The sequence below is a fragment of the Kitasatospora sp. MMS16-BH015 genome, from assembly GCF_002943525.1.
In the GTDB taxonomy this organism is placed as follows: Bacteria; Actinomycetota; Actinomycetes; order Streptomycetales; family Streptomycetaceae; genus Kitasatospora.
In genome coordinates, this window is record NZ_CP025394.1 from 858,539 (window position 1) to 916,209 (window position 57,671).

35 protein-coding genes and 2 pseudogenes (1 of these 37 cut by a window edge) are annotated in these 57,671 nt (G+C 73.4%); 20 read left to right on the top strand and 17 right to left on the bottom strand.

Going from position 1 to position 57,671, the window contains the following annotated elements:
* From CFP65_RS03830 to CFP65_RS03840, 3 genes are all read right to left on the bottom strand, one after another.
* A protein-coding gene (locus CFP65_RS03830) for a non-ribosomal peptide synthetase (protein ID WP_104814749.1) crosses the window boundary here: on the bottom strand, positions 1–6,496 show its 5' portion. It extends 1,313 nt beyond the left edge of the window; the window shows 6,496 of its 7,809 coding nt (coding positions 1–6,496); it begins with the start codon at positions 6,494–6,496; the stop codon falls past the left edge of the window.
* A 120-nt stretch (positions 6,497–6,616) separates the two neighbouring features.
* The gene (locus tag CFP65_RS03835; RefSeq protein WP_104814750.1) at positions 6,617–9,820 is read right to left on the bottom strand and encodes a non-ribosomal peptide synthetase; all 3,204 of its coding nucleotides are present in this window, start codon (positions 9,818–9,820) and stop codon (positions 6,617–6,619) included.
* On the bottom strand, positions 9,817–13,392 hold the full coding sequence (locus tag CFP65_RS03840; RefSeq protein ID WP_104814751.1) for a non-ribosomal peptide synthetase: 3,576 nt from the start codon (positions 13,390–13,392) through the stop codon (positions 9,817–9,819). Before CFP65_RS03840 ends, CFP65_RS03835 begins: the two co-directional genes overlap by 4 nt.
* Before the next feature lie 301 nt (positions 13,393–13,693).
* Between CFP65_RS03840 and CFP65_RS03845 the strand changes: the two genes are divergently transcribed.
* The 8 genes from CFP65_RS03845 (at position 13,694) to CFP65_RS03880 (ending at position 24,576) form a co-directional block, all read left to right on the top strand.
* A complete protein-coding gene (locus tag CFP65_RS03845) occupies positions 13,694–14,026 on the top strand; it encodes a phosphopantetheine-binding protein (protein WP_104814752.1) in 333 nt (110 codons plus the stop codon).
* A 3-nt stretch (positions 14,027–14,029) separates the two neighbouring features.
* The gene (locus CFP65_RS03850) at positions 14,030–15,505 is read left to right on the top strand and encodes a methylmalonyl-CoA mutase family protein (protein ID WP_104814753.1); all 1,476 of its coding nucleotides are present in this window, start codon (positions 14,030–14,032) and stop codon (positions 15,503–15,505) included.
* An 11-nt stretch (positions 15,506–15,516) separates the two neighbouring features.
* Entirely contained in the window at positions 15,517–16,893 is a 1,377-nt protein-coding gene (gene ccrA / locus CFP65_RS03855) for a crotonyl-CoA carboxylase/reductase (protein ID WP_104814754.1), read from the top strand.
* Positions 16,890–18,557: an amino acid adenylation domain-containing protein gene (locus CFP65_RS03860; protein WP_104814755.1), complete on the top strand. Its 1,668-nt coding sequence runs from the start codon at positions 16,890–16,892 to the stop codon at positions 18,555–18,557. The genes ccrA and CFP65_RS03860 overlap by 4 nt, the downstream gene beginning before the upstream one ends.
* 55 nt (positions 18,558–18,612) lie before the next feature.
* Entirely contained in the window at positions 18,613–19,917 is a 1,305-nt protein-coding gene (locus CFP65_RS03865; RefSeq protein WP_104814756.1) for an MFS transporter, read from the top strand.
* A complete protein-coding gene (locus CFP65_RS03870) occupies positions 19,917–22,304 on the top strand; it encodes a condensation domain-containing protein (RefSeq protein WP_104814757.1) in 2,388 nt (795 codons plus the stop codon). Before CFP65_RS03865 ends, CFP65_RS03870 begins: the two co-directional genes overlap by 1 nt.
* Complete coding sequence (locus tag CFP65_RS03875; RefSeq protein ID WP_158702008.1) at positions 22,301–23,239, top strand: diiron oxygenase; 939 nt, start codon at positions 22,301–22,303, stop codon at positions 23,237–23,239. Before CFP65_RS03870 ends, CFP65_RS03875 begins: the two co-directional genes overlap by 4 nt.
* A gap of 242 nt (positions 23,240–23,481) precedes the next feature.
* Positions 23,482–24,576: an LLM class flavin-dependent oxidoreductase gene (locus tag CFP65_RS03880; protein ID WP_104814758.1), complete on the top strand. Its 1,095-nt coding sequence runs from the start codon at positions 23,482–23,484 to the stop codon at positions 24,574–24,576.
* An 81-nt stretch (positions 24,577–24,657) separates the two neighbouring features.
* On the opposite strand, the gene CFP65_RS03885 is transcribed toward CFP65_RS03880, so the two are convergent.
* Positions 24,658–26,076, bottom strand: a complete 1,419-nt coding sequence (locus tag CFP65_RS03885) for a serine hydrolase domain-containing protein (protein WP_371682357.1) — start codon at positions 26,074–26,076, stop codon at positions 24,658–24,660.
* Positions 26,077–26,174: 98 nt separating this feature from the next.
* On the opposite strand from CFP65_RS03885, the gene CFP65_RS03890 reads away from it, so the two are divergent.
* The gene (locus tag CFP65_RS03890; RefSeq protein WP_104814759.1) at positions 26,175–27,308 is read left to right on the top strand and encodes an IS630 family transposase; all 1,134 of its coding nucleotides are present in this window, start codon (positions 26,175–26,177) and stop codon (positions 27,306–27,308) included.
* Positions 27,309–27,392: 84 nt separating this feature from the next.
* Positions 27,393–28,396: pseudogene (locus CFP65_RS03895) on the top strand (IS5 family transposase).
* Between the two features lie 68 nt (positions 28,397–28,464).
* On the opposite strand, the gene CFP65_RS03900 reads toward CFP65_RS03895, so the two are convergent.
* From CFP65_RS03900 to CFP65_RS03935, 8 genes are all read right to left on the bottom strand, one after another.
* Complete coding sequence (locus CFP65_RS03900; RefSeq protein WP_104820640.1) at positions 28,465–29,787, bottom strand: M1 family metallopeptidase; 1,323 nt, start codon at positions 29,785–29,787, stop codon at positions 28,465–28,467.
* A gap of 38 nt (positions 29,788–29,825) precedes the next feature.
* A complete protein-coding gene (locus CFP65_RS03905; protein WP_254552211.1) occupies positions 29,826–33,680 on the bottom strand; it encodes a Pls/PosA family non-ribosomal peptide synthetase in 3,855 nt (1,284 codons plus the stop codon).
* Between the two features lie 228 nt (positions 33,681–33,908).
* Complete coding sequence (locus CFP65_RS03910; RefSeq protein ID WP_158702009.1) at positions 33,909–35,738, bottom strand: condensation domain-containing protein; 1,830 nt, start codon at positions 35,736–35,738, stop codon at positions 33,909–33,911.
* Between the two features lie 22 nt (positions 35,739–35,760).
* Positions 35,761–37,314 (bottom strand): AMP-binding protein, encoded by a 1,554-nt coding sequence (locus CFP65_RS03915; RefSeq protein WP_254552212.1) that lies wholly within the window; start codon positions 37,312–37,314, stop codon positions 35,761–35,763.
* A 14-nt stretch (positions 37,315–37,328) separates the two neighbouring features.
* Positions 37,329–39,161, bottom strand: a complete 1,833-nt coding sequence (gene asnB / locus CFP65_RS03920; protein WP_104814763.1) for an asparagine synthase (glutamine-hydrolyzing) — start codon at positions 39,159–39,161, stop codon at positions 37,329–37,331.
* 118 nt (positions 39,162–39,279) lie between these two features.
* Positions 39,280–40,515 (bottom strand): MFS transporter, encoded by a 1,236-nt coding sequence (locus tag CFP65_RS03925; protein WP_104814764.1) that lies wholly within the window; start codon positions 40,513–40,515, stop codon positions 39,280–39,282.
* Complete coding sequence (locus CFP65_RS03930) at positions 40,487–41,458, bottom strand: RimK family alpha-L-glutamate ligase (protein ID WP_158702010.1); 972 nt, start codon at positions 41,456–41,458, stop codon at positions 40,487–40,489. The genes CFP65_RS03925 and CFP65_RS03930 overlap by 29 nt, the downstream gene beginning before the upstream one ends.
* Positions 41,459–41,621: 163 nt before the next feature.
* Positions 41,622–43,046, bottom strand: a complete 1,425-nt coding sequence (locus CFP65_RS03935) for a glycosyltransferase family 39 protein (protein ID WP_254552213.1) — start codon at positions 43,044–43,046, stop codon at positions 41,622–41,624.
* Positions 43,047–43,271: 225 nt separating this feature from the next.
* Here CFP65_RS03935 and CFP65_RS03940 point away from each other — a divergent pair, with 225 nt between their 5' ends.
* Positions 43,272–43,943 carry a DUF5995 family protein gene (locus tag CFP65_RS03940; protein WP_104814767.1) on the top strand — a complete coding sequence of 224 codons (672 nt, stop codon included), beginning with the start codon at positions 43,272–43,274 and terminating at the stop codon, positions 43,941–43,943.
* 74 nt (positions 43,944–44,017) lie between these two features.
* Here the strand turns inward: CFP65_RS03940 and CFP65_RS03945 are convergent, their stop codons facing one another.
* The 4 genes from CFP65_RS03945 to CFP65_RS03960 all read right to left on the bottom strand — a co-directional run bounded on the left by CFP65_RS03945 (position 44,018) and on the right by CFP65_RS03960 (position 48,666).
* Entirely contained in the window at positions 44,018–45,484 is a 1,467-nt protein-coding gene (locus CFP65_RS03945; RefSeq protein ID WP_104814768.1) for a GuaB1 family IMP dehydrogenase-related protein, read from the bottom strand.
* A 539-nt stretch (positions 45,485–46,023) separates the two neighbouring features.
* Positions 46,024–46,362, bottom strand: coding sequence for a hypothetical protein (locus tag CFP65_RS38670; RefSeq protein WP_158702011.1), 339 nt, complete (start codon positions 46,360–46,362; stop codon positions 46,024–46,026).
* 613 nt (positions 46,363–46,975) lie between these two features.
* Positions 46,976–47,419, bottom strand: a complete 444-nt coding sequence (locus CFP65_RS03955) for a HEAT repeat domain-containing protein (RefSeq protein ID WP_104814769.1) — start codon at positions 47,417–47,419, stop codon at positions 46,976–46,978.
* On the bottom strand, positions 47,416–48,666 hold the full coding sequence (locus tag CFP65_RS03960) for an IS256 family transposase (RefSeq protein ID WP_104814770.1): 1,251 nt from the start codon (positions 48,664–48,666) through the stop codon (positions 47,416–47,418). The genes CFP65_RS03955 and CFP65_RS03960 overlap by 4 nt, the downstream gene beginning before the upstream one ends.
* A 136-nt stretch (positions 48,667–48,802) precedes the next feature.
* Here CFP65_RS03960 and CFP65_RS03965 point away from each other — a divergent pair, with 136 nt between their 5' ends.
* The 3 genes from CFP65_RS03965 (at position 48,803) to CFP65_RS03975 (ending at position 50,784) form a co-directional block, all read left to right on the top strand.
* Positions 48,803–49,327, top strand: coding sequence for a hypothetical protein (locus tag CFP65_RS03965; RefSeq protein WP_158702012.1), 525 nt, complete (start codon positions 48,803–48,805; stop codon positions 49,325–49,327).
* A gap of 93 nt (positions 49,328–49,420) precedes the next feature.
* Entirely contained in the window at positions 49,421–49,927 is a 507-nt protein-coding gene (locus CFP65_RS03970) for a topology modulation protein (protein ID WP_104814772.1), read from the top strand.
* A 311-nt stretch (positions 49,928–50,238) separates the two neighbouring features.
* Positions 50,239–50,784, top strand: coding sequence for a hypothetical protein (locus CFP65_RS03975; RefSeq protein ID WP_104814471.1), 546 nt, complete (start codon positions 50,239–50,241; stop codon positions 50,782–50,784).
* On the opposite strand, the gene CFP65_RS03980 is transcribed toward CFP65_RS03975, so the two are convergent.
* Positions 50,741–51,532: an IS5 family transposase gene (locus tag CFP65_RS03980; protein ID WP_104820582.1), complete on the bottom strand. Its 792-nt coding sequence runs from the start codon at positions 51,530–51,532 to the stop codon at positions 50,741–50,743. The two genes, CFP65_RS03975 and CFP65_RS03980, sit on opposite strands and share 44 nt — an antisense overlap.
* A gap of 331 nt (positions 51,533–51,863) precedes the next feature.
* Here CFP65_RS03980 and CFP65_RS03985 point away from each other — a divergent pair, with 331 nt between their 5' ends.
* The 6 genes and pseudogenes from CFP65_RS03985 to CFP65_RS04010 all read left to right on the top strand — a co-directional run bounded on the left by CFP65_RS03985 (position 51,864) and on the right by CFP65_RS04010 (position 57,126).
* The gene (locus CFP65_RS03985; RefSeq protein ID WP_158702013.1) at positions 51,864–52,421 is read left to right on the top strand and encodes a phosphotransferase; all 558 of its coding nucleotides are present in this window, start codon (positions 51,864–51,866) and stop codon (positions 52,419–52,421) included.
* Positions 52,418–53,068 (top strand): histidine phosphatase family protein, encoded by a 651-nt coding sequence (locus CFP65_RS03990; protein ID WP_104814774.1) that lies wholly within the window; start codon positions 52,418–52,420, stop codon positions 53,066–53,068. The genes CFP65_RS03985 and CFP65_RS03990 overlap by 4 nt, the downstream gene beginning before the upstream one ends.
* Positions 53,065–53,898 (top strand): phosphotransferase, encoded by an 834-nt coding sequence (locus tag CFP65_RS03995; RefSeq protein ID WP_104814775.1) that lies wholly within the window; start codon positions 53,065–53,067, stop codon positions 53,896–53,898. The genes CFP65_RS03990 and CFP65_RS03995 overlap by 4 nt, the downstream gene beginning before the upstream one ends.
* Positions 53,899–53,925: 27 nt before the next feature.
* A pseudogene (locus CFP65_RS04000) lies at positions 53,926–54,906 on the top strand (NAD-dependent epimerase/dehydratase family protein).
* Between the two features lie 69 nt (positions 54,907–54,975).
* The gene (locus CFP65_RS04005) at positions 54,976–55,740 is read left to right on the top strand and encodes a 3-deoxy-manno-octulosonate cytidylyltransferase (protein ID WP_104814776.1); all 765 of its coding nucleotides are present in this window, start codon (positions 54,976–54,978) and stop codon (positions 55,738–55,740) included.
* A 243-nt stretch (positions 55,741–55,983) separates the two neighbouring features.
* A complete protein-coding gene (locus CFP65_RS04010; RefSeq protein WP_371682514.1) occupies positions 55,984–57,126 on the top strand; it encodes an IS30 family transposase in 1,143 nt (380 codons plus the stop codon).
* Positions 57,127–57,671 lie beyond the last annotated feature (545 nt).

Consider the following 57,671-nt stretch of genomic DNA (forward strand, 5'->3'; position numbering starts at 1 on the left):
CCCCGACCACCTGCTCCGGCCCGACCCCGCGCTCGCGCAGCTCGGCCGCGAGGGCCCGGGCCTGCCGGTCCAACTCCCGGTAGCTGAGCCGCTCTTCGCCGAACTCCACGGCCGTCCGCTCCGGCGTGGCGGCGGCCTGCCGCCCGACCAGCTCGGCCAGCGAGCAGGGCTCACCGAGGTCGGTGGCCGTGTCGTTCCAGTCGTGCACCAGGCTCTGCCGCTCAGCCGGCTCGACCAGGTCGGGCTCCGTGAGGCCCGTGACCCCGTCGGCCAGCTCCGCCAGCAGCCGCCGCCAGCGCGTGACCAGCCGCTTGGCGCTGCGCGGCTCGAACCGGCCGGCATCGCAGAGCACCGCCCCGCTCAGCCCCTGGGCACCCGCCCGCACCCGCCAGACCACGTCCAGCCGGCCCTGGGGCGTCACCAGCTCGGCTGCTCCGTCGGCCTCTTCGGCCAGGTCCACCGCCACCGAGACCAGCGGATGCCGCCCCGCACCGGCGGCGGGCGCCCGCTCGGCCCGCGCGGCGGCCACCGCCTGCTCGGCCTGGCGCACCAGCGTCGGCAGATCCGCCACCCCGGTGTCCAGCCGCACCGGCCGGCAGTCGGCGCTCCCGGTCTCCCGCAGCCCGACCATCACCTCCGGCTCCCCGGTCAGCCGCGCCAGCAGCACCCCGACGGCCGCCACCACCCCGGCCACCGGCACCGGCCCGCCCTCCCGGTACCCGAGCACCGCCGCGATCTCCGGCCCGAGCTTGAACGGCCGCACGGTCGCCGCACCCCCACCGGCCCCGTCCCCGAACCGATCCGGATACAGCTCGGTCCGCCCCGCCGCCGACCGCCGCTGCGCCGCGACCCGCTCCAGCTCGGCCCGCACGGCGGCGGCCAGCGCGGCGGCGTGCTCGCGCAGCGGCGCAGCGAGGTCAGCCGCCACCGGGACGGTGGCGGGGCCGGCGGTGCTCGCGCTCCGCGCCGGCTCCCCTGCCGTCGGCGCTGCTCCCGCCTGCTCCGCGCTCGGCGCGCTTCCGGTCGGCTCCACGAGCCTCACGCCGCCTGCGGGCGTCTCCTCCTCCGCACTGACGCCATCCGCCGCGCCGTCGCTCGGCGCACTGACGCCATCCGCCGCGCCGTCGCTCGGCGCACTGCGGAAGACCCGTGCCGGCAGCCCTTCCGCCGCAGCCAGCGCCGCCGCCGTCTCCGGCCCGTCCACCAGGCCGAGCAGCGTCACCTCGCCGCCCTCGGCGCGCAGCAGGGCGGCCGTCTCGGCCGCCAGCACCGCGCCGTACTCCCAGCCGAGCAGCCGGTACGGCCCCTGCGGGTCCGCGCCGCGGATCGCGGTGGCGCACTCCCGCGCCCGGGCGGCCAGCCGGGTGCGGCGGGCGTCGGCGGGCAGGTACGGGTCGGGGCGTTCGGCGCGCAGGCCGTGCAGCGGGGTGTCGGGGGCGAACTGGCGGGCGAAGGCGTGGAAGGCCAGGGTGTTCTCGCCGTTGGGGTGCAGGCAGACCAGCGGGGGCTGCTCGCCGCGCGGTTGGAGCACCGCGATCGAGGCCGGCCGGGTCCGGCCGCCCGCCGTCCGGACGGCCTCGGCCAGGCCGGCCGGGGTCGGGTGGTCGAACAGGGCGGCGGCGGGCAGCCGGACACCGTGCTGGGCCTGCACCTTGCCGAGCAGCGTCATGGCCAGCAGCGAGTGGCCGCCGAGGTCGAAGAAGTTCTCGTGCCGCCCGGGCTCGCGGTCGAGCAGTCCGGCCCAGAGCCGGATCAGCGCGGTCTCCAGCTCGTCCGGGGCGGTCTCCTCCGATGCGGGTGCGGCCACGGCCACGGCCACCGGCGCCGGCTCGGCCACCGGCGCCGGACGGCGCAGCTGCACCACCCCGGCCGCGTCGATCCGGGCGGCCCGGCCGGTGCGCAGCAGGCGACCGCCCGGGTGGTGCGGGTCGGCCCGGAAGTCCCGTTCGGTGCCGGCCGGGTCGCGGTGGTAGCCGAGCGCGGCCACCGGGCCGCCCAGCCAGAGCTCGCCGGTCACCCCGGCCGGCACCGGGCCGAGCGCGGGGTCCAGCACGTAGAGCCGGGTGCCCGGCGTGGTGCGGCCGAGCGCGAGCCACTCGGGGTCGCCGGTCTCCCCGGCGCCCTCGGCGATCGGGTAGGGCAGGCCGGGCAGCACGAACGCGCCGTCGGTCGGCCGCAGTTCGGTCTCCTCAGCCCGGCGGATGAGCTCGGCGAGCGAGTACCCGGCGACGGCCTCGGCGGGCACCAGCAGCCCGTGCAGGGCCACGGCTCCACCGACGGCGTCCACCACCGGGGCCGTACCGGCGTCCACCCCCCGGGCCGTGTCCTCGGATCCTGCCTCCGCCGGGTCGAGCACCGGCCCGGGCCAGGGCAGCGGGCCGCCGGCCGAGCTCAGCAGCAGGGCCGGCCCGGCCTGCTCCAACACCGCCGCCTGGCGGGCGAACGAGGCTCCGGTGTCCCACGGCACGTACACCGCGCCGAGCCGCACCACCGCCGCCAGCGCCACCGCGCCCTCGAGGCCGTCCGCCGGTCCGGCCACCACCGTGCCGGCCCCGACGCCCCTGGCGGCGAGCCGCGCCGCCAGCGCCACCGAGGCCCCGCCCCGCGCCACCACGTGCCCGATCGGGCCGACCGCGTCGGCCGGGCCGTGCCCGATCGCCAGCCGGGCCTGCCGCTCGGCCTCGTCCAGCAGCGGCAGGCCACAGATCGGGGCGTCCGGCTCGGCCAGGATGGCGCGGATCAGGGTGAGGAAGTCGGCCGTCAGGCGCTCGACGGCGGGCTGGTCGAAGAGGTCGAGGCTGTACTCGAAGGAGGCGGTGAGCTCTGGGTGGGTGTCCAGCTCGCAGACCGTCAGGCTGAGGTCCCACTTGGCCGTGCCCGGCGGCAGGCCGCCGAACTGCTGCAGCCGATCGCTGCGGTAGGTGAGGCCGGGGGCGAGCTCGGCCACGTGGTCGATGATGTTCTGGTGGATGTACGCGATCTGGAAGATCGGGTGCCGGGACGGGTCGCGCTCGGGCTGCTGGTCGGCGACCAGCATGGCGAACGGGAGTTCGTCGTGGTCGAGTCCGTCGATCACCGTCCGCCGCACCCTGGCCAGGGCCTGACGGAACGTCAGATCCCCGTCCAGCTTGGTCCGCAGCGGCACGGCGTTGTTGAAGTACCCGATCAGCTCGAGCACATCGGGGTGGGAGCGCCCGGCGGTGGTGGTGGCCACCGTCAGGTCGCCCTCGCCGCTGTAGCGCAGCAGCAGCACCTTGAGCACCGTCAGCATGGTCATGAACAACGAGCCGCGCTGGGCCGCGCTCAGCTCCTTGAGCCCGTCCATCAGCTCGGCTGGGACGGTGAAGCGGTACACCTCGCCCTGGCCGGTGAGCCGTTCGGGGCGCGGCTTGGGGTGCGGGAGCCGTGAGGGGGTGACGCCGGCCAGCGCGCCGCGCCAGTACCGCAGCAGGCGCTCGCGGTGCTCGCCGGTCAGCCGCTCGCGCTGCCAGGCCGCGAAGTCCAGGTAGCTGATCGGGAGTTCGGGCAGCTCGGCCGGGCGCTGGGCCAGCTCGGCCCGGTAGAGCTCCCAGAGGTCGCGGTCGAGCACGGCCGGGGTCCAGCCGTCGTAGACGCTGTGGTGGGCGACCAGCAGCAGGGTGTGGTCGTCCTCGGCGGTCTTCACCAGCAGCTTGCGGTAGAGCGGGCCATCGCTGAGCACCATCGGCGCCGCCGCGGCGGCCCGCAGCCAGGCCTCGGCGGCGGCCGTCCGCTCCGTCTCCTCGGCGATGCCGGTGAGGTCGACCACCTCCAACTCGCTCTCGTCCACCGGCAGCAGGGCGACCAGGGGCTTGCCGTCCTGCTCCAGGTAGCGGGTCCGCAGCACCTCGTGGCGGCGTTCGAAGGCGGCCAGCGCCCGCCGCAGCGCGGGCACGTCCACCGGCCCGCGCAGGTGCATGTCGTGCGGCACGTTGTAGATCGCCACGTCCGGGGTCAGCTGGTCCAGGAACCAGAGCGCCTCCTGCCCGTGGCTGGGCAGGTGGGTGGTCTCCGCCGTCAGCCGGACGATCGACTCCGCGGGGGCCGCCGCCGTCCGGGCCTGCGAGCGGATCAGCTCGGCGAGGGCGGCCACGGTGCTGTACTCGTACAGCACCGGCAGGGTGAGGCGCAGGCCGTACCGGCGGTTCAGCCGCTCCAGCACCGAGAGGCCGAGGATGGAGTTGCCGCCGAGGTCGAAATAGTCGGATTCGGCGTCGATGCCATCGATCCGCAGCACCGCACCGAACACCTCGGCCACCGCCTCGACCGGGTCTCCCGCCTCCACCGGCGCGCTCGCCGTGGTGACGGCCTTCGTGCTCGGCCGCACCTCGGGCCAGCAGCGGGTGGGCTCGAAGGAGTAGCCGGGCAGCTCGATCCGGCGGCGGCCCTGGCCGGCGTAGCGGCGGTCCCAGTCCACGGTGATGCCGGCGCGGTAGAGCGTGGCGAGCACCGCCGCGAGCTCGGCCGGGGCGGTGGCGGGCCAGGCGGTGTACTCGTGGCGCGGCCCGGCGGGCCCCGCCACATCGACCAACTCGCCGAAGGCCGGGTCCACTTCGCCGAGCACCAGGAAGGCCGAGGGCTCCTCCTCGGCGAGCCGGGCCACCACGGCCCGGGTCCGGGCCGCCGAGGGCGCGGTCACCGGCTCCGCCCAGGCCTCGGCCAACGGCAGCTCCCCGCGCAGCGCCCGGGCCACCGCCCGCCCCCGCCCGGTCCCGAGCAGCACCTCCGGCGCGAGCCCCTGGGCCCGCAGCAGCTCCACCGAGGCGTACTGGTGCCGCGCCGCCTCCGGCACTCCGGCCGAGCGCTGGTACGCCTGCGCGTACGCGGGGTAGGCCGCTGCCCAGACCGCCGGGTCGGCCGCGGTCTCCACCGGGTCGCCGAGCACCAGCACCAGCCTGCGGCCCACCGGCTCGATCTGCGGGCCCTTCTCCAACTCTCCGGCCAGCCGGTCGAGTCCGTCCCGCAGGGTGGCCAGGTCCGACACCGGGAAGGCCACCCGCACCGGGTGGTCGTCGCGGCCGGCGTTCAGCACGAAGAGGGCGTCCGGCAGCTCGGCCTCCCGCAGGCGGGGCAGCCACTCCCGCAGCGCCGTGACCTGCCGGCGCAGGGCTGCGGTGCTGCGGGCCGAGAGGGTGACGAGCTCGTACGGCTGGGTGGCCGGAGCCGGCTCGGGGCGCTCCGGCGCCTCCTCGAGCACGGCGTGGGTGTTGGTGCCGATCAGGGTGAGCGAGCTGACACCCGCCACGCGCGGGCGGCCGTCGGGGGTGGTCCACGGCGCGGTCTCGACCGAGACCCGCACCGGCTCGCCGTGGGCGGCGAGTTGGGGGTTGGGGTGCTCGAAGTTGATCGAGGGGTAGTGGGTGCGGTGGCGCAGCCCGAGCACCGCCTTGATCAGGCCGGCGATGCCCGCGATGTTGCCGAGGTGGCCCAGGTTGCTCTTCACCGAGCCGATCGCGCAGGCGTGCCGCCCGGCGCCGGCGCCGGTGAGCACCCGCTGGACGGCCTCGATCTCGATCATGTCGCCCAGCCGGGTGCCCGAGCCGTGCGCCTCCAGCACGGTGAGCCGGTCGAGGCCGATCCCGGCCTGCGCCCAGGCCTGCTCGATCACCTCGACCTGGGCGGTCAGCCCGGGGGCCGAGAAGCCGTTGGAGCGGGAGCCGTTGTGGTTGACGGCCAGGCCGCGCAGCACGGCGTGCACGGTGTCGCCGTCGGCCAGCGCGCGGTCCAGCCGCTTGAGCAGCAGCACCCCGCCGCCCTCACCCGGCGAGGTGCCGGCCGCGGCGGCGTCGAAGGCCCGGCAGACGCCGTCGGTGGCCATCACCTCGGGGAAGGCGTCGGCGCCCGCCTGCTCGACCAGCACGGGGTAGAGGCTCGCCCCGCCGACCAGGGCGGTGTCCACCGTGCCGGCGGTCAGCTCGCGGCAGGCGTAGTGCAGCGCGACCACCGCGCTGGAGCAGCCGGTGTCCACCACCACGGCCGGGCCCTGCAGCCCGAGCAGGTAGCTGACCCGGCCGGCCAGGGCGGAGGCGGCGGTGCCGAGCATGGTCACCAGGTCGTCCTCGCCAACCAGCCGGGCGTAGTCCTGGCGCGGGGCGCCGAGGAAGACCCCGGTCCGGCCGCCGCGCAGCCCGGAGACCCGGTAGCCGGCGTTCTCCACGGCCGCGCAGGAGAGTTGGAGCAGCCAGCGCTGGTGCGGATCCATCGCCTCGGCCTCGGCGGGGGTGATGCCGAAGTACTCCCGGTCGAACTCCTCGATGCCGGCCGCGGCGGCCAGCTGCGGGTAGCTGCCCGCCGGGTCGAGCCCGGCCAGGGCCAGCCGGTGGGCCGAGGGCGCGCCCACCGTGCCCACCCCGTCCGCGAGCAGCCGGTGCAGCGCCTCGGCCGAGTCCGCCTGCGGCAGCCGGACGGCCAGGCCGACCACGGCGACCGGGGTGAACTCCGCTTGCTGGTACGGCGAGTGGGCGTCGTGCGAGCGCATGACGGGCGGGCCTCTCTGCAGGGCTGGGTAGCGGGGGTCGGCGGGCGGCTGGGTCAGAGGGCTGGGATGGTCGGAAGTCGGGATGGTCGGAGGGCTGGGACGGTCAGAGGGCTGGGACGGTCAGAGGTCGTACGCGTCGCCTGCCTGCGCCGACGCGCCGGAGCGCCGCCGGTCGAGCACGGTGGCCAACTCGGCACAGGTGGTGTACTCGAACAACTCCACCAGGGCCAGCGGCACTTCGGGGAGCAGTTCGGTGAGCCGACCGTGCAGCGAGACCAGCAGCATCGAATTGCCGCCCACGTCGAAGAACTTGTCGTGCCGGCCGAGCCCCTCGACGCCGAGCAGCTCCGTCCAGACGGCCAGCAGCTGCACCTCGGTCGCGGTCTTCGGCGCCTCCTCGACCCCGGCCTGCCCACCGAACTCCGGTGCGGGCAGCGCACGGCGGTCCGCCTTGCCGTTGCCGGTGATCGGGATCGCGTCCAGCCGGACCAGCGCGGCCGGGTGCATGTACCCCGGCAGGGCGGCGGCCAGCAGCTCGCGCAGCTCCTGCTCGGGGGCCGCGCCGGGATCGGCCACCACGTAGCCGACCAGCCCGCGTCCACCCGGCAGGTCCTCCCGGGCCACGACCAAGGCGGCCCGCACCTGCGGGTGCCGCCGCAGCACGCTCTCCACCTCGGCGGTCTCGATCCGGTACCCGCGCACCTTCACCTGGCTGTCGATCCGCCCGATGAAGTCGAGCTTCCCGTCCGGCAGTTGGCGCACCAGGTCGCCGGTCCGGTACAGCCGTCCGCCCGGCGCGCCGAACGGATCCGGCACGAAGCGGTCGGCCGTCAACCCGGGCCGGCCCAGGTAGCCGCGCGCCACCCCGGGGCCGCCCAGCCAGAGTTCACCGGGCACGCCCACCGGCACCAGCGCGTAGTGCTCGTCGAGCACGTAGGTCGTGGCGTCCGGCGCCGGGTACCCGATCGGCACGGTGGCCCGGGTCTCGTCCACCGCCGTCAGCGGCTCGACGGTGGCGAAGACGGTGCACTCCGTCGGCCCGTACGTCTGGAGCATCACCCCGCCCGCCGGCAGGCCCGCCACCGCCCGACCGGCCAGGTACGGCGGCAGCACGTCGCCGCCGGTGATCAACTGCGGGCTGCGTCCGACCAGTTCGGGCATGGTGTCGAGCGCGAGCTGGAGCTGGGCGGGCATCAGCACCAGGCGGTCGATCCGGTGCCGGGTCAGTGCGCCGCGCAGCACCTCGGGGAAGGGCAGGGCGGGGTCGGGCAGCACCATGGTGCCGCCGCTCAACAGGGTCGACCAGTACTCCCAGACCGCGCCGTCGAAGGAGAGCGGCGCGACCAGCAGGCTGGTCGCCCCGGGTTCGAGGCCGGGGTTGCTCTCGCTGTGCACCCGGTGCAGCACGGCGCGGTGCGAGACGCCGATGCCCTTCGGCACGCCGGTCGTGCCGGAGGTGTGCAGCACGTACGCCAGGTTGTCGGGCAGCGCCGCCGGGCTCGGGTCGGAGCAGGGCCAGACCTCGTCCACCCCGGGCCGCAGCTCCTCGGGCTCGTCCAGCACCACCACCACCGGGGCGCCCTCGTAGTCGAACCGCCCGGCCAGGGCGGAGACCGTGACCACCGCCTCCAGCGCGGCGCCCCGCGCCACCCGCCGCAGCCGCTCGCGCGGATCCCCCGGCACCAGCGGCACGTACACCCCGCCCGCCTTGACCGTGCCGAGCACCGCCACGACCTGCTCCACCGTGGGCGGGACCAGGATGCCGACCGTCAGCTCCGGGCCGATGCCCAGCGCCCGCAGCCGGTGCGCGAGCCGGTTCGCCCGCTCGTTCAGCTCCCGGTAGCCGACGGTCGGCCCGTCCACCTGCAGCACGGCCGGCGCCTCCGGCGTGGCCGCCGCCCAGTGCTCGAAGGCCGCCGCGATCGTGCCGTGCCGCAGCTCGGCCCCGCCGGAGGCGTTCCACTGCTCCACCTGCTCCAGCCGCTCCGCCGCCGGCACCGCGTCCAGGTGCCCGAGCGGCCGACCCGGCTCCCGCACCGCCGCAGCCGCCAACTCCCGGTAGTGCCCGGCCAGCCGGACCATCGCAGCCCGGTCGAACAGCTCGCTGTCGTACTCCAGGACGGCGGAGAGCTCGCCGCCCTCCTCGTGCACCGTCAGGGCCAGGTCGAACTTGGCGATGCCCAGGTAGAGGTCCACCTGCCGCAGCTCGGCCCCGGTCAGCCGGACTCCCTCGGTGAGCGAGCGGTCCAGCCCGAAGGCGGTCTGGAACAGCGGGTTGCGGCTCAAGTCACGTTCCGGGCTGAGCCGTTCGACCAGCCAGGAGAACGGCAGCGCGGCGTGCTCCACACCGTCCAGGAACTCGGCCTGGGTGCGGGCGGCCAGCGTCGACAGGCTCGGATCGTCGGCCGTCGACACCCGGAACACCACCAGGTTGACGAACATCCCGACCGTCTCCTGGAGTTGCGGCGTACTGCGGCCGCTCACCGTGACGCCGACGCAGACCTCCGCCGCCCGGCTGTACCTGCCCAGCAGCGTCTGGTACAGCGCGAGCAGCACGGCGAACAGCGTCACCTGCTCCTCCTGCGCGAACTCCGCCAGCTCGGCGCTGAGTTCGGGCCCCAGCGGGAAGCGGTACGCCTCGCCCCGGTGCGACTGCCGGGCCGGGCGCGGGCGGTCCGTGACCAGTTCGAGCACCGGGGCATCGGCCAGCCGCTCGCGCCAGTGCGCCAGGTCGGCGGCGATCACCTCCTCGGTGAGCCGGTCGAGCTGCCACTGCGCGTAGTCTCCGTACTGCAGCTCCGGCTCCGGCAGTTCGAGCTCGGTGCCCGCCAACCTGGCGTTGTAGAGCGCGGCGAACTCCCGCAGCAGCACGGCGTACGAGGTGCCGTCCACCACGATGTGGTGCGCGCAGAGCACCAGCAGCTGCTCCGGCCCGTCCGCCACCAGCAGCCGCACCCGCAGCAGCGGCCCCCGCTCCAGCTCGAAGGCCCGCGCGGCCTCCGCCCGGGCCCGCTCCTCCCACTCCGCCACCGGCACCGGGAGCACCGCCCAGTCCAGCGGCACCCGTTCCCCCGCTGCCGGCTCCGCCACCAGCTGGGTCAACTTCCCCTCGTGCCAACGGAAGCAGGTCCGCAGCGGTTCGTGCCGGAGCACCAGCCGCTCGAAGGCGTACTCGGCCGCCACCGGGTCGAAGGCACCCTCGATCCGCAGCGCACACGGCACCGCGTACGAGGCGGCCTCGCCACCGAACCGGTCGATCACCCAGAGGGCCTGCTGCGCGGGCGAAGCGGGCAGCTCGACGAACTGCCGGACGGAGTCGATCATTTGCCTGCTCCCGGGCCATCGGTGGGCATGGTCATCGAGTGGTCCTTGGTGGTGCTCGTCCGCGCGGGCCCGGCCGGCGACAACGGGCTCTCGGCCGGCCGCAGGGCGGCCCGCTGCACGACCGTGCGGGCCCGCCGCTCGATCCGGGTGGGGCCGCCGGGCGGCGGCGCCGCGCGGCCACGCAGACGGGGAGCCAGCCCCCGGGCCGTCCGGGTCTCGAAGACCTCCCGCACCGCGAGCGCCCCGAGCCCGCGCGCCTCCACCTCGGCGATCAACCGGATCACCAGCAGCGAGTGCCCGCCCAGCGCGAAGAAGTCCTCCTCGGGCCCCACTTCGGACCGGCCCAGCACCTGCGCGAACAGTCCGCAGAGCGCCCGTTCCACCGGGTCACCGCCCCCGGCCTCTGCCCCTGCTGCCGAACTGCCGTGATCCGCCGCTGGCGCGGGCAGCGCCGCCCGGTCCAGCTTTCCGTTGACGGTACGTGGCAGCTCCGTCAACCGCAGGTACGCGGTCGGCACCAGGTGCGTGGGCAGCTGCTCGGCCAACGCCCGCTGCGGATCGGCCGATTCGTCACCTCCCACCAGGTACCCGACCAGCCGCGGCTCGCCCGAGGCGTCCTCGCGCAGCGCCGCCGCAGCCTGCCGGACGCCCGGCAGGGCGGCCAACGCGGCCTCTACCTCGCCAAGTTCGATCCGGACGCCCCGCACCTTCACCTGATCGTCGGCCCGCCCGTGGTACCGCAGCCGGCCGTCGGCCGTCCAGCTCACCAGATCGCCGGTCCGGTACATCCGCTCACCGGGCCCGCCGTACGGATCCGCGAGGAACCGGGCCGCCGTGAGCCCGGCCCGACCTCGGTACCCCCGCGCCAGGCCCGGCCCGGCCACGTACAACTCGCCCACCACGCCGTCCCGTACCGGCGCCAGTCGGCCGTCCAGCACCCGCACGGTGGTCCCCGGGACCGGTCCCCCGATGGTGATCTCGCTCCCCGGGTGCAGCGGACCGGCCGTGGCGTACACGGTGGTCTCGGTCGGCCCGTAGAAGTTCAGCACCCGGTGCTCGGCCGACCAGGCGGCCAGCACCGCCTCCGGGCAGGCCTCGCCGCCCGTGACCACCACGGCCCCGGGCGCCAGCCCGGCCGGCGACCAGGCCGAGAGGAAGGAGGGCGTGGCGATCAGATGCGTCACCCCTGCCGCCTCGGTCGACTCCGCACCAGCCGCACCCGCACCCGCAGCCGCACCCGCACCCGCACCCGCCCGCAGCACGTCCAACGGCTGCCGGATCACCAGCGTGCCGCCCGACAGCAGCGCCATCGTCACCTCGGCCAGCGACATGTCGAAGCCGATCGAGGCGAGTTGGAGCACCCGGCTCCCGACTCCGATCCCGAGCAGCTCCCGGTGGGCGGCCACCATCCGGCTCAGCCCCCGGTGGCTCACGGCCGTGCCCTTCGGGGTGCCGGTCGAGCCGGAGGTGTAGATCAGATAGGCCAGCTGATCCAGCCGTACGCCCGGCAGCTTCGGCGAAGTGCCCTCAGCACTCTCGGCACCGGACTCCAGCTCGTCCAGCCTGATCCCCGCCACCGGGCTCGCCGCGTCCGTCAGCGTCACCAACGGCGCGGCGTCAGCAAGCAGATGACCCCGCCGCGCCTCCGGCAGACCCGGGTCGACCGGCACGTACACGCCGCCCGCCTTCACCACGGCCAGCAGCGCCGCTACCCAACCGATGCCACGCTCCATCGCGACCGCGACCGGCACCTCAGGCCCCACCCCGAGGCCCGCCAGGGCCCGCGCCAGCCGGTCCGAGCGCCGGTCCAGCTCGCGGTAGTCGACCGCCTCGCCCGCGTGCTCGACCGCCACCGCCTCCGGCGACCGCGCCACCTGGGCGGCGAACAGCGCACCGAGGGTGGCCGGTTCACACGCCGCGCCACCGCGCCCGGGCAGTGCCGCCACGGCATCCGCCCGCAACGGCTCGACGCCCAGCTCGCTCAGCCGCAGCTCCGCCGAGACTCCCGTCAGCAGGCTCGCCAGCCGATCACCGATCAGCTCGGCCGTCTCCCGGTCGAACAGATCCGCCGCGTAGTCGACCTGCACGGTCAACTCGCCCTCCGCGCCGTCCAGGAAGGTGAACTCCAGATCGAACTTGCTGACCTCCAGCGGCACTTCCGCCGCCTCGCACACCGCCCCCTCGAACTGCGGCACCGCACCCGCCGGCGGCCAGCTCACCACGGTCTGCATCAGCGGGTGCCGAGCCGCCGAGCGCGGCGGCCGGAGCTCCTCCACCAGGCGGTCGAACGGCAGCGCCTGGTGCTCGAAGGCGCCGAGCGCCACCGCCCGGGCCCGGGCGATCAGTTCGGCGAAGCTCGGGTCTCCCCCGAGGTCCATCCGCAGCACCAGCGTGTTGACGAAGAACCCGACCAGCCCGGCCAGTGCCTCGTCCTCCCGGCCGGCCACCACCGTGCCGAGCGGCAGATCGGTGCCCGCGCCGAGGCGGTTGAGCAGCGCGGCCACCGCCGCCTGCGCCACCATGAACGGGGTCGCCTCCTGGGCCCGGGCCAGCGCGGCGATCCGGTCGGCCACGGCCGGCGCCAGCCGCCGCACCACCCGGCCACCCCGGTGCGAGGCGCGCGAAGGCCGCGGCCGGTCCACCGGCAGCGCGAGCTCCACCGGGAGGCGGTCCAACACCGCCCGCCAGTAGCCCAGTTGGGTCTCCTCAGTCGAGGAGCGACCCTGCTGCCAGAGCGCGTAGTCGGCGTACTGGACGGGCAGCGGCTCCCACTCCGGTGCCGCGCCCCGCCGCCGGGCCGCGTACGCGGCGGCGAGGTCGGCGGCGAACGGGGCCATCGACCAGCCGTCGGTGGCGATGTGGTGCACGGTGACGACCACGGTGGCCCGGTCGGTGGCCGTCCGCACCACCGCGACCCGCACCGGCAGTTCGGTCGCGAGGTCGAAGGCATGCGCACAGGCCCGCGCCACCGCCCCCGCCGCCTCGGCCGCGTTCGCCGCCTCCACCACCGCCAGAGGCACCGCGCCGGCCGGCCGTACGCGCTGGACCGGCTCGCCGCCCTCCTCGGCGTAACCGGTCCGCAGCACCTCGTGCCGGGCGAGCAGATCGCCGAACGCCGCGCCGAGCGCCACCAGGTCGAGCGGGCCGCGCACCTCGGTCACCGTCGGCACGTTGTAGGTCGGGCTCGGGCCCTCCAGCCGGTGCAGGAACCAGAGCCGGCGCTGGGCGGCGGAGAGCGGCAGCCGGGCCGGCCGGGGCTGGATGGCGACCACCCCACCGACGACGCCCGACCCGTCCACACCACCGGGCGCACCGACGAGCGCACCACCGACTGCGGTGGCCAGCTCGGCCGGGGTCGGGCACTCGAAGACGGTCATGGCCGTGACCGGACGGCCGAGTTCGGCGCGGATCCGGTTGGCCAGCCGGGTGGCCAACAGCGAATTGCCGCCGTAGTCGAAGAAGCTGTCCTCGGGCTCGATGCCGGGCACCCCGAGGATCGCGGAGTACAGCTCGCACAGGGCCGCCACCGGCGAGCCCACCCCGTCCGCATGCACGCCCACTCGAGTACTCACCTCCCCACCCTGAGATCACCGATCACGCTCGCCAACAGGCGACTTCGATTCCATGAACCACTTCCGACCCTATGAACGGCCTCACGCGGGTGTCCACGCCAGACGGACAGGCTGACAGCAAGGTGCCAACAAGCCGAATCACTCGGCTCGCGACGGCGGTTGGCAGGATGCTGACGTGCTTCTCCGTCAGTCCGGCCTTGCCGCCCCGTACGGTCACGACCAGAATCGCAACACGCCACTCCCTCCCCCCTTCTCCTCGGTGCCGCCGCCGAGCCGGCACCACTAGCGAACCGGAGTGCCGATGCCCTCCCCCGCCCTCACCCTCGACCGGATCCAGGCCGCCGTCCGCCGCGTCACGGCCGAGGTGCTCGACCTCGACCAGGTCGGCCCGGACGACAACCTGCTGGAGCTCGGCGTGGACTCCCTGGTGGCGACCCGGATCGTCGCCGCGCTGCGCACCGAACTGCTGGTCGACATCCCGCTGTTGAACGTCTTCGAGAGCCCGGTCATCGGCGAGTTCGCCGAATCCGTCCTCGACCTGGCCACCGAGGAGAGCCCCGAGGCCGACCCCGAGCACGACCCTGACCGCCACCCCGAGCACGACCCCGAGGGCACCGACGGCACGGGGGTCTGAGCCGTGCCGGGCACGCCGGGCGAGTTCCCCTACGAGGCCGGGATCCACCCGACGGGGTACACCTCCCGGCTCTGGACCATGCGCCAACTCGCCGGGCTGCAGAGCGCCGAGTCCACCAACGAGCGCTTCCGGTACCTGCTCGGGATGGGCGAGACCGGGCTCTCGCTCGCCTTCGACCTGCCCACCCAGCTCGGGCTCGACCCCGACGACCCCCGGGCCGAGGGCGAGGTCGGCCGCACCGGCGTCTCCGTGGCCACCGTGGACGACCTGGCCGCCGTCTTCGCCGGGATCCCGCTCGACCGGGTCTCGGTCTCCTTCACCATCAACGCCACCGCCCCGGTGCTGCTGGCGATGTGGATCGTGGTGGCCGAGGAGCAGGGGGTCGCACCGAAGCTGCTGCGCGGCACGCTCCAGAACGAGATGCTCAAGGAGTTCCTCGCCCGCAAGGCGTACGTCTACGACCTCGACACCAGCCTCCGGTACGCGCTGGACGTGATGGAGTACTGCCTGCGCGAACTGCCCAAGGTCAACCCGGTCTCGGTCTCCGGCGGCCACGCCCGCGAGGCCGGGGCGGACGCGGCGCTGGAGGTGGCCTGCGCGCTGGCCGGCGCGGAGGAGTACCTGGCGGGGATGACGGCCCGGGGCCACGGCGCCGAGGAGGTGGCCGCCCGGTTCAGCTTCATCTTCGGCACCGACATGGAACTCCTCAAGGAGGCGGCCAAGTTGCGCGTCGCCCGGCGCCGCTACGCCGAGCGGATGCGCGACCGCTGGGGCGTACGGGACCCGCGGGCGATGAAGCTGCGCACCCAGGTCAACACCTTCGGGTCGGCGCTGGCCTACCAGGAGCCGCTCAACAACATCGTCCGGGCCACCGTGCAGGCGATCGCCGCCGTGCTCGGCGGCACCCAGTCGCTGCACGTCTGCGCCTTCGACGAGGCCGTCCAGACCCCGGGGCCGCTCGGGGCGCGGATCGCCCTGCGCACCCAGCAGATCCTCGCCGAGGAGACCGATCTCGCCCGCTACGCCGATCCGTTGGGCGGCTCGCACGTGGTCGAGGGGCTGGTGGAGTCGCTCGGCGCGGAGGTGGACGAGTGGCTGCGGCGGATCGAGCAGCGCGGCGGGATGGCGGCCTGCATCCGCTCCGGCTGGCTGGAGGGCGAGATCGAGGAGCTGGCCTACCGCGATCCGGGCCCGACCGTCGGCGTGCATCGGCCCAGCCGCTCGGCCACCGAGCAGGGCCTACTGCGGGCCGAGCGACACACCCGCCACGGTGAGCCGCGCGAGATCCACCGCCCGCCCTGGGGAGCCGAGTTGGAGCTGGTCCGGGCCGGGGCCCGGGAGGGCCGCAACGTGCTGCCCGCGCTGATCGAGGCCGTCCGGGCCAGGGCCAGCCTCGGGCAGCTCTGCACCGCGCTCCGCCCCGACCAGGCCCCGTCCGTCCGAGCGGCGGGCGCCGAGGCACCCGCCGACCCGAAGTGAGTGAGACACCGATGCCCAGTCTGATCGAGGCGGTCCGGGCCGGCGGTGACCCGGCCGAGCTGCTGGCCTGCCCCGTGCCGGAGTCCTACCGCGCGGTGCACCTGCGCCGCGCGGACGAGAAGCTCTTCGGCGCGGAGCCGGACCGGGACGTGCGGCGCACGCTGCACCTGGGCGAGGTGCCGATGCCCGAACTCGCCCCGGACGAGGTGCTGATCGCCGTGATGGCCTCGGCCGTCAACTACAACACCGTCTGGTCGGCGATGTACCGCCCGGTCTCCACCTTCCGCTTCCTCGACCGGTTCGCCCGCCAGGGCCGCTGGCCGGCCCGGCACGGCCTGGACCACCAGGTGGTCGGCTCCGACGCGGCCGGAGTGGTGGTCCGGGTCGGCGCCGCGGTGCGGCACTGGCACCCCGGCGACCGGGTGGTGGTCAACCCGCCGTACATCGACGAGCAGGACCCGGTGGCCCAGCAGGACGGCATGCTCACCGGCGGCATGCTCGCCTGGGGCTTCGAGACCAACTTCGGTGCCTTCGGCGACTTCTGCGTGGCCCGGGCGACCCAGTTGGTGCGCAAACCGCCGCATCTGTCCTGGGAGGAGGCCGCCTGCAACACCTTGTGCCTGGGCACCGCGTACCGCATGCTGATCAGCGACCGGGGGGCGCGGATCAAGATGGGCGACGTGGTGTTGATCTGGGGGGCGGCCGGCGGGCTCGGCTCCTACGCCGTCCAGCTCGTCCGGCAGGCGGGCGGCACGGCCGTCGGGGTGGTCGGCTCGCCGGACAAGGCCGAGCTGCTGCAGCGGCTCGGCTGCCAGATGGTGGTCGACCGCTCCTCGATCGGGCTCGGCCCCGAGGGCGAGGGCGGCCAAGTGCCCTGGCGGGCGCTCGGATCGGCGATCCGCAAGGAGCTCGGCGAGGACCCGCACGTGGTCTTCGAGCACGTCGGCCGGGCCACCTTCGAGACCTCCGTCAACGTGGTCCGCCGGGGCGGCACCGTGGTCACCTGCGGCTCCAGCAGCGGCTACCAGCACAGCTACGACAACCGCTACCTCTGGATGAAGCTCAAGCGGGTGATCGGCAGCCACGGCGCCAGCGCCCACGAGGCCTGGGAGGCCACCCGCCTGCTCAGCCTGGGCCTGGTCGTCCCCACCCTCTCCACGGTGTACCCGCTCGACCGGGCCGCCGAGGCCACCCGCTCGGTCCAACTCAACGCCCACGAGGGCAAGGTGGGCCTGCTCGGCCTCGCCACCGAGGAGGGCCAGGGCATCGAGGACCCCGTCCTCCGCGACCGGATCGGCGAGCAGCGCCTGCGCCTGTTCCGCGACCATGCGGCCACCCGCCCCACCCGCCCGGACACCCCCGCCCCCACCTCGGCAGCCGGCCGATGACCGACCCCACCGACCGCTCCCCGCACCACGGCCCCCGTCACGACGGGCCTCCGGCGACCTCCTCCACCGACCACCCCCTTGGCAGCCCACCGATGACCGTTCCGCCCACCGTCACCGACCGGCACACCCGGGCCCCCGGCACCGTCCACGGCGCCTTCGCCCGCCAGGCGGCCGCCAGCCCCGGGGCCGTCGCCCTGAGCGACGGCCACCGCCGGCTGACCTACGCCGAACTCGACGCCCGCGCCGAGGCCTTGGCCGCCCTGCTGCGGGCCGAGGGCGTCCGCCCGGGCGACCGGGTCGCCGTCTGCCTGGACCGCTCGGTCGAGCTGGTGGTGGCCCTGCTCGGCGTACTCAAGGCCGGCGCCGCCTACCTCCCGCTGGCCCTCACCGAGGCCCCGGCCCGCCTGGCCGGCATGCTCGCCGACGCCGGCGCCGAGCTCGCCCTCTGCGACGCCCCGGGCGCCCGCCTGCTCGCCCCCCACCCCGTCCGCCTGCTCGACCGCTTCCCCGAGCCCCACCACGCCCCCGCCGAGCACCCCGCCCCGACACCGATCTCGACCCCGACACCGACCCCGACCCCGCCGACCAGCCTCGCCGCCCTCCTCTACACCTCCGGCTCCACCGGCCGCCCCAAGGGCGTCCAGGTGCCGCACTCCGCGATGGTCAACCTGGTCACCGAGCCCGACTACGTCGAACTCGGCCCCGGCGACCGGGTGCTGCAGCTGGCCCCGGTCGCCTTCGACGCGGCCACCTTCGAGCTCTGGGGCCCGCTGCTCAACGGCGCCCGGGTCGAACTCGCCCCACCCGGCCCGATCGGCCCCGCCGAGCTCACCGACCTGCTCCGCAGCCGCGCGATCACCGTGCTCTGGCTGACCGCCGCCCTCTTCCACCGCCAGATCGACGCCGACCCGGCCTCCCTGGCGGGCCTGCGCACCGTGCTGGCCGGCGGCGACGCGCTCTCCCCCGCGCACGTCCGCCTCCTGCGCGCCACCGCACCCGCCCTGGAGATCGTCAACGGCTACGGCCCCACCGAGACCACCACCTTCGCCCTCTGTCACCGGATCGGCGCCACCGAGGAGTTCACCCCCTCGGTGCCGATCGGCCGCCCGATCCAGGGCACCCGGGTCGAGGTCCGCTCCGTACCGGACGGCACCCCGGCCGCGCCCGGCGCCGAGGGCGAGCTCTGGATCACCGGCGCCGGCCTGACCCTCGGCTACCGGCTCCTCCCGGAGCTCACCGCCGAACGCTTCCCGACCGCCGAGGACGGCACCCGCTGGTACCGCACCGGCGACCTGGCCCGCCAACGAGCCGACGGGGTCCACGAGTTCCTCGGCCGGATCGACGGACAGTTCAAGCTGCACGGCCACCGGGTGGAGCCCGGCGAGGTCGAGTCCGTCCTGGCCGAGCACCCCGAGGTGCGCCAGGCTGCGGTGGCCGTCCGCACCAACCACCTCGGCGACCCCCGCCTGGTCGCCTGGCTCACCACGGCCGCCGACGTGCTCGACCGGCGCTCCCTGCGGGCCTTCCTCCGGGAGCGGCTGCCCGACCACATGGTCCCGGCCCTGTTCGCCACCGTCGACACCCTTCCGGTCACCGCCAACGGCAAGGTGGACCGCAAGGCCCTGCCGGACCCGGACTGGAAGTCGAAAGCCCTGTACCTCTGAGAGGCCGCTGCCTGACACCGCGCCAGGCGATCGGCCGCCACCCTGGAGAACGCCCATGTCCGTCTCGGACGCGACAGCCACCCGCACCGCCCCCACCCGCCGCGACGTGCGGCTCTGGATCACCGGCACCAGCGTCTCGCTCTTCGGCGACGCCGCGCTCTGGATCGCCCTGGGGATCTGGGTGCACGACCTCACCGGCTCGAACGGCGCCGCCGGACTCGCCTTCGCGGCCTACGTGGTGCCCCGGCTCGGTGCGCCCTTCCTCGGTCTCGTGGTCGACCGGTACCGCCGCCGGCCGCTGATCGCGCTGCTCAACCTCCTGCTGGCGGGCTGGGTCTCGCTGGCCTTCCTGGTCCAAGACCGCAATCAGGTCTGGCTGCTCTACCTGGTGCTGTTCGGCGTGGGGCTCGGCGTCGGCATGCACAACGCGGCCGGCAGCGCCCTGCTCACCAATCTGGTGCACCCCGACCAACTGGGCCGCACCAACGCCCTGCTGCGCACCGTGCAGGAGGGCGGCATGCTGGTCTCGCCAGCCATCGGCTCCCGGCTGTACGTGTGGGCCGGGCCGCGCGCGGTGGCCGGGCTCGAGGCCGTCACCTTCCTGGTCTGCTGCCTCTGCGTGCTGGCCGTCCGGGTGGACGAACCCCGCCCGGAGCCGCCGAGCGGCTCCATCGGTCGCGAACTGGTCGCCGGGGTGCAGCACTTGGCGCGCACGCCCCGGCTGCGCGCGGTCTCGATCGCGATGGGCGGCGGGCTGCTCGGCTTCGGCTTCATCGAGACGGTGATCTACGCCGTCGCCGACCAGGGCCTGCACCGGGCCGCCGCCTTCGTCGGCTGGCTGACCGCCGCCAAGGGCCTGGGCTCGGTGCTCGGCGGAGTGCTCGGCATGCGGGTGCTCAAGCGGCTCGGCCCCGGGCGCGAATCCGCCCTCACCGTCCGCGGGTTGAGCCTGATGGCGGCGGGCTGCGCGATCCTGGTCCTGCCCGGGGTGGTGCTCGCCCTGCTCGGCGTCTTCGTGATCGGCCTGGGCATCCCCGGCGCCGTGGTCGGCCTCTACACCTCGATGCAGCGCTACTCGCCCGCCCACCTCCAGGGCCGGGTCTCCGCCGCCGCCAGCATGCTGGCCACCACCCCGCAGGTGCTGGCCGTGGCGACCAGCGCGGCACTGATCGCCAGCGTGGACTACCGGGTGCTGCTGGGCGTCATGGTGCTGCTGATCTCGGTCAGCGCGGCCTACCTGGCGGTCCGCAGCCAGAGCTTCCCCGACACCGGTGAGTCCGCACTCGCCACCCCCGTGCAGGAGCTCGACCCGGAACTCAGTCCGGAACTCGGTCCGGAACTCGACCCGGAGGGAGCCTGATGACCGTCCCGGACACCCCCTCGGTGCTCCCCCTGACGCCCCAACAGCGGGGCCTGTACTTCCTGCACCGCCTCGCGCCGCACAGCGCGGTCTACCACGTGCCGATCATGCTCCGGGTACGCGGCGCCCTGGACCTCGACCGGCTGGCCGAGGCGCTCGACCTGCTCCGCACCCGCCACCAGGCGCTCCGCCTCACCGTCGAGGAGCGGGCGGGCGAGCCGGTCCAGCTGATCCACTCCGCCGCCACCGCGCCGCCCGTCCCGCTCGCCCGGCGGGCCGCACCGAGCCTCGCCGCCGCCACCGCCGAGGCAGTCCGCCTGGCCGCGCTGCCTTTCGACCCGGCCCGGGGCCCGCTCTGGCGCGCCGCCGCCCTCCGACTGACGTCCGCCGACCACGTGCTGGCGCTCTCCTTCCACCACCTCCTGATCGACGAGGTCTCCGCGACCGCCCTCGCCGCCGAGCTGCACCGCGCCTACGCCGACCCGGCCGCCCTCGACCCGGCGGGGCCCGAGCACCGGTACCAGGACTTCTGCGCCGCGCTCTCGGCCGCACCGGCATCCACCGCCATGGCGTACTGGCGCCGCCGGCTGGCCGATCTGCCGGCCCTCCACCTCCCGGCCCGCCGCCTCCCGGCTCTCCATTTCCCGGCCGAGCAACTCGCCGATCCCTCCGGCCCCTTCACCGGCGACCGGGTCGGCTTCACCGTCCCCACCGAGGTGGCCGAACGGCTGACCGCACTCTGCCGGGCCCACCGGGTCTCGGAGTTCATGGTCTTCCACGCCGTCCTGCTCGTCCTGATGCACCACTGGACCGGCTCCACCGACCTGGCCGTCGGCACCCCGATGGCGGGCCGCACCGACCAGCGGTACGCCCAGACCATCGGCTTCTTCCAGAACACCGTGGTCCTGCGCCAGCCCCTGAGCCCCGAACTCACCTTCGCCGAACTGCTGAAGGCCTGCCGGCGCACCGTCCTGGAGGCTCTCCAGCACGAATCGGCCCCGTTCCAGGCGGTGGTGGAGGCCACCCGACCGGCCCGCGAGGCGAGCCGCAACCCGCTCTTCCAAGTCGCCCTGGTCTTCAACCGCCGCAAGGTGGAGCAGGACTGGACCCTGCCGGGCCTCACCGTCGAGCCGCTGCCCTTCGACTGGCCCACCTCGCACTTCGACCTGACCCTCACCATGGTCCACGAACTCGACGCCCTCACGGGCGATTTCGCCTTCAGCACCCAGCGCCTGACCCGCGCCACCGCCACCCAGCTGGCCACGGCCTACCCCGCCCTGCTGGCCGCACTCTGCGCCGCCCCCGAGACCCCGGTGGCCAAGGCCGCACCAGGGCTTCCCCGCAATCCCCGCCCCGCCCCCGGACCGGCGGCCCCCACCACCCCTCCGGCCACCCCACCCCAGGGCGAGACCGAACTCCGCCTGGCAGCCCTCTTCGAGGAGATCCTCGGCATCCCGGGCCTCACCCGCCACGACAGCTTCTTCGACTACGGCGGCCACTCCCTGCTCGCCGTCCGCCTGATCGGCCGGGTCGTCGCCGAGCTCCAACTCCCGATCACACTCAGCACCTTCATGCACGACCCCACCATCGCCGGCCTCGCCGAGGCAGCCCGCGCCGCCACCGCCTCCCCCCTGGTCCGCCTCCGCCCCACCACCGACCCGGACGCCGGTACCGCCCTCGTCCTACTCCACCCCGTCGGCGGCACCCTGCTCTGCTACGCCGAGCTGCTGCGCCACCTCCCGCCCGAGCTCGAAGTCCTCGGCCTGGAGCGCATCCCGGGCGCCCATCCCACCGACGCCGACTACCGCTCCCTGGTCGACCGCTACGCCCGAGCCATCGCCGAGGCCCTGCCCCACCGCCCGGTGGCCCTCTGCGGCTGGTCCCTCGGCGGCCTGCTGGCCCACTCGGTGGGCGCCCGCCTTCGCGAGCTCGGCCACCCGGTCGCCCTGGTGTCGCTGCTCGACTCGCTCGCCCCGCGCACCCCCGCCGAGGCCGACCAACTGAGCGCCGCCGCCGCCGAACTCCGCACCTTTGCTGCCGACTTACTCCACACCGGCCGGATCACCTCCACGCCACTGCTCCTCCACGGTCTCGGCGTGCGCCTCGAAGAACTCCGCCGCACCCCACCCGAGCAGGCCGCCCTCCTGCTGGCCGACTGGGCCGATCTCCTCGCCCTGGCCGCGCACCACGCACCCGAACCCACCGACGTCCCCGTCCAGTTGGTGCTCTGCGCCGACAGCGCGTCGGCCCTCCGGGCGAGCTGGTCCGGCCTGCACGGCGGCCCACTGGAGCTCCGGACCGTCCCGGGCACCCACACCGAGCTCCTCTCCTCCCCCGCCGTCGAACTGGTCGCCGCCACCCTCACCGAACGACTGACCCACCCGTGAACGGCAACGGCAGGGGCAGCGGCAGGGGCATCGCCGACTGGTACCAGCACGCGGGCGTCCGCAGCCGCCCCCGCCGCACCCTGGACGAGGAGCACGAGGCGGGCCTCCGGGTCTTCCCCGCCCACCTCGTCCCGCACCTCGGCCACGAGGCCGTGACCGCCCTCGGCCCGGCGGCCCGGGATCTCCTGCTCGCCCAACACTTCTACCAGTACATGCAGTTCACCACCCACCTGGAGACCGAGGTGGTCAACCGCGGCACCGTGCTGATCGCGCACGGCCGGGTGGATCTCGACCTCACCCCGAATGCCCGGCTCGACGCCTTCAAGATCTACTGCGACGAGGGCTACCACGCGCTGTTCAGCCTCGACCTCGTCCAGCAGGTCGAACGGGCCCTGGGCATCCCGGCCCTGCCGTACGAGTTCGCGCCCCGGCTGGCCCGGCTCGAACGCACCGCCGCCACCTTCCTGCCCGAACACGGCACGCTCGGCCGGCTGCTCCAAGTGGTGGTCTTCGAGACGGTGGTGACGCGCTTCCTCGCCCAGATCCCGCGCGACCCCACCGTCTTCCGGGCGGTCCGCGCGGCGGTGGACGACCACGTCAAGGACGAACTCCACCACCACGCCTACTTCGTGCGGTTCTTCAAGGAGCTCTGGGCCTCGCTCTCCCCCGCGCTGCGCCGCCGAGTGGCCTGCGCGATGCCGCACCTCCTCACCGACTGCCTCCGCCCCGATCTCGCCCCGGTCCGCGCGGCCCTGCAGGCGGCCGGCCTGCCCACCGGAGCGGCGGCCGAGGTGCTCGCCGACCGCTACGAGGAGGCCGCGCTGGCCGCCACCGTCCGCGAGGCCGGCCGGCACACCCTCGGCCTGTGCGAGACGGTGGGCGCCTTCGACCACCCGGAGGCCCGGGAGCAGCTCCACCTCCTCGGCCTGGCCTGACCGCCCGATATCCGCTATTCGCGGCTTGTCGGGAAAGGAACATTCCCCCGGAATGTCCGCCGAAGTGATCGAGCACGATCCGCATGTGCGAATTCCGTTATCTCCCCGGAATCACCTCGGCGACCGTTTGCAGACGCGCGGCCACGGCAATGCTGGTGAGGCGCCAGCAGGAGAACATTAATGGGTCGGTAAAAATTTCGCCCCAGCTGACATTCTCAGCCCAGTCCCCCTGGAGGAAATCCGTGTACAGCCGTATAGGAGTTTTCCTTTCCCCGGTGAACGAGCCCGGCCAGGACCCGCACCTGGTGATCCAGCGTCAGCTCGACCTGGTCGAGAACGTCGACCGGCTGAACTTCGACGAGGCGTGGTTCGGCGAACACCACACGCTCGGCTGGGGCCTGGTCGGTGCCCCGGAGACGATGATCGCCGCGGCCTCGCAGCGTACCCGCCAGATCAAGCTCGCCCACGGCGTCGTCCCGCTGCCCTGGCACCACCCGTTCCACGTCGCCTCCCGGGCCGTCCACCTGGACCACCTCACCCGGGGCCGCTACATCCTCGGCGTCGGGCCCGGGATCTTCCCGGACGCCCGGATGCTGGGCCTCGACGCCGCCGAGCAGCGCTCGCGGCTCGCCGAGGCGCTGCCCACCGTGATCGAGCTGGTCAACGGTGACGAGCGGCTCACCGAGAAGACCGACTGGTACGGGCTGCGCGACGCCAAGCTCCAGCTGCCCCGGTTCACCCCGGGCGGGCTGGAGGTCGCGGTCGCCAGCGGCGGCACCTCCCCCACCAGCCCGCTGCTGGCCGGCCGCCACGGCACCAGCCTGGTCTCCTTCGCGCTGGCCCAGCCGGGCGCCGCGAACACCATCGACCTGGCCCGCCAGTGGAGTTACGCGGAGGAGGCCGCCGAGGAGCACGGCCACACCATGGTCCGCGACAACTGGCGGGTCGCCCTGCCGCTGCACGTGGCCGAGACCCGCGAGCAGGCCTTCGCCGACGTCCGGGAGGGCTTCGACCGCTGGCTGTTCGAGTTCTTCGGCCGGGCGGCCGGCCGCGACGTCACCACCCCCGGGGTGCCGGCCGGCCAGGAGCTGGAGGCCCGGATCGAGGCCGGGGGCGCGATCGTCGGCTCCCCGGACGACGTGGTCGAGGCGATCCGCCACCTCCAGGCCCGCACCGGCGGCTTCGGCAACCTGCTGGTCTACGTGCCGGACTGGTGCTCGCTGGAGAAGACCGACCGCAGCCTCGAGCTGCTGGCGCGCTACGTGGCTCCCCGTCTCACCGGCGCCGCCGCCCGCCCGCAGGAGTCCATCGACCACCTCGTCGCGAGCCGCGGGTAGGGCCGCAAGAGCGGCCCTGCGGCCACTGACCGCGGTGGCGGGGGTTCGCGCCGAGCCCCCGCCACCCCCTCGGCAGGCGCCTCAGTACGCCCGCCAGCCCTCCGGCTCGACGCCGCCGGGCACGGCCTCGGCCGGGCCGCCGTACGGCTCGCGGGTGTAGACGAAGGAGCCGATGTCCAGGTGGCTCACCCCGCCGTCGGCGGCCCGGACCACCCGCAGCGTCTCGCCCGCGTAGTAGCCGTCCAACCCGATCCAGGTGCCGTCCAGCCCCGTCCCGCTGCCGCCCGGCGCGGGCCGGAACCGGGAGCCGCGGCCGCCGCCGAGCGAGGTGAGCTCCAGCACGCGGTCGGCCCGAAGCCGCAGCGCGTTCGGCGCCGCACCCCAGTACCAGGGGCCGGTGAGGGCCAGCAGCTCCTCGTCCACCTCGCCCAGGGGCCGCCAGGGCGCGGGCAGCCGGGGCTCGTGCTCGGCCGTCAGGGCGATCAACTGCGCGGCGAGCAGCGGGGTGTTGGCGCCGGAGGTGGCGTTGGAGAGGGCGAAGGCCGCCAGGCCGTCGGCCTCGCTGACCCAGAGGCCCGCCGTGAAGCCGGGCATCGAGCCGGAGTGTCCGCAGAGCAACCGGCCTTCGTGGCGGCGAAGTTGGAGGCCGAGGCCGTAGGCCGAGGTCCATTCGGCGTCCTCCGGGCCGACGGCCGGTCGGCGCATCTCGGCCAGCGTGTCGGCGCCGAGCACCTTCTCGTCCCCGGCCGCCAGGAAGGCCGCCCAGCGGGCCAGATCGGCACCGGTGGACCAGAGTTGGCCGGCCGGGCCCATCCGGCTGGTGTCGGTGAGCGGCTCGGGCAGCATCACGTCGGCCCAGGGGTGGACGGCGAAGCCGCCCGCGTGCGGGGCCTCGGGGAGCAGCGTGGTGCGGTGCATGCCCAGCGGGGTCAGCACCTCGCGCCGCAGCACCTCGCCCCAGGGTTCGCCGCGCAGCCGCTCGACCAGGGCGCCGAGCAGGGCGTAGCCGGGGTTGGAGTAGTGGAAGCGGCGTCCGGCGGGGTGCTTGACCGGGGCCTCGGTCTCCAGCAGGTCGGCGAGTTCGGGCCGCAGCCCGCCCTCGGTCCGCTCCCACCAGGGGCCGGGCGTCTCGGCGGCGAGGCCGGCGGAGTGCGCGAGCAGCTCGGCCACGGTGACCGCGTCGGCGGGGGTACCGGGCAGGTGGCGGCCGAGCGGGTCGGCGAGGTCGAGCAGGCCCTCCTCCCGCAGCCGGAGCACCAGCACGGCGACGAAGGTCTTGGTGAGCGAGCCGATCCGGTACTGCACGTCGAGGTCGGGCGCGTGCCCGTCCACCATGCTGCGGGCGCCGTCCCAGACCAGCTGCCCGTCCCGGAGCACCCCGGCGACCAGCGAGGGGGTGCGGCCCTCCGCCTGCGCGCGGGCGAGGCGGTGCAGGAGGGCGCGGTGGGTGGTCGGCAGGAGCTGATCGGTCATCTGGCCCTCGGTACGGTCGGTGGACATGGCTCTGCCCAACCTAGTGCCGTATCCGGCAACGTTCGCCCCGTCGATGTGTCGTCTGGTTGCTGCGTCGGGCGGCACCGGGCGGTCAGAATGATCACGTGGCTGAACGCGTGCAGGTTCGTGAGATCGATGACGACGAGGGCAGACGGCTGCTACGGATCGTCCGCCGGGGCACCGGGTCGGTGGTGACCTGGCGCCGGGCCCAGATGGTGCTGCTGTCCGCCCAGCGCATGCCCGTGGCGAAGATCGCGGAGGTGACGTTCACCAGCGCTGACCGGGTCCGCGACGTGATCCACAACTTCAACGCCGACGGCTTCGACTCGCTCTACCCGAAGTACCGGGGCGGACGGCCGAGGACGTTCACGCTGCCCGAGCGGCGCGAGATCAAGAAGACCGCCAAGTCGAAGCCGGCCGAGCACGGCCTGCCCTTCTCGACTTGGAGCCTGGCCAAGCTGGCCGACTTCCTGGTCGCAGAGGGGGTGGTCGACGACATCAGCCACGAGGGCCTTCGGGTCCTGCTCCGCGAGGAGGGCGTCTCGTTTCAACGCGTGAAGACCTGGAAGACCTCCCGCGATCCCGACTACGCGGCCAAGAAGGCTCGGGTCGAGCACCTCTACGCTATCGCCGACGGCGAGGTCGTACCCGAGGATGGCGAGCCCGAAGTCGTGTTCTGCCTGGACGAGTTCGGGCCGCTCAACCTCCAGCCCCATCCCGGGAAGCAGTGGGCCGAGCGCGGAGGCCGGCACAAGGATCCTGACCGCGAGCCGCGGCCGAGGCGGCGGGCGACCTACACCCGCCCGCACGGGGTCCGGCATCTGTTCGCCGCCTACGACCTCGCCAAGGATCAGCTCTACGGGCACGTCAAGAAGACGAAGAATCGGTCGAGGTTCCTGGAGTTCTGTCGCTACCTGCGCTCGCTGCACCCGGCGGACGTGCGGATCGCGATCGTCTGCGACAACTACTCGCCGCACCTGACGACGAAGCGGTGCCAGCGGGTCGGGACGTGGGCGGCGGCGAACAACGTGGAGATCGCCTATACCCCGACCAACAGCTCCTGGCTCAACCGGATCGAGGCCCAGTTCACCGCCCTGCGCTACTTCGCCCTCGACGGCACCGACCACCCCAGCCACAAAGCCCAGGGCAGCATGATCCGCCGCTACATCATCTGGCGGAACAAGCACGCCCAGGACGAGCGCCTACGCAAAGTCGTCACCAGGGCGAACGTTGCCTGATGCGGCACTAGGGCACGTATCGGGTTGTGATCACTTTGTGGGTTTCGCCCTCGCGCTCGTGCCTGATCCGGTAGATCGTGTTGTGTGACGCGTGTGCAACTGACCGATGCCGAGTGGGAGTTCATCGAGCCGTACCTGCCGATCGGCGAGTACGGCCCGTACCCCGAGCGGCTGCGCCGCCAGTTCGAGGGCGTGATCTGGCGGTTTCGGACGGGCGGCCAGTGGCGGGAGATGCCGAGCGAGTTCGGCGCCTGGTCGACCGTCCACAACCGCTTCCGGCAGTGGAGGGACGCCAGGGTGTTCGAGGCCCTGCTGGAGGGCGCGATCACGGAAGCCGCCAGACGGGGCGAGGTGGACCTCTCGCTGGTCAGCGTGGATTCCACCACCATCCGGGCCCACCACGACGCCGCCGGGATGCACCTTGACCCCGACACGCTCGCCGACCTGGAGAAGGCCGCCGAGGAGGCGGAGAAGGCCCGGCAAAAAGGGGCGGCCCGCAGGGACAAGACGGACAGGACACCGCACACGACCCGGAACGGGACGAGCTCCGACGCGTCCGACGCAGGCGAAGGCTCCGCCTGAAGGCCGCCCTGCTCGGACGCTCCAGAGGCGGACAGACCAGCAAGGTCCACGTCGCCGGCGAGCGCAGGTGCCGCCCGCTGGCGTTCATTCTGACCGAGGGGCAGGCCGCCGACAGCCCGCAGTTCATCCCCGTCCTGGAGAAGGTGCGGGTCCGCGGGCCCGTCGGCCGCCCCCGCACCCGGCCCGACGCGGTCGCCGGGGACAAGGCCTACTCCTCCCGCGCCAACCGCGCCCACCTGCGCGGTCGCCGTATCAAGGCGGTCATCCCCGAGAAGAAGGACCAGGCCGCCAACCGGAAGAAGAAAGGCAGCAAGGGCGGCCGGCCCGTCAGCCACGACACCGACCTCTACAGGGAGCGGAACACCGTCGAGCGCCTGATCAACAAGCTGAAGGCCTGGCGAGGCATCGCCACGCGATACGACAAGACCCCCGGCAGCTACCTCGCCGGCCTCCACCTCCGCGGCGCGATGATCTGGATCAAAGACCTCACCAAAACCGCCCCGTGATCACAACCGAATACGTGCCCTAGGTCACCCTCCGTCAGCCCGGCCAACCGTTAAAAACCGCCGAACCCCTAAAGCTGCGGCAGCTCCGGCCGTTCCAGCCAGGCCTCGAAGAGCGGCCCGAGCGGGGTGGCGGTGTACCGGGCGGCGTGCGCCACCAGGTCGGCCGTGCCGACCACCCCGTGCCGGTTGAGCTCGGCCCAGCCGCGCAGCATGGCGAAGAAGGGCTGCTCGCCGAGCGCCAGCCGCAGCGCGTGCACGGCCAGGCCGCCGCGCTGGTAGAGCCGGTCGTCGAACATCAGCTTGCGGCCCGGGTCGGCGAGCACCAGGTCCTGCGGCAGCCCCGCGAGCAGGCGGTGCGCGGCAAGGGCGTGGCTGGCCGCCACCGGGCCGCCGGCGTGCTCGGACCAGAGCCACTCCGCGTACTTGGCGAAGCCCTCGTTCAGCCAGATGTGCCGCCAGTCGGCGATGGTCACGCTGTTGCCGAACCACTGGTGGGCCAGCTCGTGGGCGATCAGCCGCTCGCGCTCCCAGCCGCCGCCGAGGTGGTTGGTGCCGAAGGTGGCCACGCCCTGGGCCTCGACGGGGACGTCGAGCTCCTCGTCGGCGATCACCACGGCGTACTCGCCGAACGGGTAGGGGCCGAAGACCTCGCCGAAGTAGGCCATCATCTCCGGCTGCCGGGCGAAGTCCCGGGTGAAGGCGGGCACCAGCCGGTCGGGCACGTAGCCGGTCTGCGGCACGGCCGGGCGGGCGGCCACCGGCACCGGGCGGTAGTGGCCGATCGAGACGGTGACCAGGTAGGGCGAGGTCGGCGCGCTCTGCTCGTAGACCCAGGTGGTGCTGGAGGCGCGGGTGGTGCGGGTGAGCAGCCGGCCGCCCGCGAGCACGGTGAACGGGGAGGGGGTGGTGACCTCGATCTGGTAGGTGGCCTTGTCGGCCGGGCGGTCGTTGCAGGGGAACCAGGACGGCGCGCCGATCGGCTGGCTGGCCACCAGCGCGCCCTCGGTCAGCTCCTCCCAGCCCAGGCCGCCCCACGGGCTGCGCACCGGACGCGGGTTGCCGGCGTAGTGCACCTCGACGGTGAAGGCCGCACCGGCCGCGAGCGCCTTGGCCGGGCGGATCCGCAGCTTGCCGCCCCGGTGGGTGTAGCGGGCGGCGGCCTTGCCGTCCACCAGCACCCGCCCGATCCGGAACTCGGCCAGGTCGAGCGCGAACTCCTCCAGCGCCGCGTTGGCCACCGCGCTCAGCCGGGCCTTGCCGCCGAGCCGGTTCGGGCCGGGCTGGTAGTCCAGGGTGAGCTCGTAGCGGTGCACCCGGTAGCGGTGGTCGCCGCTGGTCGGGAAGTACGGGTCCGGGGTGCCGGCGGCCGCCGGGGCGTGCTTGGACTTCACGGGGGCGGGGGCTTCCTGCGGGCCGGGGTCGGTGGTCGTCACGTGGTCTGCCAGGCCTCGATGGGGTTGCCCAGCCACCGCGTGTCCGCGGGGACGGACTCGGCTCCCATCACCAGCGAGGCCGGGCCCAGCGTGCTGCGCTCGCCCACCGTGCTGCCGGGCAGCACGATCCCGCCCGGGCCCAGGGTGGCGCCCTCGCGGAGGACCACAGTATCCATCCTCATGATCCGGTCGTGGAAGAGGTGGGTCTGCACCACGCAGCCGCGGTTGATGCTGACCCCGTCGCCCAGGGTCACCAGGTCGGCCTCGGGCAGCCAGTAGCTCTCGCACCAGACGCCCCGGCCGACCCGGGCGCCCAGCGCGCGCAGCCAGAGGTTCAGCACCGGCGTGCCCGGCACCGCGCCGACCAGCCACGGCACCGCGAGCACCTCCACGAAGGTGTCGGCCAGCTCGTTGCGCCAGACGAACCCGCTCCAGAGCGGGTGCTCCACCGCGCGGAACCGCCCGACCAGCACCCACTTGGCCACCACCGCGACCAGGCAGGCCACCGTGCCCGCCGCCAGCAGCACCAGCCCGGAGACCAGCGCGGCGACCAGCGGCGACCAGGCGGCGCAGACCCGGGCCAGCACGGCGGCGGTCACCAGGCCGAGCGCGCCGGAGGCCAGCACCGGCAGCAGCCGGCCGACCTCCACCAGCCCGCGGGCCCAGAGCAGCCGGGCCGGCGGCTCGTAGGTGAGGCTCTGGTCGGCCCGGTCGGCCGCGCGCGGCAGCTTCATCGGCGGCATGCCCAGGTACGAGCTGCCCTTCTTGGCCTTCTCCGGCGTGGCCGAGAGCACGCCCACCAGGCCCCGCTTGGGCACCGAGCGGCCGGGCGCGGTCATCCCCGAGTTGCCCAGGAAGGCCCGCTCGCCCACCTTCGCCTCGCCGAGCCGCACCCAGCCGCCGCCCAGCTCGTACGGGGCCATCAGGGTGTCGTCGGCCAGGAAGGCGCCGTCGCCCACCGTGGTCAGGCTGGGCAGCGCGAGCACCGTGGAGACCTCGGCGCCCCGGCCCACCTTCATGCCCAGCGCCCGCAGCCAGTACGGGGTGACCAGGCCCGCGTACAGCGGGAAGAGCACCTCGCGGGCCTGGTCCATCAGCTGGGTGACCGTCCAGGCCTGCCAGCCGACCCGGCCGTGCACCGGGTGCACGCCGGTGACCAGGCCGAGGCTCAGCACCCGCACCAGGGCCACCAGCTGCGCCGCGTACACCGCGCCGAAGGCCAGCGTGGCGGGCAGCAGGCCGAGCAGCGCGCCGCCGAGCGCCTCGCCGAGCGGGGCGCCCTGCGGGACGACCAGCGCGAGCACCGCGAGCGCGGCCAGGCCGGGCAGCACCGGCAGCAGGCTGAGCAGGGCGCCGCCCGCGCCGTACAGCGCGGCCCAGCCGGCCCGGCGCGGCGCGCGGGCCTTGGGCCAGAACCGCTCGGCCCGGCCCAGCTTCACGGCCGGGGCGCCGCCCCAGCGCTGACCGGTGGGCACCTGGCCGGTGACGCTGGAGCCGGCCACCACTTGGGCGTTCTTGCCGACCTTGGCGCCGGGCTGGAGCGCTGAGCGGGTGCCGACGGTGGCGCCGGAGCCGACCTTGAGCGGGCCGACCTCCAAGCGGTCGCCGTCCAGCCAGTAGCCGGAGAGGTCCACCTCGGCCTCCACCGCGCAGCCCCGGCCCAGCTTGAGCATGCCGGTGACCGGCGGCAGCGAGTGCAGGTCGACCTCGGGGGCCACCTTGGCGCCCAGTGCCCGGGCGTAGCGCACCAGCCAGGAGCCGGAGAGCGCGGTCGCCCCGGTCACCTCGGCGAGGCGCTCGGCCGTCCAGAGCCGCAGGTGCACGCTGCCGCCGCGCGGGTAGCTGCCGGGGCGCAGGCCGCGCAGCAGCAGCCGGGCACCGCCGGCCGCGAGGGCCAGGCGGCCGGGCGGGGAGTACAGCGCCAGCGCGCCGGCGCCGACCGCCCACCAGGAGGCGGTGGGCGCCCAGGGGAAGTCGCCGAGGTGGGTCAGCAGGTTGCCGGCGGCCAGCAGGGCCACCGTCCAGCGCAGGCCGACCACGGTGAAGAGCGGGATCAGCAGCAGCAGCTGGAGCAGCTTGGCCTTGGCGGGCACCAGGGCCACCGTCCGGGCCTCGCCGCTCTCGGCGCCGGAGCCCTCCAGGTGCCGGGCCAGCTTGCGCAGGGTGGGCTGCTGGTAGATGTCGAGCACCGCGACGTTGGGGTAGCGGGTGCGCAGCAGGGTGGTGAGCCGGGCGGCGGCCAGGCTGCCGCCGCCGATGGCGAAGAAGTCCTCGCGCGGGCCGCTCACCTGGACGCCGAGGATCTCGGCCCACTGCTCGGCCAGCCAGGCCTCGGTGCCGTAGAGCTGCTCGCTCGGCCCGGCGGTCTCCAGCTCGGGCAGCGGCCAGGGCAGGGCGCCCCGGTCCACCTTGCCGGAGGTCCGGGTCGGCAGGGTCTCCACGGGGGCCAGCAGCGGCACCAGCGCGGCGGGCAGCTCGGCCCGCAGCCGCTCCACGGCCTGCTCGCGGTCGAAGCCGTCCTGGATCACCAGGTAGCCGACCAGCAGCTGGTTGCCGCCGCGCGCCGTCCGCACGGCCGCCGCCGCCCCGGCCACGCCGGGCAGGGCCTGCAGGGCCGCGTCCACCTCGCCGAGCTCGATCCGGCGCCCGCCGAGCTTGATCTGCTCGTCGGTGCGGCCTAGGAAGAGCAGCCCGGCCGGGTCGGCCTGCACCAGGTCGCCGCTGCGGTAGGCGCGCCGCCAGCCGAGCGAGTCCAGGGGGGCGTACTTCTCGGCGTCCTTCTCCGGGTCCAGGTAGCGGGCCAGGCCGACCCCGCCGATCACCAGCTGGCCGGCCTCGCCCAGGGCCACCGGCTCGCCCGCCTCGTCCACCACGGCCAGGTCCCAGCCGTCCAGCGGCAGGCCGATCCGCACCGGGCCGTCGCCGGTGAGCAGCGCGGCGCAGGCCACCACGGTGGCCTCGGTGGGGCCGTAGGTGTTCCAGACCTCGCGGCCTTCGGTGACCAGGCGCTGCACCAGCTCGGGCGGGCAGGCCTCGCCGCCGAAGATCAGCAGCCGGACCTCGTTGAGCGCCTCGGCCGGCCAGAGCGCGGCCAGGGTGGGCACGGTGGAGACCACGGTGATCTCCTGCTCGGCCAGCCACGGGCCGAGGTCGGCGCCGCTGCGCACCTGCGAGCGGGGCACCGGCACCAGGCAGGCGCCGTGCCGCCAGGCCAGCCACATCTCCTCGCAGGAGGCGTCGAAGGCCACCGAGAGCCCGGCCATCACCCGGTCGCCGGGCCCGATCGGCTCCTCCTGGAGGAAGAGCGCGGCCTCGGCGTCCACGAAGGCGGCGGCGTTGCCGTGCGTGACGGCCACGCCCTTGGGCTTCCCGGTGGAGCCGGAGGTGAAGATGATCCAGGCGTCGTCCGCCACACCGGGACGGCGGGCTTCGGCGGCCGGGCGCTGTGCCGTGACCTCGAGCGAGCGCTCGGCCCCGAGCACGGCGGCCACCTCGGCCTCGCCGAACACCAGCTGGGCCCGCTCTTCCGGGTCCTCGGCGTCCACCGGCACGTACGCGGCCCCGGCCGCCAGCACCGCCAGGATCGACACGTAGAGGTCGTTGGTCCCCGAGGGCACCCGCACCCCGACCCGGTCGCCCGCGCCGATCCCGGCCGCCGCCAGCCGCCGCCGCAGCTGCTCCACCTCGGCGGCCAGCGCCCGGTAGGTCAGCACGGAGCGCCCGTCGTCCAGCGCCGGCTCGCCCGGGTGGTCACGGACGGTGGCCTCCAGCAGGTCGACCAGGGTGCGCGGTACGGCGGCCGGGCGGCCCGGGAAGAGCGCACGCTGCGGCAGGTTCGGTTCGGCTGTCATGGCGCCCATCTGCTCCTCGCTTCGGACAACCCGACCGATGCTAGCCCGGGCCCGAGCGGCCCGCCCAGGCTCCGTCAGCACCCAACTGGCCGATGGACCGTCGAATCTGACGATCAGTCAACCCACAATGCCCCTTGCGGCACGTACATCTGACGGACCGTCAATCGTTTTGACGGTCCGTCAGATCGAATCGGGAAAAGTGATCCACGCCACAGCGATCGCTGCTCCTTACGGGCGGTGCCCGCCCGCAGGGCCCGTCACCAGCCGTACCTCGGCCACCTGGGGCCATCCCGAGGGCCACACCCCGCGGACGGCGCGGCGCCAGGCCCGCAGGTCCGTGCCCGCCGTCTCCAGGGTCACCGTGGCCCGCAGCGCCCCGGCCTCACCGGTCAGCCCGACGGCGGCCGAGCGGACGCCCGGCAGGCCCGCCAGCGCGGCCTCCGCCTCGGCCAGGTCGAGCCGCCGGCCCATCCAGTCCCGCAGCTGCCCGGCCGTCCCGAGCAGCCGCACCCGACCGGCCGAGTCGATCCAGGCGCGCCGGCGGCCCACCCGCCCGTCCCCCGCGAAGGCCAGCAGCCCCGGCACCCCCTGCGGCAGCCCTCGTCCCTCGGCCGTGACCACCCGGTACCGCCGCCCGGCCACCCCGCCGACCAGCACCTCCTCCCCGCCCACCCGCAGGCCGTACCCGAGCACCCCCAGCACCTCGTCCCGCACCGCCACACCCGCCACGCCCGCCGGCACGACCACCTCCGGCCCGGCCTCGAACAGCTCCGCCACCGGCCGCCCCGGCTCCGCCGTGAGCGCCGCCAGCAGCCGTGCGTACCCCGCCGTGAACCGCCCGGCGGCGGCGCCGTCCAGCGCGAGGGTCGAGTGGTCCAGCCGCCCGTACGCCGCCCCGCCCTCCCGCCGCAGCTGCAGGGTCAGGTCGAAGGACTGGGTCGAGTTCGGCGCGAAGAAGTCCCACTCGCATGCCAGGCCCGGCACCTCGCCGAGCTCCCGCACCACCCTCGGGTACGACACCCCCACCCCGTCGAAGGCGCCCCGGGTCACGTCCACCCCGTGCCGCTGCCGGAGTTGCCGCAGCACCCAGCCGAACGGCACCCGCCGGTACCGCTGCACCAGGGCCAGTGCCCGCCCGCTCACGGCCAGCAGATCGGTGAAGCTCGCCCCGGCCGGGATGTCCAGCAGGCAGGGCACCACGTTCACCTGGAGACCGATCTGCTCCCGGGTGCCCGGCTCGCTGGTGTCAGCCGGGATGCCGAGCACGAAGCGGGTGTTCCCGTACTCGTGCAGCCGCGCCGCCACCCCGGCCACCAGCCCGGTGAAGAAGCTGACCCCGGCGGCCCCGGTCAGCGCGGCCAGCCGGGCGCAGGTCTCGGCGGGCAGCTCGAACCGGGGCGTCGGCTCCACCACCCGGCCGCCCGCCGGCAGCGGGCTCTCGCGGCGCGGCAGCACCAGGCCGGGCAGGTGCGGCAGGTCGGCGGCCAGCCAGTGCTCGACCACGGCCGCCGCCTCGGCGTCGATCGACGGGTGCTCGGGCAGCGCCACCGGCTCCCGCTCCCGCAGCCCCGCCGGCGAGCGGAGCTCGCCGAGCGCCTGCAGGAAGCGGCGGGCGAAGACGAACTTCGACCGGCCGTCGAAGGCGATGTGGTGCACGGCGACCACCAGGGTGCGCCGCTGCCCGCCGTGGTCGAGCAGGGCGAAGGCGATCGGCGGCTGCTCGGTCAGCCGCCAGGGCCGCAGCCGGTGCGTGCGGTGCCACTGCCTGGCGACCGTCAGTTCCGCCCCCGGCGGGGCCGGCACCGCCACCGTCTCGAAACGGAGCACCCGCTCGGCCGGGTGCACGGCGATCCGCGCCGGGCCGCCACCCTCCCCCGGCACCACCAGTCCGCGCAGCTGCGGGCTCTGCGCACAGACCGCCAGGCAGGCGGCCCGCAGCTGCCCTGCCGTCACCGGACCCCGGACCAGCACCGAGAAGATCCCGCCGTTGACGCTCTCGGGGTGCAGCAGTTGGTCCAGCCACATCGACTCCTGCGCGGGCGAGAGCCCCACCAGCACCGGCTCGGATGAAGACTCGGGCTCAGCGGATGGGGGTCCCGGTGCCGTCGAGTTCACGTCGCGCCACCTTCCCGCTGGCCAGCAGCGGCAGCTCGGCCACCCGCAGGAAGCGGGCGGGGATCATGTACTCGGGCAGCTCGGCCGCGCAGGCGGCCCGCAGCGCGGCGGCGTCCGGGCCGGCCGCGGCCGGATCGAGCACCAGGTAGCCGTGCAGCGTGGTCGACCCGGCCCGGCTGCGGCCCACCACGGCCGCCCGCCGCACCCCGGGCAGCCGGCTCAGCACGGCCTCCACCTCCCCGGGCTCCACCCGGTAGCCCCGCACCTTCAGCTGGTCGTCGCCGCGCCCGAGGAAGTGCAGCAGACCGTCGGCCAGCCGCACCCGGTCGCCGGTGGCGTACACCCGCCGCACCACCCCGTCCCAGCCCGCCACCTCGCGGAACCGCTCCGCCGTCAGCCGCTCGTCCCCCAGGTAGCCGAGCGCCAAGCACCGCCCCGCGACCAGCAGTTCGGCCTCCTCGCCCTCGGCGAACGGCCGCACCAGCCCGCCGTCCTCACGCAGCAGCTCCGCGCCGACGGCCGGGCCGCCGAGCGCGGGGTGTGCCGGCCAGCCGGCCGGGTCGCCGCTCAGCCGGTGCTCGGTCACCAGGTGGGTCTCGCTCGGGCCGTAGTGGTTGACCAACTCCGCGTCCAGCGTGGCGAACAGCGCCCGCACCTCGGCGTTGACCACCAGCCGCTCGCCGGCCACCACCACCTCGCGCAGGGCGGGCAGCCGCCGGCCGGTGGCGGCGCAGGCCACGGCCAGCGCGTGCAGGCCGGTGACCGGCAGGAAGCTGCGCACCACCCCGTGCCGGTGCAGCAGCTCGGCCAGCAGGAAGGGGTCGCGCCGCTGCTCCTCGTCGGCCACCACCAGGGCCGCCCCGGCCACCCAGGTGGCCACCAACTCCTGGTAGCCCACGTCGAATCCGACCGAGGCGGCATGGCTGGTCCGGGGCAGCTCGGCGCTGCGCCAGCCCGCGCAGTGCCACTCGGCGAGATCGGCCAGCACCACCGTGGGCACCGCCACGCACTTGGGGTCACCGGTCGAGCCGGAGGTGGTCACCACGTACCCGAGCGGTCCCTCCTCGGTCAACTGCGCACCACGCAGCAGCACTTCGCCGATCTCGACCTCCGGCACGCCGTACCCGCCCGGCGCCACCCCCGGCCCGCGCAGCACCAGCGCCGTGCCGGAGAGCTCCACCACCCGGGCCGCCCTGGCCGCCGGCTGGGCCGGATCCAGCGAGTTGACGGCCGCCCCGGCCCGCCAGATGCCCAGCACGGCCGCACAGCGCCACCACCCGCGCGGCGCCAGCAGCCCGACCGCCTGCCCCGGCCGGACCCCGCGCGCGGCCAGCCCGGCCGCGATCTCCCCGGAGAGCCGGTCGAGTTGCCAGTAGCTGTACGCCGCCTCCCCCTCCACCACCGCGACCCGCGCGGGGTGGGCCGCACAGGTGGCCACCAGCACGTCCACCAACGACCAGGCCGGCCGCACCTCCACGCTCCCCGTAGCCACGGCCACCACCGCCCCTTCCGCGCTCACCGCGCTCCCGGCACTCACAGCGCCACCGTCACGCCCGAGGAGAGCCAGTGGTGCAGCTGGATCGCCGCCTCCACGCTCATCCGGGTCACCCCGGCCCGCAGCCCGAACGTCGGGTCCTCCAGCGCGGCTTCGACCCGCCCCGCGTCCAGCAGCTCGTTCACCGGTGCGTCCTTCTCGGCCCGGATCGCCCGCAACTGCTCGCGCAGCGCGACCCGGTAGGCCGGGTCCTGCACGGTCGGGTACGGCGACTTCTTCCGTTCGAGCACCGCCGTCGGCAGCAAGTCCCGTACGGCGGCCCGCAGCAGGCTCTTCTCCCGCCCGTCCGCGACCTTCATCGCCCAGGGCACGTTGTAGACGTACTCGGCGAGCTCGTGGTCGCAGAACGGCACCCGGCCCTCCACCGAGGCGGCCATCCCGAGCCGGTCCTTGCGGTCGAGCACCACGCGCAGGTAGCGGGTCATGTTGAGGTAGGTGAGCTCGCGCATCCGCCGCTCCGCCGGGCCCTCCTCCCCGGTCAGCGGCACCTCGGCCAACGCCTCGCGGTAGCGGGCCCGTTCGTGGCCGGGGAAGTCCAGCGCGGCGTACAGCCTGCGGTCGAGCAGCCCGGAGAGGAACTCCATCCGGTGCGAGGCGCCGAGCCAGGGGAAGGTCTCGGCCCGCACGTAGAACGGGTCGTGGAACCAGACGTAGCCGCCGAAGAGTTCGTCGGAGCCGTCGCCGGTGAGGGTGACGGTGGAGTGCCGGCGCACCTCCTGGGAGAGCCGGTACAGCGAGACGTACATGTCCAGGCCGGCCGCCGGTCGGTCCATCGCGCGGACCACCTCGGCCTGCGCCTCCGGGTCGGTGAGCTGGGCCTGGTCGACCAGCAACTCCCGGTGCTCGCTGCCCAGATGGGCCGCCATCCGGGCCACGTACGGGGCGTCGGCCGAGTCGTGCACCTCGTCGGGGCGGAAGTGGTCGAGGTGGTAGGCGAACTCCATCGAGAAGGTGCGCAGCGGCCCGCCGACCACCTGCCGGGCCAGCGCGCAGACGGCCGAGGAGTCCAGGCCGCCGGAGAGCATCGAGGAGATCGGCACGTCGGCGGCCACCTGCCGGTCGACGATGTCCTCGAGCAGCGCGCGGACCCGGCGCTCGGTGGTGGGCAGGTCGTCGGTGTGCCGGGCCGGGGTGAACTGCCAGTACCGGGCGCGGTGCAGGCCGCCCCGGCCGTAGCGGACCAGCTCGCCGGGCACCACCTCGCGCATGCCGCGGAAGACGGCGGCGCCGGGGGTGGGGGTGAAGGAGAGCGCCTCGAGCAAACCGGCGCCGTCCACCACGGGGGCGATCAGCCCGGTGGTGAACAGCGCCTTGGGCTCGGAGCCGAAGGCCAGGCCGTCCGGGGTCTCGGCGTAGTACAGCGGGTAGATGCCGAACCGGTCGCGGACCAGCAGCAGTTCTTCGCGCCGCACGTCCCAGACCGCGAAGGCGAACATCCCGCGCAGCCGCTCGGCGCAGCCCGCGCCCCACTCCTGGTAGGCCCGCAGCACCACCTCGGTGTCACTGCGATCGCGGAACTCGTGGCCCCGGCGCCGCAGTTCCTCGCGCAGCTCGACGAAGTTGAAGACCTCGCCGGTGTAGCCGAGCACCACCGTCTCGCGGCCCTCGGCGTCGGTGGCCACGGCCGGCTGGTGGCCACCCTCCAGGTCGACCACCGCCAGCCGGCGCGGGACGAACCGGGCCCGGGGCGAGCTCCACTCGCCCACCGCATCGGGCCCGCGCAGGGCGAGCGCCCCGCGCATCGCGGCGCCGAGCTCCGGGCGTTGGGCGAGGTCCGTGGTGAAGGAGACCAGACCGACGATGCCGCACATGGCGCGAGCTCCCTACCGCCGTGACGCAACGTCACGAACCTTGACCGGCCGGTTGATCGGTGACCGATTGAACAATTCACCCGCAACCCCGTCAAGGCATGCCGAAGGCCACCGGGCGTCAACAACCTGCCATCGCGGCCGGGCCGGCCGGGCGCGGATGGAGCAGGCCGATGGTGACGGCCGCGACGGCGGAGACGGTGCCGCCTAGGGCGAGGGCAGCGCGCGGCCCGGCGTCCTGGGCGATCCAGCCGATGACGGGGGCGACCAGCGGGGTGGTGCCCAGGGTGGCGAGCAGGTAGAGGCTGGTGACCCGTCCACGCATGCCCTCGCCGGCCTCCAGCTGGAGGCGGGCTTTGGCGGCGGTGAGGAACACGAGCATGGCGGTGCCCGTCGGCACCAGCAGCACGAGGAACCCGATGCACCCGGGCATCAGGGCGCACCCGGCCTCCAGCGTCCCGAAGGCCAGCGCGGCGGCGGCCAACTGCCGCCCGCCGGTGCGGGGGTGGCGGATGGCCAGGAGGGAGCCGATCACCGAACCGGCGGCCAGGGCGGTGTTGCCGAGCCCGAACACGGCGGCCGGGGCCCGGTAGACCTGGGTGATCATCAGCGCGGTGGTGATCTGGAAATTCATGCCGAACGCGGCGACGACCGCGACCAGTACCAGGGTGAGCATGATCGGGCGGTGGCCCCGGACGTACGCCAGGCCTTCCCGTACCTGCCGCTTCGCGCGGGCCACCGCCGGCGCCGGACGGACGGCCCCGGGGTCCGCGCGCAGCAGGCAGGCGATGACGACCAGGTAGGAGAGGGCATTGGCGAGGAAGGCGGGGCCGGGACCGAACGCGAGGATGAGCGGACCTGCCAAGGCCGGACCGGCCATCCGGGCCAGGTTGAGGACCGCGCTGTTGACGGCGAGGGCGCTGACCAGCTGCCCGGGGGCGACGGACTCCGCGAGGTACGCCTGCAGGGCCGGCTTGTCGACCGTCATGGTCAGCCCGAGGGCCAGGGCCAGCCCGTAGACCGCGTCCAGCCGGGCCGTGCCGGTCGCGACGAGCAGAGCGGGGATGAGGGCGAGGGCGGCCATCACCGCCTGGGAGAGCAGCAGGATGCGCCGGGTGCAGTACCGGTCGACCAGGACTCCGCCGTAGGGCCCGAGCAGCAGCAGCGGCAGGAACTGCAGCGCGGTGATGATGCCCAGGACGGTGCCGCTGCCGTGCGACAGGTGGAGAGCCAGCCAGTCCTGGGCCACCTTCTGCATCCAAGTCCCGGTGTTGGAGACCGTCTGCCCCAGGGCGAAGAGCCGGAACCTCGGGCTGCTCGGCGGCCGCCTACGACTCGGCGGACGTGGGATGCGCACGGACTGGCTCCTCGGGTCGCCGACTGGCCGGCAGCGGGCCCCCGGTGCTCCTCAGGCGGGCCCGGAAGGCGGCCACCAGCGCGGCGGGCACCCCCGCCAGCTCGGGCCGGCAGCTGACGTTGGCGTTGACCTCGCAGACCACGAACCCGCCACCGGGGGCGAACAACAGGTCGACCCCCGCGACGGCGAGCCCCATCGCGGCGGCGGCCCGGACGGCGAGCTCCTCCCCCTCGGGGTAGCGGCCCGGACAGGGCGCAAGAGTGCCTCCCAGTGCCAGATTGGAGCGGAACTCCCCCTCGGCGGCGGTCCGTACGCCCGCTGCGGCGGCGTGGCCGTCGACCACCACCACCCGCAGGTCCCGGCCGTGCGAGTGCCCGATGTACTCCTGGAGCAGGGAGGCGGTGTCCTCACCGAACCGGCCGTGCAGGGCCCGCAGCGCCGCCGGATCGGGTGCCAGGAACACCTGCTCGCCACGGTGGCCCCGCACCGCCTTCACCACGCACGGCGTCCCCAGGCTCGCAGCAGTCACCTCGTGGAGGGGAGTCCCCCCGCCCATCCGGCTCTCGGGCACCGCGAGCCCGGCCGCAACGAGCCGCTGCAGTTGCCAGAACTTGTCCTGGCAGGCCAGCACCGCGTCCGCCGGATTCAGCACCAGGCTGCCCATCGACTCCAAGTGCCGCAGCAGCGCGATCTCCCGGCCCGCACCCGCTCCGGGAGTCCGCACCCGCCCGTAGACCACCTGTGGCGCCGTCACCTCTCCGCCGTCCGAGCCGTGCAGCGAAAGCCCGCCGCGCCCGGCCCCCATCACCAGCTCCGCGCTGCGCACCACCGCGAACCGATCGCCGAACTCCCCGGCCAGCGCGGCCGTGATCCGCCGGGTGAACGGCCCCGACAGACCTGCCCCCAGCAGCAGCCACAGATCGGCCTCGCGCCTCGTCGGCACCGGACAGTCCTCACCACTGTCGGCCACGGACACCCCGACTCCTCCAGATCGACCCGGCGGGCGGACACGCCCCCGCCCCGACGATCCCCTGCCGAGCCGGGCTGCGGTGCGCGAAACGCCGTGGGCATCCCCCGGACGGCTCCCCCGTCAGGAGCCCGGCTGCTCAGTAGTAGTGCCGCAGTTGGGGCCAGAGCTGCGACCACGGCCGCGACGGACCGGCGCAGAGCACCACGGCCGCGTGCTGCTCCTGGTTGGCCACGCCCTGCCCGGTGTCCACTTCGCCCACCGGTCGACAGTCGGTGAACTGCCGTTCCACGGCGCCGAATCCGGCCGGGTGCACCAGCAGCACCGGGCCGGCCTGCCGGTCGGCGGGCGGCCCCCAGTCGGCCAGGCTCATGTGGCCCGAGTACGGCCCGGGCAGCCCGAGCCCCGGCCCGTACCGGGCCAGCGCGCCCGCCTCGCCGTAGTTGGCGGCGAACAGCACTGCGGTGTCCCGCTGTTCGGGCGGGATCTGCGCCCAGCCCCGGGCCGCCGCCGAGGCCAGCTGCGGCCAGCCGACCTGCTCGGCCGCCTCCGGGTAGATCCAGCCGACCGCCACCAGCGCCTTCGGCGGCAGCACCGGCAGCGTGATCACCACATTGACCAGCGCGCCCACCAGCAGCCCGGCCGTCACCACCCGGCCGGTGCCGCGCGGCTTGGCGCAGCCGGCCGCCATGAGCACCAGCAGCAGCGGCACCGCGTAGTACGCCTTGCCGCCGAAGCGGCTCAGCAGCCAGAGCAGCAGCGGGTAGGCGAGCGGGTAGGCCCGGGCCCAGCTCAGCTCCGGCTCCCGGCGCAGCCTTCGCGCGCCCCGCAGGACGAGCGGGACCACGGCCGGGGAGAGCAGCACGAGCTGTAGCGGGAGCAGCAGCCAGCGGTTCTGTTCGCCGTCCTTGTCGGTGATGCCGTTCGCCACCGTGAGCTGGGGCCAGCCGTGGGCCGCCTCCCAGAGCAGGTTGGGCAGCGCGACGAGCACGGCCAGCGCCAGGCCGGCCGGCAGCCACCGGCTGAGCAGTGCGCGCCGGGGCCCGGAGACGAGCACGGCGGCGAGCAGCGCGAGCCCGATCAGCAGCACCAGGTCCTTGTTCAGCAGGGCGAGCCCGGTGGCCGCCCCGAGCGGCAGCCACCAGCGGCCGTCCCCGGTGCGCAGCAGCCGCAGGCCGAGCAGCAGCACGCCGAGCGAGGCCGGCAGATCGGCCGAGCTGGTCAGCAGCAGGTGCCCGGTGGCCAGCACGAAGGCGGAGCCGGCCGTGGCCCAGGCCGCGAGCAGCTGCCCGCGCCGCTCGCCGCCGAACTCCCTGGCCAGCAGCGCGACCAGCACCACGTCCACGCCCGCGAGCAGCGCGGGCAGCACCCGCAGCGCGAGCGGGCTGTCGCCGAGGGCCAGCTCCGAGAGCCGCGCCAGCCAGGGCGTCAGCGGCGGCTGGTCCACGTACCCCCAGGCCAGGTGCCGCCCGGCCAGCAGGAAGTACAGCTCGTCCCGGTGGTACCCGTACCGCCCCGCCAGTGCGAGCAGCAGCACCACCACCCCGGCGGCCACGCCGGCCACCGGCCGCCACCCGAATCCCGGCAGCTCAATCGGCCCGGCCCTCGGCGGTATCGGCTCCGGAGCCGCAGCCGCACCGCCCTCCGTGCTCTTCCCCCGTGTGTTCATCCCGGGAGTCTCGCACCGCTCCCACCTGCACGGAAGCCCCTCGTTCGGAAACCTCCGGACGCCCGGTACCGCCCCACCGCCCCTCGTGGGAAGCTGACCCCAGCCCAGGAGGTTAACCAGATGACCACACCAATCGAGCTGACGGTCGACCAGGTGGTCGACCGCCTGGCCGCGCTGGACGGCTCCCTGCCGGCGGCCGACGGCGTCCGGGTCTTCAACGACATGTACCTCACCGTCACCAGGCTGGTCCGTGACCACCTGCCCGGCGCCTACTTCGCCGACCCGGCCGGGATGGCCCGGCTGGACGCGATCTTCGCCGCCCGCTTCCTGGCCGCCGTGGACGCCGTCGCCGCCGGGGCCGACCCGAGCCCCTGCTGGCGCCCGCTGTTCGAGCTGCGCTCGCACCCCGGCATCGAGCCCATCCAGTACGCGCTGGCGGGCATGAACGCCCACATCGAGTACGACCTCCCGGCCGCGGTGCTCGCCTACTGCCAGGCCGCCGGCCACACCCCGACCCAGGTCGAGGCCGACTACCACCGGATCAACGACCTGCTCGCCCAGGTCGAGGCCCAGGTCCGCCGACAACTCGAGCCCACCGCCCTCCGCCCGGCCGACCCCCTCCTCCACGTGATCGGCGTCTGGTCCGTCGACCGCGCCCGCGAGGCCGCCTGGGCCAGCGTCCTGAGCCTCTGGGAGCTCCGCCGCATCCCCCCGGCCGCCCGCGCCGTCCAGACCGCCCTCGCCCAGTCGGTCGGCATGGTCAGCCGCGCCCTCCTCACCCCGCTGGGCTGACCCCGCCGGCCCGGGACGCCGAACGGCCCGGCCGGGGAGTTCCCCGGCCGGGCCGTTCGGTACGAGCAGAGGCGTTACGCCCAGCTGGAGTGCAGCGGCTTGCCCTCGGCGTAGCCGGCCGCGCTCTGGATGCCCACGATGGCCTTCCGGTGGAAGTCCTCGAGGTTCTCCGCGCCCGCGTAGGTGCAGGAGCTGCGGACGCCCGCGATGACCGAGTCGATCAGGTCCTCGACGCCCGGGCGGGCCGGGTCGAGGAACATCCGGGAGTGCGAGATGCCCTCCTCGAAGAGGGCCTTGCGGGCCCGGTCGTAGGCCGACTCGGCGGAGGTCCGGTTGCTCACGGCCCGCTTGGAGGCCATGCCGAAGCTCTCCTTGTACTGGCGGCCGTCGGCGGTGGACTGCAGGTCGCCGGGCGACTCGTAGGTGCCGGCGAACCAGGAGCCGATCATCACGTTGGAGGCACCGGCGGCCAGCGCCATCGCCACGTCACGCGGGTGACGGACACCGCCGTCGGCCCAGACGTGCTTGCCGAGCTCGCGCGCGGCGGCGGCGCACTCCAGCACGGCGGAGAACTGCGGCCGGCCCACGCCGGTCATCATCCGGGTGGTGCACATGGCGCCGGGGCCCACCCCGACCTTGAGGATGTCGGCGCCCGCCTCGACCAGGTCGCGGACACCGGCGGCGGAGACCACGTTGCCGGCCACGATCGGGATCTGCGGGTCGAGCGAGCGCACCGCGCGCAGCGCGCTGATCATCGACTCCTGGTGGCCGTGCGCGGTGTCCACCACCAGCACGTCCGCCCCGGCCCCGATCAGCGCCGCGGCCTTGCCGGCCACGTCGCCGTTGATGCCGACGGTGGCGGCGATCCGGAGCCTGCCGTTGGCGTCCACGGCGGGGGTGTACAGGGTGGCGCGCAGCGCGTTCTTGCGGGTCAGGATGCCGACCAGCTTGCCGTGGGCGTCCACCACGGGGGCGAGCTTGCGGTGCGCCTCGTTCAGCTTGTCGAAGGCGACCCGCGGGTCGATGCCCTCCTCGAGCAGCAGCAGGTCGCGCGACATCACGTCGGCCAGGCTGGTGAACCGGTCCACGCCCTGGCAGTCGGAGTCGGTGACCACGCCGACCGGCTTGCCGGCCGCGTCGACCACCACGAGCGCGTTGTGCGCGCGCTTGGGCAGCAGGGAGAGGGCGTCGGCGACGGTGTCGCCGGGGGTGAGGGTCAGCGCGGTGTCGTGCACCAGGTGGCGCTGCTTCACCCAACCGATCACCTCGGTGATCACCTCGGTGGGGATGTCCTGCGGAATGGCCACCAGGCCACCGCGGCGGGCGACGGTCTCGGCCATCCGACGGCCGGCGATCGCGGTCATGTTGGCCACGACCAGCGGGATGGTGGTGCCCGTCCCGTCGTTCGACGACAGGTCCACGCCCTGCCGGGAGCCCACGGCGGAACGGCTGGGGACCATGAAGACGTCGTCGTACGTGAGGTCGTACGGTCCCGAATAACGGTCGTCAATAGTGCCGGTCTGAGGATTCAAGAAACGCATGAAGAAGGCTCTCTGACTTCGGGAGGGTAGACCTCGGGTGCAGTTAGGTCCGGCCGACCGAGCGCACTCGGGCGCCCCGCACCCAACCGTCAATGCTTGCCGATACCCAGGCCGAAAGCCAGTTCACACGCAATCCTTGAAGATCCATACAGAGATCACCAATCCGTACACAGGATGGCTTGTAGGAACATACAAGAACAACGCCTGAGGCATCTTTCGGCGCAGCTTGCAAGGAGGTCGACTGCCGACCCGGGACAGCCTCCGCCTCACGCAAGGTGCTCATCACGGTCGAGACGCAGGGCTAGGGGCACCGTGCCCGGCTGCAACGGCCCCACCCGCCGGCTGACCACGGGCAACTCGCCTCTGACACATACCGTCGGACACCAACCAGACGGAGAACGGCACCAAACCACCGAACCCCGGCGTCGCCAGAAGGCGAGGGCGGCGGCGCCCTGCACACCGACGAAGCCCCAGCGGCGAATCCAAGATCGCGCCCGGCCAGCCGACCGAATGCTCCTGGGCCCCCTGCGTGCACACACCTAGCAGGACAGGAAGCCCACCAAGATCTCCCATGCGCTGGAGCGTTCCTCGGGCGCTATCTCCAACGCGCTGACCACTTTGGCACCCTGGATGAGGCTGATGTGGACTGCGCCCAGCTCCGCCGCTGCCCAGAGGTCCAGCCCGGCTTCTCTCCCGACCGCCGAGCCCGGCAGCTGATGGACCCTGCGAGCCTCGGAAGGCAGCTCTCCATCGCGGGCATCCCCACTCTCGACGGCCGAACCGCGACTCTGCAGCAGTTGGCCCTTCAGGCGCCACCATCCGGCGTCGCTGAAATGCTCGGCTACCACACCGTCCACACCGGGGTCGTCGGCTGACAAGCCCGTGGAACCTGGAAGAAGTACGCTCGCGGCGACCAAACTCGCTGAAATTGACGACCCTCTCAATGAGTAAGACTTCGACGACTCTAAACGCTGAGTCAGTCCGAATCGACGGCCCCTATCACCTATTCGGACGATAGACGATCTCGACTCCTGGCCGATGACCATACGTTGGCCATGCGGGGCGATCCAGCACGGATAACGAGAGCTGAGTGTTCAAGCACAAGAAGACACACGATGAAGTGAAACTGCAGGCCAGTGCACAACTGATGACTTGGCACTGGTATTCCCAGGACCAAGTACTCGCAGCTGCGATGTTCTCTCGGAAATGCGGGGAAATGGAGGCTAACCGGGCCACCCCCACTGACGACGAGAAGCGCCGGGGACTCACCTGGGCTGAGGCGGAGCAGACGGAACACCGCTCCTACGTCGTGGCCTCGGTCCTCGCCTCGGTTGCCTTAGTGGAGGCGTCGCTCAACGAGCTCTTCGCCTCCGCACCTCACGAGAACCTGGAGGTCGGAGGGGGCCGCGGAGCCCTCTCAGCGGGTGAGCGGCGATCTCTCACCGACTTGACAGGGATGTTGGACCGGAACGACTTCTCGACGAGCAATAGTCAAGAGTTGTGGGTGGGGCCTTCCGGCGCGGCGATCTCGGCTGCCGCGAGCCGGGCGTCTTCACGCATCTGCGGGTCGAGGTGGTGGAGGAACGGCTCGATCAGCGGCAGGGCCCGTGGGTCGTGGGTGGCGCCGAGGATATAGAGGGCGTGTTCGAGGAGCTCGGGCTCCATCGTCGTCATGGCGGTCGCCAGCGGTTCGACGAGGTCCAGGGGCAGGCGGTGGTGGTTGAAGGCCTCGCTAATCGAGTTCAGGGCAGACTCACGGACCTTGGTCTCCGGTTCGTTGACGGCCAGGCTTACCAGGCGTCCGACGACCAGGTGGGCGGCGTCCGTGTCGAGTGCGGTGCCGCGCAGGAGATCCCCGAGGCTGTCGGCGGCGACATCCCGACGGTTCGGCTCGCGGTCGGTCAGTGCTTCAAGCGCCTTGATCATGTCGTTCATGCTGCCACCTCGGACCGCTCGGCCAGGACGCCGTTTTCGAAGCGTGCGCCGGCACGGACCAGGGACACCAGGTGGGCGCCGGTGATCGCGCGCCATCGGGCCTGGGCGGACTCGACCAGTTTGAACACCATCGCGAGCGCGGCCGTCGGGCTGCCGGCGCCGCGGGTGACCTTGGTGCGGAGCTTGACCGTGGAGAAGGTCGACTCGATGGGGTTGGTGGTGCGCAAGTGGATCCAGTGCTCGGCGGGGAAGGCGTAGAACGCGAGGAGTTCGTCCCGGTCGTCGGTGATCTTCGCGACGGCCTTGGGGAACTTGGCGCCGTAGGTCTTCGCGAACGCCTCGATGGCCTTCTCGGCATGGGCGCGGGACTCGGCGTTGTAGATCTCCTGCATCGCCTTCGTCGCCCCGGGCTGCGCGGACTTGGGCAGGCAGTTGGTGACGTTGCGGGGTTTGTGAACCCAGCACCTCTGCGGCCGTGCGGCCGGGAACACCTCGGCCAGTGCCCGCCAAAGGCCCATGGCGCCGTCGCCGACGACCAGCTCGGGGGCGCGCATGCCTCGGCGGCGGCAGTCGCGCAACAGGTCGGCCCAGGACTCGGTCGACTCCCGCAGGCCCTCGGCAATCGCGATCAGCTCCTTGGTGCCGTCCAGGCGGACGCCGAGCAGGACCAGGACGCACGAGTGGGCCTGGCCAAGCCGGACCTTCGGGTGCACGCCGTCAGCCCAGACGTAGACGAAATCGCGGTCGGACAGGTCCCGGTCCTGGAAGGCGGCGTGGTCCTCGCTCCACTGCTTTGTCAGCCGGGTGACGGTGGCCGGGGAGAGGCCGGCCGTACCGCCGAGGAACTGCTCCAGCGCCGGAACGAAGTCGCCGGATGACAGGCCATGCAGGTAGAGCAGCGGCAGCACCTCGGAGATCTTCGGGAACTTGCGGCACCACGGCGCCAGGATCTTCGAGGAGAACCGCTTGCGCTCGCCGGTCTCGTGGTCGACGCGCCGGTCGTTCACCCGCGGGGCCCTCACCTCGACCGGTCCGGCGGCGGTGACCACTGTCCGGGGCCGGTGGTGGCCGTTGCGGACCACCAGGCGGCGCCCGCGCCCGTCGGTCTCGGCCGCCAACTCGGCTATGTACTGGTTGACTTCCGCCTCCAGCGCGGCGGCCAGCATCCGCCGAGCTCCCTCCCGGACGATCTCGTCGATCAGGGAGCCGGACTGCGTGGAGCCGTCGTCGGTGACTACGCTGAGCACGGGCGTGCCTTCCCGACCCGCGCTGCAACGCGGGCCTACTCGGAGACCATCAAAGGATCATTCGGGAAGGTACGCCTTCCGCGTGCCTGTCGGCACTGATCCACAGGTCTCCAGCATTGCTCGGGCTTCGCGGGACGTGACGCTCGTGTACGCGGGAAACCAGTACGACCGCGACGACGCTTTCGACCGCTTCTTCGCGCCGGCTGCCGCCCACGTCGACCACCAGGTCGTCGGCAAGTGGACCGACACCGCCCGGTGGCCCCACGTCCGCTTCACCGGTCGCAAACCGTTCCCTGAAATCGCTCGCCTGCACGGCCGCGCCTTGGCCACGGTGCTGCTCCTGCCCGACCGATACGCGGCGGTCGGGCAGCTGACCCAGCGGCTGTTCGAGGCGGTTCTGGCCGGGTGCCTACCGCTGGCTCCCGACACCATCCGCGACGTCCACCGGTTCGTACCGCCGCAGCTCATCGTCCGCGACGGCACTCAGGTCACCCGCGTTCTCCGGGAGCTGCGTGAGCAGTCCGGCACGGCCCAGCACGCCCGTCTTCTCGCCGACTGTCTGGAGCGTCTCAACCTGTTCCGGCTCAGCGCCCAGATCGAGCGGCTGGAGCTGGCGATCGACGCCGCTGCCGGGGCCACGCGGAACAGGTCGGTGGCCTGATGCGCATTTCCCTCCTGCCCGCTGCGGCACCCATGGCATCCAGAAGTCGGCCTGCGCATTCCGGGCTCCCCGCTCCCTCTACTGTGGAGAACCATGAAGAAGGTCGCCGTCGTCGGCTGCTCCGGCAGCGGCAAGTCGCATGTCGCCCGGGCGTTGGGCGGCATCCTGGACGCGCCGGTGACACACCTGGATGCCGTCTTCTACGACGAGGACTGGAACGAGCTGCCGAAGAACACGTTCGCCCAGGCTCAGCGGGACCTGGTGGCCCAGCCGCGCTGGGTGATCGACGGGAACTACAACTCCACTCTGCCGATCCGGCTGGAAGCCTGCGACACCGTGGTCTTCGTGGACGTGTCCACCCTCGCCTGTCTGTGGGGCCTGCTCTCCCGGCAGCTCCGGCACGGCAGCGGCCAGAAGGGCAACGGCGTTCACAACCGAGTCCATTGGGGACTGCTCAGGTACGTGGCCGGCTACCGGCGCACGATGCGCCCGCGCGTGCTCGCCAAGATCGACGAGTACGCCGTCCACGCCGAGGTCGTCCGCCTTTCCAGTCGGCGCCGCACCCGCCGATGGCTGCGCGAGGTGCAGCGAAGCACCTGAAGACCCACCCGGGACCGAGCGGCTCGGCGCCTGACGGTCGGCGGGGAGGCGCGGAGTGATCGTCTCCCCGCGTCACCACACCAAGCACTACTCCGACCCGGCCCGGTGCGCTGCGGCGCGCCGCCACTACGCCTGGCTCGCCGAGTACGCTCCCACCCTGCGCCAACCGCCACTGATCGCCGCTACCCCGACCAGTCTGAGTGGCTGTTGTCTTTCCTGACTTGAGAGCTGTGTTTCCGCTGGTCAGGCATAGGGGCGGTGGTCTCGGGGAGTGGTGACGTGTCGTGTCGTCGCTCTGGTGGAGGTCAAGGATGCCGTCGGTCGTGGGGCTGCTGGAACAGCGTGAGCTGACCGCTCGCCGTCGTGTGGATGAGCTGCGGGAGGAGGCGGACCGTATCCAGGCCGAGCTGGTCGCGGCCGAGCGGGAGTGGAGCGAGTGGGTCATCGCCCGTTCACGCGTCGGCGAGGTGCTGTCCCCGGGCGAAGGAGACATCGCCGGCCCGGACGCCGTCGAGAAGCCGTCGGATCGCGGTGAACCGCCGGCGCTGCCTGCATCTTCGGCAGCGGCGAAGCCGAAGTCGGTGGTGCCGATGTGGCGTGCGGGTCTGGCCCGGTCGGCACTGTCGGCGGACTACCAGCGCATCGTGCAGGCTCTCGCGGACCGAGGCCGTCTCGGTCAAGGCCCGCTGACCTGCCAGGAGATGGCCGCCTGCTTCGGCCTGGACCCGGTGCCCGCGAAGATCGAGGCGTTGCGGTCGAAGGCGAAGCGGCTGACAGCGCGCGGGTGGCTGGTCGAGCCGGAGCCGGGCCGGTTCACGCTCGCGATGGCCTTGGCCGGGCCAGGCGGCGGGTCATGAGCATCGTCGCCGACCAGTAGACCATCGCCTCCGCGCTGCCGGTGGACCGTTCGAAGTCCCGCACGAGGCGGCGGCTTCGCATCAGGTGGGCGAAGAACCGCTCCACGATCCACCGCTTGGGCAGCACGACGAAGCCGCGCATGTCGTCACTGCGTTTGACGATGGCCAGGACCAGGGCGAGGACGGTGAAGCCGTACTCGACGAGGCTGCCCGTGTAGCCGCCGTCGGCCCAGACCAGCGCCAGCCGGTGGTGTGCGGCGGCCACCTGGGCGAGCAGAACCTGCGCGGCGGCGCGGTCGCCGATGTCCGCTGCGGTGACCATCACCGCGAGGAGCAGGCCGAGGGTGTCGACCACGGCGTGCCGCTTGCGGCCATTGATCAGCTTGCCGCCGTCGAAGCCGCGGCTGTCACGGCCGACGACGGCGTCCGCCTTGACCGACTGGGAGTCGATCACGCCCGCGCTCGGCTCCGGGTCCCGCCCGGCCTGCTCGCGGGCCTTACGGCGGAGCCGGTCGTGCAACTCCCGGACCAGACCGTGGTCACGCCAGCGCCGGAAGAACGCGTAGACCCGGTCCCACGGCGGGAAGTCAGCCGGCATGGCCCGCCACTTCGTTCCGTTGTCGACGAGGTAGCGGATCGCGTCCAGTATCGTGCGGTGGCAGTACGCCTCCGGCTGCCCGCCCCGCCCGCGCAGCCAGCCCGGCACCGGCAGCAGCGGCCGCACCACCGCCCACTCCGCATCGGACATGTCGGTGGGGTAGCGGCGCACACGGACCCCGTGGTCGACGGCGTTCCCGAACCGGTGTGCCAGGCAGTCACACGCGAGAGTGACCGAAGTGGACCCCGGTCCCGCGATGCCGTAGAAGTGGGACAACAGGGCCTCCTGGACCGCTCTTTGGCGTAGACACCCTTCGAGCTACCAAGAGGCCCTGCTTTCATGCGCGGCGGCCGCTGCGCTCACCCGATCGAGACCCCCGTTCGACCCGCGCCCCTCAAGATCGAAACGACAACAGCCACTGACGTTCGGCCGTATCGAGGGACGGCACGGCGAACCGCGTGACCTGCTCCCGCTGGCCACCATGCTCGGCGACGCCCATGGGACCGCCTGGACGTACGACTTGCGCGGCGCCCGCCTCGACCGACCACGTGCGCTCGCCGACGGCGCCGGCCTCCCCGACTACGTCTCCCCGCGCCGCCGAGCGTTGGAGCGTCGCCTCCTCCAGGGCTTCATTTCGGACCGTGAAGCGCTCGACCTTCTTCTCGGTGTTCTCGGGCGCACTGCCGACGGCCCGGCCGCGTTCTACAAGGACGCCAACCCGCGCAACGTCCTGATCACCGCGAGCACCGTGTACACCGTGGACGTCGACGACCTCACCCTGGCACCCTTCGGCTACGACCTCGCCAAGCTCATCCATACCCTCGCTCTGAGCCACGGCCCCCTGCCGCCGCAGGCCGTCCGCGACGCCGTACAGCACTACAACACCGCCGCAGGTCGCCACCACCGGCAACTCGGCTACCTCACCACCACCCAGCTGGACGACTTCCTCCTCCTGCACCGCGCCCTGACCGCCCCGTACACCGACCGCGACCACTACCGCAACGGCCGTCCCCAGCCCCTCACCCAGGAGGCGCAGTGATCACCAGCGAAATCGTGCTCCTGCGGCACGGCCAGGCCCACTGCAACGCTGCCGGCCTGGTCGGCGGCCCGGCCACCTGCACCGGCCTGACCGACCTCGGCCGCCACCAGGTCGAACAGGCCGCCGAACTCCTCGCCGCCGAACACGCCGCTTCGCCGTTCACCGCCCTGTACGCCGGTCCCCGGCTCCGCCTCCAGCAGACCGGGCAGATCCTCGCCCTCGCCATGGGCCTCCAGCTGCTCACCGACCCCGGCTTCGACGGCCCCGAGCACGGCGACGCCGACGGCCGACCCTGGCGCGAGGTCAAGGACTCATTCGGCGGCGCGCCACACACCCGCCCCGATACCCCGTGGGCCCGAGGCTCCGACACCTGGAACGGCTACCTTCAGCGGGCCGGAGCCCACCTGCGCAAACTCCTGACCCGCCATCAGACTGGTCGGCTCCTCCTCGCCGCGCACGGAGAGACCGTCATAGCAGCCCACGTTCTGCTCCTCGGCCTCCCACTGGGCTCCGTCAACGGATTCTCCGTGGACCACGCCTCACTCACCCGCTGGCAGCATCACCGCAACCAGCGTGGCCAACAGCGCTGGCTCCTGCACAGCCACAACAACACCGCCCACCTGGCTCCTCCACCGGAGCAGCCGTGATCACCCGCACTGACGACCCGCGTCTGGTCCTCGCCCGCAGGAGCGTCGGCCCGGTCACCATCATCGCCGAACCCGGTCTACCCGACCGCGTCCTCCACCTGGCCGACAGCCGAGGCACCCGCTACTTCGCCAAGCAGCACCACCAACCAGCCCGCTTCACTCAGGAGGTCAACGCCTACGCGGGCTGGGCCCGTCATCTCGCCGCACGAACACCCGATCTGGTTGCCCAGCACCATGCCGACCTGGTCCTGCTCATCACCGCCGTTCCCGGCCGCCGCGCCAACACCCTGCCACCAGGCTCGGACGCCGAACAGCTCGCCCACCGCGCTGCCGGAGCCGCCCTGCGCGCGCTCCACACCGCTACCGCCATCACTGACCCAGACCTGTGCAGCAAGATCAGCAGCCGTCTTCGCACCTGGATCGCCAAGGCACACCAGGCAGAACTCCTATCCGCTCGGGAGCACCAGACCCTGAGCGAGGCTGCCGACCAACTCACCCACCAGCGCATGGAAGCCGCCGTCTGCCACCTCGACTACCAGCCCCGGAACTGGTGCGTCGGTAAAACCCTCGCCGTTGTCGACTTCGAGCACAGCCGCCCTGACGCCCGCATCCGCGACCTGGCCCGGCTCGCCTTCCGGCACTGGCCTCGTTCCCCGCACCTGCGCCAGGCCTTCCTCAGCGGCTACGGATGCCTCACCAGCGTGGAGGAGAACCTCCTCCACCTCTTCGCCGCTTACGAGGCCGTCACCGCCCTGGTCCGCGGCCACGAAAACGCCGACCGCGACCTCTCCGCCCACGGACGCGCCACCCTCGCCCGCCTCCTGCCTTAACTACTCCCGCCACCTCGGAGCCCCGCCATGTCCCAAGCCCAACCCCATGCCCCGCAGCGCGCCGTCATCACCGGTGCGGCCGGATTCATCGGCTCCCACCTCGCAGAAGCGCTCCTGGCCGCCGGCACGACCGTCATCGGCGTCGACCGTCGCGACCACAACGACCCGCGCGCCGCGGCCAACCTGGCCCGGATCCTCGACCACCCCGCCTACATCCACGTCACCGCCGACCTTCTCACCTGCGCGGTCGAACCCCTGCTCCTCGACGCCGACGCGGTCTTCCACCTCGCTGGCATCCCCGGCGTCCGACCCTCCTGAGGACCGGAGTTCAGCGACTACGTCAGCTCCAACATCCTGGCCACCCAGCGCGTCATGACCGCCGCCACGACCATGCGCGTCCCCCGCCTCGTGGTCGCCTCCTCCTCCAGCGTCTACGGCCCCACCGACGGCACCCCCAGCGCCGAGAACGACCCCACCCGCCCGGCGTCCCCCTACGCGGTCACCAAACTCGCCGAGGAACAACTCTGCCTCGCCCACGCCACCCGGCCGGGCTCCCCCACCACCGTCGTCGCCCTGCGCTACTTCACCGTCTACGGGCCACGCCAGCGCCCCGACATGTTCATCCACCGCGCGCTGAACGCCGCCCTCGCCCGCACCCCGCTCCGGCTCTACGGAGACGGCCACCAGCAGCGCGACTTCACGTACATCGACGACGTCGTCACCGCCACCATCGCCGCCGCCTCCCCTCAGGCCCCCGGCGGAGTCGTCAACGTCGGCGGCGGTACCAGCGCGACGCTGCGCGACATCATCCGCTCTGCTCAGGAACTGTCCGGCCGACCCATCGAGATCCAGGCCCACACCACCCGCAATGGCGACGTCCCAGTCACCCGGGCCGACCTCGCCCGTGCGCGCCGGCTCCTCGGATACAAGCCGACCGTTGACCTTTCGACCGGCATGAGCCACCAACTCGCAGCCCTCACCCACGTCACTGCTGCCATCTCATCCTGATCCGCCATCCGAGGCGTCGCCTCGGCCCCGCTGCTCTCACTCGCCCCAGCACCAAGCCACGGAGAACCGATGCCGTCCACGGAGACACAGCTGCCCACGCCCAACACCAACCGCCACATCGCCGTCATCCCCTGTCGTTGGGGAGCAAGCCGCTTCCCCGGCAAACCGATCGCCGACCTGGCCGGAAAGCCGCTCCTCTGGCACGTCTACCAGCGCTGTCTGCAGGCCACCACCATCACGCACACGGTCGTCGCGACCGACGATCAGCGAATCACCACCGTATGCGAGGACCACGGCATCCCCTGGATCATGACCGGCATCCACCCCACCGGCACCGACCGCGTCGCCGAGTGCGCCGAACGCCTCGACGCCGACGCTTACATCAACGTCCAAGGCGACGAGCCGTTCATCGAGCCCGCCGCCATCGACTCCGTCTCCACCGCGCTGGCCAGCCTTCCCCCGGGAGTCCTCGCGGTCAAGGCGTGCTCACGGCTCACCGACCCGGCCACAGTCCAGGACCACAACGTCGTCAAGGTCGTCACCGGCAACGACCACCGCGCCCTGATGTTCTCCCGCCTGCCCATCCCCTACCCGAAGAGCGATCGACCGACCTACCTACGCCAACTCGGTCTGTACGGCTTCACACCAGCCGGGCTCGGCATCTTCCGGGCCCTACCTCAAGGCTCGCTCGAACGCGCCGAGGGTGTCGAGATGCTGCGATTCCTCGAACACTCCCACCCGGTCCAGATGGTGCTCACTCACGACTCGGGCACGGCCGTCGACACGCCAGAAGATCTCGAACGGGCCGAGGCCCAACTGCTCAGTCAGCGGTAGATCTCGATCGCGGTCTGACCCGCCCTCACGACTCACAAGCGACTCCCAAAGCGGACGTAGCTTCAGGCTTTCGCTGTTCGGGCATGTAGTCGCCGCAAGACCCACCTTGGGTTCTAGGAGTCGTTGCAACACCCCAGTTCAGGGGATGCGATGGACTTCGAGATCCGTGGCAACCGCAGACCGCAGGGTCGGCGGAAGCTGCTGCGGGAGCGGGCGGCATACTCCCGGCTCGTGCAGCAGGGCGTGAGCAACACCGAGGCATGCCGGATCGTCGGCGTCGACCGCAGGACCGGCCAGAAGTGGCGTAACGGGCGCAAGCCGACCGGCACCCAGCGCACGGCGCCGGCTCCCCTCGACCTCGACGGGAAGCCGGCGCCGCCGACCGGGCCGGCAGGGCGGTCACGGTTCCTGACCGAGGCGGAACGGATCCACATCGCCGACCGGCTGCGGGAGAAGGCCACCGTCCGGGCAATCGCCGCGGAACTCGGCCGCAGCCCGTCCACCGTCAGCCGGGAGATCACCCGCAACGCCCACCCGGTCAGCGGCGCCTACCGCCCGCACGCGGCCCAGGCCCGCGCGAACGCCCGCCGGCCCCGCCCCAAACCGCGCAAGATCGGGCAGACTCCCGAGCTGCGGGACTTCATCCAGCACCTCCTGGACCTGAGGTGGAGCCCGGAGCAGATCTGCCAGGCTCTACGGGAAACCTTCCCCGACCGGCCGGAGATGCACGTGGCTGTCGAAACCGTCTACCAGACCCTCTACCTCCAGGGCCGGGGCGAGTTGCGCCGCGAGGTCGCCGCCGCCCTGCGCACCGGCCGGGCCCGGCGGATCCCGCACCGGCAGGCCGCCACCCGCCGCCCCCGCTTCGCCCACCCCATGGTCATGATCAGCGAACGCCCCGCGGAGGCGGACGACCGGGCCGTCCCCGGCCACTGGGAGGGCGACCTGATCATCGGCAAGGACGGCGCCTCGGCGATCGGCACCCTGGTCGAGCGCGCCACCCGCTACGTCATGCTCCTGCACCTCCCGGCCGGCCGCGGCGCCGAACAGGTCCGCGACGCCCTCGTGGCGACCGTCCAGACCCTGCCCGCCCACCTCAGGCGGTCCCTGGCCTGGGACCAGGGCGCCGAGATGGCCCGGCACGCCGACTTCACGATCGCCACCGACGTCCCGGTCTACTTCTGCGACCCCGCCAGCCCCTGGCAGCGCGGCTCCAACGAGAACACCAACGGCCTGCTCCGCCAGTACTTCCCCAAGGGCACCGACCTGTCCGTCCACAGCCCCGAACACCTGGCCGCCGTCGCCGCCCAACTCAACGGCCGCCCACGCAAAACGCTCGACTGGGACACCCCAGCCGAGCGCCTGCATAAACTCCACACGGCCTAGACAACCAACCACGTGTTGCAACGACCGCTAGAAACCACCCACCGACCCGGGCACGGTGGCCGGGACACCCGTCCGCGGTAACGACGCAGGCCCGGCCTCGAGAGACCGCGAAGCGTCGCGAACACGGAGCCGCTCGCGGCCAATCCGGAAGCTCGGGCGGAGGTCGCTGGGCCGGACGACGGCGACCTGCTCATCGGATGCCCCCGGTACGAACCGGGTCAGGGGAGTGGCAACGGTACGGCCGTAGAAGAGGCACCCGATCGGCGGCAGTTCGCCAGGCCGAGCAGCACTCTGGCGCTTGCGGCCGAGGTCAACCGTGGCGGCCAACAATTGCCGGTCTCTCTGCCTGGCCCTATCGCCGATGCTCCGTCACTCTTGGCCGAGTACGTGTACATGCGGACCTGTGCGGCGTTCCCAGTCGCATCGGCGGAGAAGTGAAGTGGGGGCGGGAATGAGGTACCTGATCGAATTACCGGTCGGTAGCAGCATCGGATCGCAGGAGTCGGTGCGAGTGGAGGTCGAGTCGCCGGACGACGGGCTGGTGC

Excerpts from the sequence above, each read along its gene's own strand:
- CFP65_RS03835 (WP_104814750.1), bottom strand. The coding sequence starts at position 9,820 with ATGATCGACTCCGTCCGGCAGTTCGTCGAGCTGCCCGCTTCGCCCGCG.
- CFP65_RS03845 (WP_104814752.1), top strand. The coding sequence starts at position 13,694 with ATGCCCTCCCCCGCCCTCACCCTCGACCGGATCCAGGCCGCCGTCCGC.
- ccrA (WP_104814754.1), top strand. The coding sequence starts at position 15,517 with ATGCCCAGTCTGATCGAGGCGGTCCGGGCCGGCGGTGACCCGGCCGAG.
- CFP65_RS03860 (WP_104814755.1), top strand. The coding sequence starts at position 16,890 with ATGACCGACCCCACCGACCGCTCCCCGCACCACGGCCCCCGTCACGAC.
- CFP65_RS03865 (WP_104814756.1), top strand. The coding sequence starts at position 18,613 with ATGTCCGTCTCGGACGCGACAGCCACCCGCACCGCCCCCACCCGCCGC.
- CFP65_RS03870 (WP_104814757.1), top strand. The coding sequence starts at position 19,917 with ATGACCGTCCCGGACACCCCCTCGGTGCTCCCCCTGACGCCCCAACAG.
- CFP65_RS03885 (WP_371682357.1), bottom strand. The coding sequence starts at position 26,076 with ATGTCCACCGACCGTACCGAGGGCCAGATGACCGATCAGCTCCTGCCG.
- CFP65_RS03905 (WP_254552211.1), bottom strand. The coding sequence starts at position 33,680 with ATGACAGCCGAACCGAACCTGCCGCAGCGTGCGCTCTTCCCGGGCCGC.
- asnB (WP_104814763.1), bottom strand. The coding sequence starts at position 39,161 with ATGTGCGGCATCGTCGGTCTGGTCTCCTTCACCACGGACCTCGCCCAA.
- CFP65_RS03940 (WP_104814767.1), top strand. The coding sequence starts at position 43,272 with ATGACCACACCAATCGAGCTGACGGTCGACCAGGTGGTCGACCGCCTG.
- CFP65_RS03945 (WP_104814768.1), bottom strand. The coding sequence starts at position 45,484 with ATGCGTTTCTTGAATCCTCAGACCGGCACTATTGACGACCGTTATTCG.
- CFP65_RS03955 (WP_104814769.1), bottom strand. The coding sequence starts at position 47,419 with ATGAACGACATGATCAAGGCGCTTGAAGCACTGACCGACCGCGAGCCG.
- CFP65_RS03970 (WP_104814772.1), top strand. The coding sequence starts at position 49,421 with ATGAAGAAGGTCGCCGTCGTCGGCTGCTCCGGCAGCGGCAAGTCGCAT.
- CFP65_RS03975 (WP_104814471.1), top strand. The coding sequence starts at position 50,239 with ATGCCGTCGGTCGTGGGGCTGCTGGAACAGCGTGAGCTGACCGCTCGC.
- CFP65_RS03980 (WP_104820582.1), bottom strand. The coding sequence starts at position 51,532 with ATGTCCGATGCGGAGTGGGCGGTGGTGCGGCCGCTGCTGCCGGTGCCG.
- CFP65_RS03985 (WP_158702013.1), top strand. The coding sequence starts at position 51,864 with ATGCTCGGCGACGCCCATGGGACCGCCTGGACGTACGACTTGCGCGGC.
- CFP65_RS04005 (WP_104814776.1), top strand. The coding sequence starts at position 54,976 with ATGCCGTCCACGGAGACACAGCTGCCCACGCCCAACACCAACCGCCAC.